This is a genomic window from Flavobacterium sp. (assembly GCF_034111225.1).
Taxonomy (GTDB): Bacteria; Bacteroidota; Bacteroidia; order Flavobacteriales; family Flavobacteriaceae; genus Flavobacterium.
Map to the genome: position 1 here is coordinate 1 of NZ_JAWUXR010000001.1, position 57,671 is coordinate 57,671.

Annotated in this window: 49 protein-coding genes and 1 pseudogene (1 of these 50 running past the window's edge); 34 read left to right on the top strand and 16 right to left on the bottom strand. The window is 30.9% G+C overall.

Annotated features, from left to right (window positions below):
- The 4 genes and pseudogenes from UXY25_RS00005 to UXY25_RS00020 all read left to right on the top strand — a co-directional run.
- A pseudogene (locus UXY25_RS00005) lies at nucleotides 1-1,886 on the top strand (DUF5915 domain-containing protein); the annotation flags it as partial.
- A 53-nt stretch (nucleotides 1,887-1,939) separates the two neighbouring features.
- Nucleotides 1,940-2,320, top strand: coding sequence for a TraR/DksA family transcriptional regulator (locus UXY25_RS00010; RefSeq protein WP_320813940.1), 381 nt, complete (start codon nucleotides 1,940-1,942; stop codon nucleotides 2,318-2,320).
- Nucleotides 2,321-2,402: 82 nt separating this feature from the next.
- Nucleotides 2,403-3,032: a lipoprotein signal peptidase gene (locus tag UXY25_RS00015; protein WP_320813941.1), complete on the top strand. Its 630-nt coding sequence runs from the start codon at nucleotides 2,403-2,405 to the stop codon at nucleotides 3,030-3,032.
- Nucleotides 3,033-3,041: 9 nt separating this feature from the next.
- Entirely contained in the window at nucleotides 3,042-3,467 is a 426-nt protein-coding gene (locus UXY25_RS00020; RefSeq protein WP_320813942.1) for a hypothetical protein, read from the top strand.
- On the opposite strand, the gene UXY25_RS00025 is transcribed toward UXY25_RS00020, so the two are convergent.
- The 3 genes from UXY25_RS00025 to UXY25_RS00035 all read right to left on the bottom strand — a co-directional run bounded on the left by UXY25_RS00025 (nucleotide 3,454) and on the right by UXY25_RS00035 (nucleotide 6,270).
- The gene (locus UXY25_RS00025; protein WP_320813943.1) at nucleotides 3,454-4,017 is read right to left on the bottom strand and encodes a 5-formyltetrahydrofolate cyclo-ligase; all 564 of its coding nucleotides are present in this window, start codon (nucleotides 4,015-4,017) and stop codon (nucleotides 3,454-3,456) included. The genes UXY25_RS00020 and UXY25_RS00025 overlap by 14 nt on opposite strands.
- Nucleotides 4,010-5,242: a pyridoxal-dependent decarboxylase gene (locus tag UXY25_RS00030; RefSeq protein ID WP_320813944.1), complete on the bottom strand. Its 1,233-nt coding sequence runs from the start codon at nucleotides 5,240-5,242 to the stop codon at nucleotides 4,010-4,012. Before UXY25_RS00030 ends, UXY25_RS00025 begins: the two co-directional genes overlap by 8 nt.
- A gap of 62 nt (nucleotides 5,243-5,304) precedes the next feature.
- Entirely contained in the window at nucleotides 5,305-6,270 is a 966-nt protein-coding gene (locus tag UXY25_RS00035) for a succinylglutamate desuccinylase/aspartoacylase family protein (protein WP_320813945.1), read from the bottom strand.
- A 74-nt stretch (nucleotides 6,271-6,344) separates the two neighbouring features.
- Between UXY25_RS00035 and uvrC the strand changes: the two genes are divergently transcribed.
- The 10 genes from uvrC to UXY25_RS00085 all read left to right on the top strand — a co-directional run bounded on the left by uvrC (nucleotide 6,345) and on the right by UXY25_RS00085 (nucleotide 18,694).
- Nucleotides 6,345-8,141, top strand: a complete 1,797-nt coding sequence (uvrC, locus tag UXY25_RS00040) for an excinuclease ABC subunit UvrC (RefSeq protein ID WP_320813946.1) — start codon at nucleotides 6,345-6,347, stop codon at nucleotides 8,139-8,141.
- 7 nt (nucleotides 8,142-8,148) lie between these two features.
- Nucleotides 8,149-10,359: a patatin-like phospholipase family protein gene (locus UXY25_RS00045; RefSeq protein WP_320813947.1), complete on the top strand. Its 2,211-nt coding sequence runs from the start codon at nucleotides 8,149-8,151 to the stop codon at nucleotides 10,357-10,359.
- A gap of 159 nt (nucleotides 10,360-10,518) precedes the next feature.
- The gene (locus UXY25_RS00050; protein ID WP_320813948.1) at nucleotides 10,519-11,676 is read left to right on the top strand and encodes a homogentisate 1,2-dioxygenase; all 1,158 of its coding nucleotides are present in this window, start codon (nucleotides 10,519-10,521) and stop codon (nucleotides 11,674-11,676) included.
- Nucleotides 11,677-11,730: 54 nt separating this feature from the next.
- On the top strand, nucleotides 11,731-12,891 hold the full coding sequence (gene hppD, locus UXY25_RS00055; protein WP_320813949.1) for a 4-hydroxyphenylpyruvate dioxygenase: 1,161 nt from the start codon (nucleotides 11,731-11,733) through the stop codon (nucleotides 12,889-12,891).
- A 291-nt stretch (nucleotides 12,892-13,182) separates the two neighbouring features.
- Nucleotides 13,183-13,953: a DUF3108 domain-containing protein gene (locus UXY25_RS00060; RefSeq protein WP_320813950.1), complete on the top strand. Its 771-nt coding sequence runs from the start codon at nucleotides 13,183-13,185 to the stop codon at nucleotides 13,951-13,953.
- Entirely contained in the window at nucleotides 13,953-14,882 is a 930-nt protein-coding gene (locus UXY25_RS00065; protein WP_320813951.1) for a tryptophan 2,3-dioxygenase family protein, read from the top strand. Before UXY25_RS00060 ends, UXY25_RS00065 begins: the two co-directional genes overlap by 1 nt.
- An 18-nt stretch (nucleotides 14,883-14,900) precedes the next feature.
- The gene (locus UXY25_RS00070; protein WP_320813952.1) at nucleotides 14,901-16,127 is read left to right on the top strand and encodes a M23 family metallopeptidase; all 1,227 of its coding nucleotides are present in this window, start codon (nucleotides 14,901-14,903) and stop codon (nucleotides 16,125-16,127) included.
- The gene (pgi, locus tag UXY25_RS00075; RefSeq protein WP_320813953.1) at nucleotides 16,127-17,764 is read left to right on the top strand and encodes a glucose-6-phosphate isomerase; all 1,638 of its coding nucleotides are present in this window, start codon (nucleotides 16,127-16,129) and stop codon (nucleotides 17,762-17,764) included. Before UXY25_RS00070 ends, pgi begins: the two co-directional genes overlap by 1 nt.
- Nucleotides 17,765-17,800: 36 nt before the next feature.
- The gene (locus tag UXY25_RS00080; protein ID WP_320813954.1) at nucleotides 17,801-18,223 is read left to right on the top strand and encodes a hypothetical protein; all 423 of its coding nucleotides are present in this window, start codon (nucleotides 17,801-17,803) and stop codon (nucleotides 18,221-18,223) included.
- Nucleotides 18,224-18,259: 36 nt separating this feature from the next.
- Nucleotides 18,260-18,694, top strand: a complete 435-nt coding sequence (locus tag UXY25_RS00085) for a septal ring lytic transglycosylase RlpA family protein (RefSeq protein ID WP_320813955.1) — start codon at nucleotides 18,260-18,262, stop codon at nucleotides 18,692-18,694.
- 5 nt (nucleotides 18,695-18,699) lie between these two features.
- Here the strand turns inward: UXY25_RS00085 and UXY25_RS00090 are convergent, their stop codons facing one another.
- Nucleotides 18,700-19,167 carry a CYTH domain-containing protein gene (locus UXY25_RS00090; protein WP_320813956.1) on the bottom strand — a complete coding sequence of 156 codons (468 nt, stop codon included), beginning with the start codon at nucleotides 19,165-19,167 and terminating at the stop codon, nucleotides 18,700-18,702.
- Between the two features lie 73 nt (nucleotides 19,168-19,240).
- Between UXY25_RS00090 and UXY25_RS00095 the strand changes: the two genes are divergently transcribed.
- From UXY25_RS00095 to UXY25_RS00105, 3 genes are read left to right on the top strand one after another with little or no spacing between them, the layout of a single operon-like run.
- Nucleotides 19,241-21,295 carry a recombinase gene (locus UXY25_RS00095; RefSeq protein WP_320813957.1) on the top strand — a complete coding sequence of 685 codons (2,055 nt, stop codon included), beginning with the start codon at nucleotides 19,241-19,243 and terminating at the stop codon, nucleotides 21,293-21,295.
- 9 nt (nucleotides 21,296-21,304) lie between these two features.
- Nucleotides 21,305-22,408 (top strand): DNA polymerase IV, encoded by a 1,104-nt coding sequence (gene dinB, locus UXY25_RS00100; RefSeq protein WP_320813958.1) that lies wholly within the window; start codon nucleotides 21,305-21,307, stop codon nucleotides 22,406-22,408.
- A gap of 15 nt (nucleotides 22,409-22,423) precedes the next feature.
- Nucleotides 22,424-22,753: a hypothetical protein gene (locus tag UXY25_RS00105; RefSeq protein ID WP_320813959.1), complete on the top strand. Its 330-nt coding sequence runs from the start codon at nucleotides 22,424-22,426 to the stop codon at nucleotides 22,751-22,753.
- A gap of 53 nt (nucleotides 22,754-22,806) precedes the next feature.
- On the opposite strand, the gene UXY25_RS00110 is transcribed toward UXY25_RS00105, so the two are convergent.
- From UXY25_RS00110 to UXY25_RS00135, 6 genes are all read right to left on the bottom strand, one after another.
- A complete protein-coding gene (locus UXY25_RS00110) occupies nucleotides 22,807-23,565 on the bottom strand; it encodes a Bax inhibitor-1/YccA family protein (RefSeq protein ID WP_320813960.1) in 759 nt (252 codons plus the stop codon).
- A gap of 37 nt (nucleotides 23,566-23,602) precedes the next feature.
- A complete protein-coding gene (gene pyk / locus UXY25_RS00115; RefSeq protein WP_320813961.1) occupies nucleotides 23,603-25,027 on the bottom strand; it encodes a pyruvate kinase in 1,425 nt (474 codons plus the stop codon).
- Between the two features lie 11 nt (nucleotides 25,028-25,038).
- Entirely contained in the window at nucleotides 25,039-25,512 is a 474-nt protein-coding gene (locus UXY25_RS00120) for an IPExxxVDY family protein (RefSeq protein WP_320813962.1), read from the bottom strand.
- 55 nt (nucleotides 25,513-25,567) lie between these two features.
- Nucleotides 25,568-26,308 carry a ribonuclease III family protein gene (locus UXY25_RS00125; protein WP_320813963.1) on the bottom strand — a complete coding sequence of 247 codons (741 nt, stop codon included), beginning with the start codon at nucleotides 26,306-26,308 and terminating at the stop codon, nucleotides 25,568-25,570.
- Between the two features lie 6 nt (nucleotides 26,309-26,314).
- On the bottom strand, nucleotides 26,315-27,568 hold the full coding sequence (gene fabF / locus UXY25_RS00130) for a beta-ketoacyl-ACP synthase II (RefSeq protein ID WP_320813964.1): 1,254 nt from the start codon (nucleotides 27,566-27,568) through the stop codon (nucleotides 26,315-26,317).
- Nucleotides 27,569-27,765: 197 nt separating this feature from the next.
- Entirely contained in the window at nucleotides 27,766-28,002 is a 237-nt protein-coding gene (locus UXY25_RS00135) for an acyl carrier protein (protein WP_007137004.1), read from the bottom strand.
- Between the two features lie 174 nt (nucleotides 28,003-28,176).
- On the opposite strand from UXY25_RS00135, the gene UXY25_RS00140 reads away from it, so the two are divergent.
- Together UXY25_RS00140 and rnhA are read left to right on the top strand one after the other, a co-directional pair.
- A complete protein-coding gene (locus tag UXY25_RS00140; RefSeq protein ID WP_320813965.1) occupies nucleotides 28,177-28,740 on the top strand; it encodes a phosphoribosylglycinamide formyltransferase in 564 nt (187 codons plus the stop codon).
- A gap of 86 nt (nucleotides 28,741-28,826) precedes the next feature.
- A complete protein-coding gene (gene rnhA / locus UXY25_RS00145; protein ID WP_320813966.1) occupies nucleotides 28,827-29,309 on the top strand; it encodes a ribonuclease HI in 483 nt (160 codons plus the stop codon).
- A gap of 8 nt (nucleotides 29,310-29,317) precedes the next feature.
- Here rnhA and UXY25_RS00150 read toward each other — a convergent pair whose 3' ends face one another.
- A complete protein-coding gene (locus UXY25_RS00150; protein WP_320813967.1) occupies nucleotides 29,318-29,743 on the bottom strand; it encodes a DUF2147 domain-containing protein in 426 nt (141 codons plus the stop codon).
- A 107-nt stretch (nucleotides 29,744-29,850) separates the two neighbouring features.
- On the opposite strand from UXY25_RS00150, the gene UXY25_RS00155 reads away from it, so the two are divergent.
- Entirely contained in the window at nucleotides 29,851-30,780 is a 930-nt protein-coding gene (locus tag UXY25_RS00155) for a PfkB family carbohydrate kinase (protein WP_320813968.1), read from the top strand.
- Nucleotides 30,781-30,856: 76 nt separating this feature from the next.
- On the top strand, nucleotides 30,857-32,755 hold the full coding sequence (locus UXY25_RS00160) for an amidophosphoribosyltransferase (RefSeq protein WP_320813969.1): 1,899 nt from the start codon (nucleotides 30,857-30,859) through the stop codon (nucleotides 32,753-32,755).
- Nucleotides 32,756-33,170: 415 nt separating this feature from the next.
- Here UXY25_RS00160 and UXY25_RS00165 read toward each other — a convergent pair whose 3' ends face one another.
- Nucleotides 33,171-33,779: a superoxide dismutase gene (locus tag UXY25_RS00165; RefSeq protein WP_320813970.1), complete on the bottom strand. Its 609-nt coding sequence runs from the start codon at nucleotides 33,777-33,779 to the stop codon at nucleotides 33,171-33,173.
- A gap of 107 nt (nucleotides 33,780-33,886) precedes the next feature.
- On the opposite strand from UXY25_RS00165, the gene UXY25_RS00170 reads away from it, so the two are divergent.
- The 5 genes from UXY25_RS00170 to UXY25_RS00190 all read left to right on the top strand — a co-directional run bounded on the left by UXY25_RS00170 (nucleotide 33,887) and on the right by UXY25_RS00190 (nucleotide 43,521).
- Nucleotides 33,887-37,075, top strand: coding sequence for a UvrD-helicase domain-containing protein (locus UXY25_RS00170; RefSeq protein ID WP_320813971.1), 3,189 nt, complete (start codon nucleotides 33,887-33,889; stop codon nucleotides 37,073-37,075).
- 50 nt (nucleotides 37,076-37,125) lie between these two features.
- Nucleotides 37,126-38,319: a glycine C-acetyltransferase gene (gene kbl / locus UXY25_RS00175; RefSeq protein ID WP_320813972.1), complete on the top strand. Its 1,194-nt coding sequence runs from the start codon at nucleotides 37,126-37,128 to the stop codon at nucleotides 38,317-38,319.
- Nucleotides 38,320-38,420: 101 nt separating this feature from the next.
- The gene (locus UXY25_RS00180) at nucleotides 38,421-39,824 is read left to right on the top strand and encodes an OmpA family protein (RefSeq protein WP_320813973.1); all 1,404 of its coding nucleotides are present in this window, start codon (nucleotides 38,421-38,423) and stop codon (nucleotides 39,822-39,824) included.
- Nucleotides 39,825-39,887: 63 nt separating this feature from the next.
- A complete protein-coding gene (locus UXY25_RS00185) occupies nucleotides 39,888-42,668 on the top strand; it encodes a PD-(D/E)XK nuclease family protein (RefSeq protein ID WP_320813974.1) in 2,781 nt (926 codons plus the stop codon).
- Between the two features lie 10 nt (nucleotides 42,669-42,678).
- Entirely contained in the window at nucleotides 42,679-43,521 is an 843-nt protein-coding gene (locus UXY25_RS00190) for a mechanosensitive ion channel family protein (protein ID WP_320813975.1), read from the top strand.
- Here UXY25_RS00190 and UXY25_RS00195 read toward each other — a convergent pair.
- Entirely contained in the window at nucleotides 43,518-44,300 is a 783-nt protein-coding gene (locus UXY25_RS00195) for an alpha/beta hydrolase (protein WP_320813992.1), read from the bottom strand. The genes UXY25_RS00190 and UXY25_RS00195 overlap by 4 nt on opposite strands.
- A gap of 225 nt (nucleotides 44,301-44,525) precedes the next feature.
- Complete coding sequence (locus UXY25_RS00200; protein WP_320813976.1) at nucleotides 44,526-45,818, bottom strand: aminopeptidase P family protein; 1,293 nt, start codon at nucleotides 45,816-45,818, stop codon at nucleotides 44,526-44,528.
- 127 nt (nucleotides 45,819-45,945) lie between these two features.
- Between UXY25_RS00200 and UXY25_RS00205 the strand changes: the two genes are divergently transcribed.
- The 6 genes from UXY25_RS00205 (at nucleotide 45,946) to UXY25_RS00230 (ending at nucleotide 54,146) form a co-directional block, all read left to right on the top strand.
- Complete coding sequence (locus tag UXY25_RS00205; RefSeq protein ID WP_320813977.1) at nucleotides 45,946-48,537, top strand: VPS10 domain-containing protein; 2,592 nt, start codon at nucleotides 45,946-45,948, stop codon at nucleotides 48,535-48,537.
- Between the two features lie 66 nt (nucleotides 48,538-48,603).
- On the top strand, nucleotides 48,604-49,473 hold the full coding sequence (locus UXY25_RS00210) for a hypothetical protein (RefSeq protein WP_320813978.1): 870 nt from the start codon (nucleotides 48,604-48,606) through the stop codon (nucleotides 49,471-49,473).
- A gap of 144 nt (nucleotides 49,474-49,617) precedes the next feature.
- On the top strand, nucleotides 49,618-50,484 hold the full coding sequence (locus UXY25_RS00215; protein WP_320813979.1) for a succinate dehydrogenase cytochrome b subunit: 867 nt from the start codon (nucleotides 49,618-49,620) through the stop codon (nucleotides 50,482-50,484).
- A gap of 18 nt (nucleotides 50,485-50,502) precedes the next feature.
- Nucleotides 50,503-52,503: a fumarate reductase/succinate dehydrogenase flavoprotein subunit gene (locus UXY25_RS00220; protein ID WP_320813980.1), complete on the top strand. Its 2,001-nt coding sequence runs from the start codon at nucleotides 50,503-50,505 to the stop codon at nucleotides 52,501-52,503.
- Nucleotides 52,504-52,569: 66 nt separating this feature from the next.
- Nucleotides 52,570-53,310: a succinate dehydrogenase/fumarate reductase iron-sulfur subunit gene (locus UXY25_RS00225; protein WP_320813981.1), complete on the top strand. Its 741-nt coding sequence runs from the start codon at nucleotides 52,570-52,572 to the stop codon at nucleotides 53,308-53,310.
- A gap of 65 nt (nucleotides 53,311-53,375) precedes the next feature.
- Nucleotides 53,376-54,146, top strand: a complete 771-nt coding sequence (locus UXY25_RS00230) for an amidohydrolase (RefSeq protein WP_320813982.1) — start codon at nucleotides 53,376-53,378, stop codon at nucleotides 54,144-54,146.
- Here the strand turns inward: UXY25_RS00230 and UXY25_RS00235 are convergent.
- Both UXY25_RS00235 and UXY25_RS00240 read right to left on the bottom strand, forming a co-directional pair.
- Complete coding sequence (locus UXY25_RS00235; protein WP_320813983.1) at nucleotides 54,133-55,743, bottom strand: Ig-like domain-containing protein; 1,611 nt, start codon at nucleotides 55,741-55,743, stop codon at nucleotides 54,133-54,135. The genes UXY25_RS00230 and UXY25_RS00235 overlap by 14 nt on opposite strands.
- A 66-nt stretch (nucleotides 55,744-55,809) precedes the next feature.
- Entirely contained in the window at nucleotides 55,810-56,472 is a 663-nt protein-coding gene (locus UXY25_RS00240; protein WP_320813984.1) for a ComF family protein, read from the bottom strand.
- An 83-nt stretch (nucleotides 56,473-56,555) separates the two neighbouring features.
- Here UXY25_RS00240 and UXY25_RS00245 point away from each other — a divergent pair, with 83 nt between their 5' ends.
- Entirely contained in the window at nucleotides 56,556-57,383 is an 828-nt protein-coding gene (locus UXY25_RS00245; protein WP_320813985.1) for a hypothetical protein, read from the top strand.
- Between the two features lie 60 nt (nucleotides 57,384-57,443).
- Nucleotides 57,444-57,671: the 5' end (the start) of a glycine--tRNA ligase gene (locus UXY25_RS00250; RefSeq protein WP_320813986.1), read on the top strand. Its footprint extends 1,314 nt past the window's final position; 228 of the gene's 1,542 nt are visible here — the first part of the coding sequence; it begins with the start codon at nucleotides 57,444-57,446; its stop codon lies beyond the right edge, outside the window.

Sequence of the window (57,671 nt, forward strand, 5' to 3'; positions counted from 1 at the left end):
CAAATGCAAATGATTGGAATTTATCACGCTCTCGTTATTGGGGGATTCCCTTACCAATATGGAGAACAGAAGATGGTAAAGAAGAAATTTGTATTGGTGCTGTTAAAGAATTAAAAGATGAAATGGCAAAAGCTGTTGAAGCAGGTGTTTTAGCCAAAGACATTTTTGAAGACTTTGACGGTGGGAATATGTCTGAATAAAATTATGCAAAAATAGATTTACATAAGAATATTGTATATGAAATAGTATTAGTTTCTGCTTCGGGACAGCCAATGAAACGTGAAAGCGATTTAATTGATGTTTGGTTCGATTCTGGTTCTATGCCTTATGCACAATGGCATTATCCTTTTGAAAACAAAGAAAAAATAGATGACAATAAAGACTTCCCGGCTGATTTTATTGCAGAAGGAGTAGATCAAACACGTGGTTGGTTTTATACGTTACACGCTATTGGAACGTTAGTTTTTGATAAAGTTGCCTATAAAAATGTAGTTTCAAACGGATTAGTATTAGACAAAAACGGACAGAAAATGTCGAAACGTTTAGGTAATGCTGCAGATCCATTTGAAACACTTTCAGAATATGGTGCCGATGCAACACGTTGGTACATGATTTCAAATGCAAATCCTTGGGATAACTTAAAGTTTGATATTGAAGGAATTGCAGAAGTACGCAGAAAGTTTTTTGGTACACTTTATAACACCTATTCATTCTTCTCTCTATATGCAAATATTGATAATTTCACTTATGCTGAAGAAGAGATTCCGTTAGACGAAAGACCAGAAATTGACCGTTGGATATTATCAGAATTACATACTTTAATTAAAGACGTAGACACTTTTTACGCAGAATATGAACCTACAAAAGCAACAAGAGCTATTTCAGATTTCGTACAAGAGAACTTAAGTAACTGGTATGTTCGTTTATGTAGAAGACGTTTCTGGAAAGGTGAATATGCACAAGATAAGATTGCTGCTTACCAAACACTTTATACGTGTTTACTTACTATAACTAAGCTTTCAGCTCCTGTTGCCCCTTTCTTTATGGACAGGTTATATCGCGATTTAACACAAGCAACTGGTTCTGAAAACTTTGAAAGTGTTCACTTGTCAAACTTCCCGGTTTCGGTTGAAAACTTTGTTGATAAATCACTAGAAAGCAGGATGATGAAAGCGCAAACGGTTTCTTCATTGGTTTTATCATTGCGTAAAAAGGAGATGATAAAAGTGCGTCAACCTTTACAAAAGGTAATGATTCCGGTGCTTGACGAAAATCAACGTGCTGAAATTGAAGCAGTTTCTGACCTTATAAAAGCGGAAGTTAACGTGAAAGAAGTTGTTTTAATGGATGATGCTTCTGGCGTTTTAGTGAAGCAAATAAAGCCAAATTTTAAAGCGCTCGGACCTCGTTTTGGTAAAGATATGGGCTTGATTTCTAAAGAGATACAAAATTTTAGCCAAGCACAGATTAATCAAATTGAGAAAGATGGCAGCTTAATCATTGATATATCAGGAAAAAATGTTAATTTAACATCGGAAGATGTGGAGATTCTGTCACAGGATATTCCAGGTTGGTTAGTAGCTAACGCAAATGGAATTACAGTTGCTCTTGACATTACAATTAGTGAAGAGTTGCGCAATGAGGGTATTGCAAGAGAGCTGGTAAATAGAATTCAAAACATTCGTAAAGATTCAGGTTTTGAGGTAACGGATAAAATAAAAGTTCATATTCAAAATAACGAAGTAATTGAACTAGCTGTAGCGGCAAATTTGAGTTATATTAAATCGGAAACTTTAACTAACGAACTGCTTTTTAAAGAAAATTTAGAAAATGGTACGGAAATTGAGTTTGATGACTTGAAAACATTAATATTGATTTCAAAATAATGAAACTGTAAGGTTACATCTGACACATTGTACAACTATAAAAAAAATGAGTTATGGTAGAAGAAAAATTAAGATATTCTGATGCGGAATTAGCGGAGTTCAAAGCTTTGCTTCTTGAAAAAATTGAAAACGCAAATTCAGACTTAGCGCTAATTAAAAGTGCTTACATGAATGATTCAAATAATGGAACAGATGATACATCGCCAACATTTAAAGCGTTTGAAGAAGGAAGTGAAACAATGTCTAAAGAGGCAAATTCACAATTGGCAATTCGTCAAGAAAAATTTCTTAGAGATTTAAGAAATGCTGTTGTTCGTATTGAAAATAAAACATTCGGTATCTGTAAAGTTACAGGTAAATTAATAAGTAAGGAACGCTTAAAAGTAGTGCCTCATGCAACCATGAGCATAGAAGCAAAGAACTTACAACGTTAATCTTTACATAAAAATTGACTAACGCTCCAACAGGAGCGTTTTTTATTTAACAAAATACTTACTTTTGTCAAAAATATCCACAATGTCTTTAAAAAGAGCTTATTTATTAGTTGTTCTTGTATTGTTAATAGATCAAATATCAAAGGTTTATATTAAAACCCATTTTTTCATTGGAGAATCAATCAATGTTTTAGGACTAGACTGGTTTCGCATTCACTTTATTGAAAATGAAGGTATGGCCTGGGGAGCCGTTATTCCTGGAGAATATGGTAAATTAATTTTAACGCTGTTTAGAATTGGAGCTGTATTTGGTATTGGTTGGTGGCTGTGGGATACTGTAGTAAGAAAGCAATCTAACTTTTTAATTGTTGCTATTTCATTAATTCTTGCAGGAGCAGTAGGGAATATTATTGACTCTGTATTTTACGGCGTAATTTTTAACGACAGTTATCATCAAGTGGCAACAGCTTTTTCAAGTAAACCTTACGGAAGTTGGTTTTACGGAGAAGTAGTAGATATGTTCTATTTTCCTATTTGGGATGGCGTCTTGCCTTCTTGGATTCCTGTTTGGGGCGGAAATCATTTTACATTCTTTAACGCTATTTTTAACGTTGCAGATATTGCTATTTCTACAGGTGTTGGAATTCTAATTGTGTTCAATAAAAAAGCTTTCGCGAATAGTGAAAAAGAAGAAGTTTTAATTGAGGAATAATTTTTCTAAATGAAGAATCAATTTTTAGTATTTTCAATTTGTTTGCTTTTTTATAGTTGTAAGAAAGAGAATGAAAATTATATTGAAAACATTGAAGTTGTTAGAATTTATGAAGGGCCAAGCCCGGATCGTATAATTTTTGATCTGAATGTTTCAAGCGAGGTTTATTCTAAAATGAATGAAGATAGTCTTTCAAGACAAATATTAGAGTTAGACAATTCAGAAAGTATAAACTATACAAATTTGTTTTTCGGTTTAGAAAAATTAAAAAAAAATAAAGTAAGATTTCATTTTGTTACGCCTTATTTTCTAACAGGTAAAAATAAAAGGAGGCATTTATCTGATACTTTGTTAATTGAAGATCTTAATAAATCAAAAGACTTAAAATTGATTCTTCATTTTAATAAAAATGTTTTCGAATTTAAAAACAAATAACCTTCTCACTCGTTACACAATAATCTAACTTAATATCGTTGTCAAACACATCGTCAATTAAATCTTCGGGTTCAAAGAACGAAAGACCAATTTTAATAACATCAGGCTTGCATTCGCTTAAAAATGTATCATAAAACCCTTTTCCGTAACCAACTCTGTTTCCAAGTTTGTCATACGCTAAAAGCGGAACAAAAACTACATCAATCATATTTGTAGGAACATTTAAACCGTTAATAGGTTCTGGAATGTTGTATTCGTTTTTTTTAACCTTGGTATTATCCGTCAGTAAAAAATGCGTCATAGAAGTAGTGGCAAAATCACTTTTGGAAATCACAATTTCTTTATCTTTTGCGTGTAAAATATTTAAAATATATTCGGTATCTACTTCTTTTTGTTCTTCAATAGGTAAAAATAAATGGTAATAGGTTTTATCCCAAATATCCAGTTGAACCAATTGATTTGCTATAGCCAAACTTTTTTCATCAATTTGGTTATCAGTTAATTGGTTTCGTAAATCCTTGTATTTTTTTCTTGCTTCTTTCTTAAACATGTATAGACGCTTTCAATTCGTCTATAAAAATAGTTAAATGTTCTATTTCTACGTGGTCCATTACTACAATTTTATACCATTTATTACTTTCGTTGTGCTGTTGAGGTACTAAATCATATTTTTCGGCAACATCTTGAGGAATGTTTTCAGCATGAATAGTCACTATGTTCATATACGGTTCTCTGAAATAAGAAATATTCAGTTTATCTAATTCATTACAAAGAAATTGTGTACGCATTTGTAAAACACTTACTTTTTCAAACCATCCGTTTGGCCCATAAGTAAATAATATCATCCAAACCGCTACTGCATTTGCTCCAGAACGACTTCCGCAAAGCGTTAAATCCATTCCTTCTACATATTCTGCTTCTTTGGTAAGTACATTTTCAATTAAGCCTTTTCGACAAATAAAAATACCTGTTCCATAGGGAGCTTGTAGCATTTTATGCGCGTCAATTGTAATAGAACTTATTTTTGGGTTACTAAAGTTAATTACCGAATCTTTATTGCTAAACGGATAAACAAATCCGCCGTAAGCACCATCAATATGTAATTTGTATGCTACATTATGTTTTTCTAAAAGAGAAGTATAATCGTTTGGATTGTCTACCGAACCAAACATTGTAGTTCCCATATTTGAAACGGGAATAAAATATTTTTTACCTTTTGCTTTAGCTTCTACAATAATTTGCTCTAATGCTGTTTTATCAATATTTCTTTCGTTAAAATGTACCGGAATTTTTAACCATTCTATTTGTAATAAATTGGAAGCTTTAGGAATTGAATAATGCGTGTCTTCTGAAGTTAAGATTACAATTTCCGATAATTTAGCATCGAAATTGTGCATAAAATAATTTCTAAAGACCCAAATTGCTTGAATGTTTGCTTCGGTTCCACCAGGAGCAATATAACCATCAAATTCATCTAACTTAAAAACGTCTGTTGCTAAAACATTTAAAACTTCGCGCTCTATTTCTTGAGTTCCACTAAACGCATTTTCAGATGTTCCAAAAGTGTGACAGCCAATATTGTTTGGGTTAGCAACATAGGTTTGTAAAGTAGGAGCGTCTTTTAAAAAAGGAGCATCATCATAAAACACCTTTCCGTCTAATTTTGAAGCAGGATATCCTAAAGACACATCTTTTGAAAAATTCACATTTTCATATAATGCTTTTTGTATTCTTTCTTTTAATTGTTCTTGTTTTAACTTTTTCCAGAACCTCATAATCCAATAATTTTATACAAAATTAAAGGTTGGGAGGATATTAAAACATGATAATTGTTAGTTTATAATTCTAATTGTGTTGAAATATGAAAAATTGCATCGCCTTGGTACACAATTGGCGCATCATTTACATTTATTAAATAGCCGTCATTAGGTGCTTTAACATTGTGTTCAGTTTTTCCAAAAGGATCTGAAATTGTTGCTAACACGTCACCTTTGTTTACAAAGCTTCCTACTTTTATTAAACCAATGAACATTCCTGAAGAATTAGCTCTAATCCAATTTGATTTTTCTATAAATAATGTTTCATCATAAGTAAAATTAGCTTCTTTTTTTGGGTTTAACATGTCTAAATGCGATAAAAAACGCTTAGCACCCTCAACTCCTTCTTGTGTGATTTCAGTATTTAAGTCTAATGATTTTCCGCCTTCAAAAAGAAGCATTTTCACGCCTAAACGAGTACTAGCGTTTCTAAATGAACCTTGAATGTTTTTAGAATATAGCGTAAAGGGTGCGTTAAATACCTTAGCAAGTTCTTTTAACTCTGTGTTATTTGGAATAATACGTATTTGAGCGGCATTAAATCTACTTGCTCCACCAGCATGAAAATCTACTGCATAATCCACCATGGGGATAATTTCTTTTACTAAAAAGTGCGCAAATCTACTGGCTAATGAGCCTGTTTTACTTCCCGGAAAAACACGATTCAAGTCTCGCCCATCAGGGAATTGACGACTTTGATTTACAAATCCAAAAATATTAATTATAGGAATACAAATAATGGTTCCACACTTTGGCTTGTTAATTTTTCTTCTAATTAATTGACGTACAATTTCAGTGCCATTCATTTCGTCTCCATGTAAACCTGCACTAAACAAAACTACTGGCCCGTCTATTTTAGAACGCTCAATTATTATTGGAATTTTTAATTTTGTAGTAGTATGTAATTTTGCAATTTCTACATCAATAGTTTTACTTTCTCCAGGTAAAATGGATTCTCCTAGAAGTTGAAGGGATTTGTTTTTCATGTGTTTTCTTAAAAGAAGAATAAAAGTAATAATTAAATATGGAATAGCTTATTCCTATTTTGTAAATTTGTTTCATGCAAACGCCTTTAGAATTACAAATACAAACATTACCTGATAGTCCTGGGGTTTATCAATATTTTGATAAAGAAGAGAAGATTCTATATGTTGGGAAGGCTAAAAATTTAAAAAAGAGAGTTTTAAGTTATTTTACCAAAAAACATGAGAACTATAAAACTAGTGTTTTGGTTAAAAAAATTGTCTCTATTAAACATATTGTTGTTGAAACAGAGTCAGATGCTTTGTTGCTGGAAAACAATCTGATTAAAACGCTCCAGCCACGATATAATATTCTACTTAAAGACGGAAAAACATATCCGTGGATTTGTATTAAAAACGAACCATTTTCGCGAATTTTTCCAACTCGAAGAGTCACAAAAGACGGCTCAGAATATTACGGACCATATACCAATTTTAAAATTGTCAATACAATTTTAGAAATGATTAAGGAATTATATCCGTTAAGAACTTGTAATTATGATTTGTCATTAGGTAATATTAAATCGGGAAAATATAAAGTTTGTTTAGAATACCATATTGGCAATTGTAAAGGTCCTTGTGAAGGTTTAGAATCATTAGAAAACTATCAAAAACAAGTTGAAGCGATTCGACAAATTTTAAAAGGGAATTTTAAAGACAGTTTAAAAGAGTTTAAAACTCAAATGAAAACCTTTGCCAAAGAAATGCAATTTGAAGCAGCTCAAAAAGTAAAAGAAAAAATTGAAGTTTTAGAAAAGTATCAGTCAAAATCAACCGTTTTAAATCCGAAATTATCCAATATCGATGTTTTTTCAATTGTTTCAGATGAAGCAATGGCTTATGTTAATTTCCTTCAAATTTCGCACGGAGCAATTGTGCGTTCACATACGATGGAAATTAAAAAGAAATTAGATGAAACAGATGAAGAGCTTTTAGAATTAGCTGTAGTAGAACTTCGTGAACGTTTTAAGTTACTGTCTAAAGAAATAATACTGCCGTTTCCACTTTCATTAGGTGAAAATTTAAAAATAACAGTTCCACAATTAGGAGATAAACGACAAATTTTGGATTTATCTATTCGCAATGCAAAATATTATCGAATGGATCAATTAAAGCAAATTAAAATTGTTGACCCTGATAGACATGCCAATAGAATTATGGCTCAAATGAAAAAGGATTTACGGCTTTCAGTTGAGCCAAGACATATTGAATGTTTTGATAATTCTAATATTCAAGGAACAAATCCGGTTGCAGCTTGTGTAGTTTTTAAAGATGGAAAACCAAGCAAAAAGGATTATCGTCATTTTAATATTAAAACCGTTGAAGGCCCTGATGATTTTGCTTCAATGGAAGAGGTAGTTTACAGAAGGTATAAGCGTTTGTTGGATGAAAAAGAACCATTGCCGCAATTGATTATTATTGATGGTGGAAAAGGGCAATTATCGTCAGCATTAAAAAGTTTAGATGACCTAGGTTTACGAGGAAAAATTGCAATTGTAGGAATTGCAAAACGATTAGAAGAATTGTTCTATCCAGAAGATCCAATTCCTCTTTATTTAGATAAAAAATCAGAAACATTAAAAATAATCCAATTTCTTCGAAATGAAGCGCATAGATTTGGAATAACGCATCATCGAGATAAGAGAAGTAAAGCAGCTTTGACAAATTCATTAGAATCCATTCCTGGAATTGGAGAAAAAACAATGATAACGTTATTAAAAAAGTTCAAAAGTGTTAAAAGATTGCAATTAGCTTCAGAAAAAGAAATATCTGAGGTCGTTGGACTTTCAAAAGCCAAAAAAATAACCGAATTTTACAAAAAGATACAAAAGTAAGAAATTTATGAAAAGAATAATCTTGTTAATAAGCCTGCTAATTTTCACCCAAATCAGCTTTGCACAAGATTCTATTAAAACTGTTAAAAAGCAAAAAATTGGACTTGTCCTTAGTGGAGGAGGCGCAAAAGGATTGGCTCATATAGGAGTTTTAAAAGTAATTGATTCATTAGGTATTAAAATAGACTACATAGGAGGTACGAGCATGGGCGCTATTGTAGGCGGGCTGTATGCATCAGGCTATAGTGGAAAGGAATTGGAGTATTTATTCAATAGAGTAGATGTAGATGCTTTGCTTCAAGATTTTACCCCTAGAAATTCTAAAACTTTTTACGAAAAAAGGAATGATGAAATTTATGCGGTATCACTTCCATTTGATAAATTTAAAATTGGACTTCCCTCAGGTTTGTCTAAGGGACTTTATAATTTCAATTTAATTTCACGATTAACACTTCATGTTTCTGATGTAAATGATTTTAAAAATTTACAGATCCCATTCTTTTGTATTGCTACCGATGCTGAAACAGGTGAAGAAGTAATTTTAGACAAAGGTGATTTAGCTAAGGCGTTAGTTACTAGCGGGGCTTTGCCTACATTGTATAGTCCTATAGAAATAGATGGTAAGTTACTTATTGACGGCGGAGTTGTGAATAATTATCCGGTTGAAGAACTAAGAAAGCGAGGGGCTGATTTTATAATTGGGGTTGATGTACAAGATGGATTAAAAGGAAGAGATCAATTAAATGATGTAACTAGTTTATTGGGTCAAATTAATAGCTACTCGATGGCTGAAAAAATGATTGAAAAAATTAAGTTAACAGATATTTATATTAAGCCAGATATTAAAGGTTATAATGTAATATCATTTGATAAAGTAAGTGAGTTAATTCCAAAAGGAGAAGCTGCAGCAAGATTTCTCTTAAATAACACAATCTTTGAGCAAAATAAAAGAACACAGTTAAGGGATAGAATTGTTGTTTCTGATTCAATCCAAATAAGCAGTATAGAGATTAATGATCTTGAAAATTACACTAGAGCTTATGTAATAGGTAAATTAAAGTTTAAACAAAATTCAACCGTTTCCTTTGAAGAATTTCAAAAAGGAATTAACAATTTAAATGCAACACAAAATTTCAGTTCGGTCTTTTATTCTTTTAAAGATGCAGAAAACGGCAAAAAGATTTTTTTAGAACTAAAAGAAAAAAAAGTAAATAAGTTTTTAAAGTTTGGATTGCATTATGACGATTTGTTTAAAAGTGGAGTTTTATTAAATTTTACACAAAAAAAAGTATTTGTAAAAAATGACGTGCTATCATTAGATTTAATATTGGGCGATAATTTCAGATACAACTTAAATTATTATATTGATAATGGTTTTTATTGGAGTTTTGGAATTAATTCTAAACTTTCAACTTTTAATAAAAACATTCCTTCGGATTTCAATAATGGACTTACTCTTACTACATTAGGGGTAAATTCTTTAAATGTTGATTATTCAGACTTATCGAATCAACTTTATTTGCAAACTATCTTTGCTCAAAAATTTTCGGTTGGTGGAGGTGTTGAGTTAAAACATTTAAAAATTAAGTCGGAAACATTATTAACTACTAATCCTGTATTTGATAAAAGCGATTATCTTTCTGTTTTTGGGTATTTAAAATTTGACACTTTTAATCAAAAATACTTTCCTAAAAAAGGAGCTTATTTTAATGGTGAGATTAAATCGTTTGTATATTCTTCAGACTATAACGATAACTATCAAAATTTTTCAATTGCAAAAGGAGACGTAGCTGTAGTTCAAACTTTTTTTAAAAAAATAGCTATAAAATTACAGTCAGAAGCAGGTTTTGCTATTGGAGAAAAAAGCGTAAATTCTTTTGATTTTGCTTTAGGCGGTTATGGTTTTGTAAATTTAAATAATTTGCGACCATTTTTAGGGTATGACTTTATTAGTTTGTTAGGAGATAGTTATATAAAGGGGAGTGTTGTTGCGGATTATGAGTTTTTGAAGCATCATCATCTTGAATTTACTGCAAACTATGCAAACATTGGAAATAATATTTTCGAAGACGACACATGGATTTCAAAACCAGAATATTCTGGTTATGGTTTTGGATATAGCTATGAAACGGTAATTGGACCAATTGAGCTTAAACATTCTTGGTCGCCAGAAACACATAATCATTATACTTGGTTCACAGTTGGGTTTTACTTTTAATAATTAAATTTTTTTTACGATATTTGTACTATATGAAACCAAACTGGATAGGTTTATTAGCGCATTTAAAATTCCTTATCAAGAGAAATCCTGAATGAACGCATAATTGTATCAATTAATTATTGCACTTTCACATTGTTTAATTAAAAAATTAAAATTATGCCATTTTATCATAAATTAGGAGAGATTCCGCCAAAAAGACATACACAATTCCGTAAGCCAAACGGTGATTTGTATTCCGAGCAATTATTTGGAACAGTCGGTTTTGACGGAATGTCAACAAATTCATATCACGAGCATCGTCCTACTCAAGTAAAAGAAATTATAAGACAATATAATATTGCGCCAAAAATTGCTAAAGAAAATAACATTCAATCGTATAGATTAAGAGGTTTTCAAGTTGCTCCTGAAAATGATTATTTAGAGAGCAGAAAAATTGTTTTAACAAACTCTGATTGTCACATTGCTTTAGCTGCTCCAAAAAAATCAACAACTGAATATTTTTATAAAAATACTGATTCTGATGAAATGATTTTTATTCATCGTGGAACAGGCAAGTTGAGAACTATTTATGGAAATCTTGATTTTAAATATGGAGATTATTTAATTATTCCTCGTGGAATTATTTATAAAATAGATTTCGATACAGAAGATAACCGTTTGTTTATAGTTGAATCTCATTCGCCAATTTATACGCCAAAACAATACAGAAACTGGTTCGGACAATTGTTAGAACATTCTCCTTATTGTGAAAGAGATATCCGTCGTCCTTATGAGTTAGAAACAAATAACGAAAAAGGAGAATTCTTAATCAAAGTAAAAAAGAAAGATGAAATTTTTGATATGATTTATGCAACACATCCATTTGATGTAGTTGGGTATGATGGATTCAATTATCCATATGCATTATCAATTCATGATTTTGAACCAATAACAGGAAGGATTCATCTTCCGCCACCCATTCATCAAACTTTTGAGACAAGCGCATTCGTAATTTGCTCATTTGTACCAAGGTTATATGATTACCATCCATTATCAATACCTGCGCCATATAACCACAGTAATATTGATGCCGATGAGGTTTTGTATTATGTAGATGGTGATTTTATGAGTAGAAATGATGTTGAAGCGGGCCACATATCTTTACACCCTGCCGGAATTGCGCATGGACCACATCCAGGTGCTGCAGAAAGAAGTATTGGTAAAACAGAAACTCAAGAATTAGCCGTTATGGTAGATACTTTTAAACCTTTAATGGTTACAGAAGAAGCAATGAAAATAGCAGATGACAAGTATTACCAATCTTGGTTAGATTAAAAAATAAATTAACACAACATTAAAGAGCTATTTAGTTTTAAAAAATATAATATTATGAGTGAAAAATTAAAATCAGTAAACTACGGTTTAGAAAAAATATTTGAAGGAGCGCAAGATTTTCTTCCGCTAATGGGAACAGACTATGTGGAGTTTTATGTAGGAAACGCAAAACAAGCAGCACATTTTTATAAAACAGCATTTGGGTTTCAATCTTTAGCGTATTCTGGATTAGAAACAGGAGTTAGGGACAGAGCATCTTATGTTTTAAAACAAGATAAAATCCGTTTAGTGTTAACAACTGCATTAAATAGCGATTCTCCAATTGGAGAACATGTTAAAAAACATGGAGACGGTGTAAAGGTTGTAGCTCTTTGGGTTGAAGACGCACGTTCTGCATTTGAAGAAACGACAAAGCGTGGAGCTAGAGTATTTATGGAGCCAACTGTGGAAACAGATGAACATGGTGAGGTGGTAAGAGCTGGTATTTACACTTATGGAGAAACAGTTCACATGTTTGTAGAGCGTAAAAATTATAACGGGACATTTTTACCAGGTTATAAAGAATGGAAATCAGATTATAATCCTGCACCAGTAGGTTTAAAATATGTAGACCATATGGTAGGAAATGTGGGTTGGAATGAAATGAATACTTGGGTTAAATGGTATGAAGACGTTATGGGATTTGTAAATTTCCTTTCGTTTGATGATAAACAAATTACTACTGAATATTCGGCATTAATGTCAAAAGTAATGAGTAACGGTAATGGAAGAATCAAATTTCCAATTAATGAACCTGCTGAAGGTAAAAAACGTTCTCAAATTGAGGAGTATTTAGATTTCTACGAAGGTTCAGGGGTACAACATATAGCAGTAGCAACAGATGATATTATTTCAACGGTTGCAGATATGCGTTCAAGAGGAATTGAGTTTTTAAGTACGCCACCTCAAGCATATTATGATGCAATTCCAGAGCGTTTAAAAGACCACATGCATAAATTTAAAGAAGATATTAATGAACTTCAAAAATTAGGTATCATGATTGATGCTGATGAAGAAGGTTATTTATTGCAAATATTTACTAAGCCAATTGAAGACAGACCGACTTTATTTTTTGAAGTAATTCAACGAATGGGAGCAAGAGGTTTTGGTGCAGGTAACTTTAAAGCTCTTTTTGAATCAATCGAGAGAGAGCAAGCTTTGCGAGGAACGTTGTAAAAAGTAAAAATAATTGAGAATAATTCAATAAACCAATATTTATAAAAGCATATTTTGTGTTAAAAGTGTTAAAGTTGATTTTTTATTAAGAATAATATAAAAACAATACTACATTTGCACTCGCAAAAATGAGGGAGTAGTTACCCTTATATTTTGCAAGTAAATTTTCATAATTTATAGTTTTTTGGTTGGTTAATAGCATAAAAACTCAGTCATTATTTTGACTGGGTTTTTTTGTTTTAGTATTTTTGGAACAGAAATTGCATCTTACTATTACAAAACGAAGAAATCATGAAAAAAATAGGACTTTTATTACTGCTTTTCATTACTACAAATTCTTTTGTAACACAAGAAGAATCATACACTACAGGTGAGTTTATTAAATTGAGAATCCATTATGGGTTGGTTAACGCAGGTTACGCTACTTTAGAAGTAAAAGAAGCTGTTAAAAATAATAAAAAAGTGCATCATGTTGTTGGAAAAGGATATACTGTAGGTATGGCAAAATTTTTCTTCAATGTAGATGATGATTACCAAAGTTATTTTGATAAAACAACAAATAAGCCTTATCAATTCTTAAGAAAAATAGATGAAGGAGGTTATACCAAACATCAAGAAGGTTTTTTTAACCAAGACAGCAATACAGTATTAGTAAAAGATTATAAGAAGAAAACCGAAAAATCATTTCCTGTTACTGAAGATGTACAAGACATTGTATCTGCTTTTTATTATTTAAGAAATCATCCAAATATAGATAGGTTAAATACAGGTGAATCAATTTATATTGATATGTTTTTTGATGATGAAATAACAAAGTTTAAGTTAAAATTTCTTGGAAGAGAAGATATAAAAACTAAATTTGGTAAAGTTTCTTGTATGATATTTAGACCTTATGTACAAGCGGGTAGAGTTTTTAAAGAAGATGAAAGTTTAACTGTCTGGATATCAGATGATGAAAATAAAATACCAATAAGGTTAAAGGCAAATTTAGCAGTTGGGTCATTAAAAGCAGATATTGATTCATTTAAAGGATTGAAAACTACTTTGAAAGTAAAAAAATAATGGAATTAGAAAAATATAGAGATCAATTAGAGCAAATTGAAAAGAAATATTCTGATATTAATCAAAATACAGAAACCCATTTAGAAGGCTTACTTTGGTCTAAACCAATTAACTATTGGGATTATATTCAAACAGATGCGCTTTTAAACCTTCAAATTCAAAGAACAACATTACCAGATGAAATGGTTTTTATCATGTATCATCAAGTTAATGAATTGTTGTTTAAAATGATTTTATGGGAAATAGATCAGTTGTCTCATAAAGAAAAACCATCAGCAACTTTTTTTACTGAAAAGTTAGGTAGAATCAGCAGGTATTTTGACATGCTAACAACTTCATTCACAATTATGATGGATGGTATGGAGCCTGAACAATATTTAAAATTTAGAAACACTTTAACGCCGGCAAGCGGTTTCCAAAGTGCTCAATATCGTTTAATTGAATTTGCTTCTACTGATTTAATAAACCTTATAGACAAAAGATTTAGAGCTAATATTGATAGAAATACGCCTTATGATCACGCTTTTGAACACTTGTATTGGCAAGCAGCTGGTAAAGACTATCATACTGGTGAAAAATCATTTCTTTTAACAGGTTTCGAAAAGAAATATAAAAAAATGTTTTTGGACTTTATGGAAGAATACAACACCATAAATGTTTGGAGAAAATTTAAAGAACTTCCAGAAGCAGATCAACAAAATTTAGACTTAATTAAAGCAATGCGTCATTACGACGAAACGGTTAACATTACATGGGTAATGGGTCATTTCAATGCTGCTAAGAAATACATAGAAAGTGTTCCAGGAAATCATGAAGCTACTGGTGGAAGTGATTGGAAAAAATACATGCTGCCTAAATACCAAAAAAGAATTTTCTTTCCAGAGTTATGGACAAAAGAAGAAATTGAGAATTGGGGAGAAAATTTATAATTACAAAATACAATACAATTGAAATACTTATCAATACTACTTGTCTTAAGCATTTTTACCTCTTGTAAAAAAGATAAGGGAGAAGATTCTACACCAATTAAGGAACAAAAAAAAGAAGTTATAATTAAAGATTTCGGTCTTATTTTCAATGATTATAAAGTGTTGAAAGACACTATTAAATCTGGAGATGTATTTGGGACAATAATGGATAAATATATTTTTCCAGACAGTTTAAATGTTCATCAAATAACTGAAAAAGTTAGAGATTCTTTCAATCCTAGAAGTATTAAAGCAGGAAAACCATATTTTATTTTTCTAGATAAAAAAAACCCAAAAAACATAAAGGCATTTGTCTACGTAAACAGTAAAATTAAATACACTTTAATTGATTTTAGAGATTCAGTAAGAGTAGTTAATAAAGAACGACCAACAACAATAAAAAGGAGAACAATAGCAGCTAAAATTGAAGGTTCATTGTCTGAAACTTTAAGCAAAGCTGGAGTTAGTGCTTCTTTAGCACCAAAATTAGCTAGTGTATATGCGTACTCAATTGACTTTTTTAAAATACAAAAAAACGATAATTTTGCAGTAACTATATACGAGAAATTCATCGAGGATTCTATTTATGTTGGAGTCGAAAGAATTGAATCATCATTTTTTGAACATAAAGGGAAAAAATATTACGCCTTTCCATACAAAACATCAGATTCTCAAAAAGAATACAGTTATTATGATGAGAACGGTAGAGGATTAAAAAGCATGTTTCTTAAAGCGCCCCTAGACTTCTTTAGAATATCATCTAAGTTCTCAGGCAGAAGATTTCATCCTGTTCAAGGTCGTTGGAAGGCTCATAATGGAACAGATTATGCTGCAGCCCATGGAACACCCATTAAAACAACTGCTTCGGGAGTTGTAGAACGAACAGGATATACTGGCGGAAACGGAAATTACGTTAAAGTAAGGCATAATGGAACATATTCAACTCAATATTTACACATGTCTAAAATTTTGGTAAGAAATGGACAACATGTAACTCAAGGTCAAATAATTGGAAAAGTAGGAAGTACTGGTCTAGCTACAGGGCCACATGTGTGTTATCGTTTTTGGAAAAATGGAGTGCAAGTTGACCCACTTCGTTTAAAATTACCAAATACCGAACCAATGAATGACAATGTTAAAGGAAAGTATTTGCAATATATAAAACCTTTAAAAGAAGAGTTAGACAATATAGAGGTTAAAAAATAATGATTCTACCTAATATAAATCCAACTGAAACATTAGCTTGGAAAGCACTTGAAGATCACTTTTGTAAAGTTAAAAATACAGAGATGAATGATCTTTTTGCGGCCGATGATTCAAGAGTAAATAATTTTCATGTAAAATGGAATAATTTTCTGTTGGATTATTCTAAAAATAGAATTGACAATAAAACAAGAGAACTTTTATTGGATTTAGTCAATGAGCTAAATTTAGAAAAAGTTATTACTTCTTATTTTAAAGGAGAAAACATCAATGAAACCGAAAACAGAGCTGTTCTTCATATGGCCCTTAGAGCAAAAGAAACAGAATCATTTTTAGTAAATGGTGTTAATGTTGTGCCTGAGGTATTTAAAGTTAAGAAGCAAATTGAACAATTTTCAAACAGTATTATAAAAGGTGATTTAAAAGGAAATTCAGGTAAAACATTTACTGATATTATTAATATTGGAATTGGCGGCTCAGATCTTGGACCTTCAATGGTTGTAAATGGACTAGGCTATTATAAAAATCATTTAAAAACCCACTTTGTTTCCAATGCCGATTCTGATTATGTTCAAGAATTATTACATACTTTAAATCCTGAAACAACATTAATTGTGGTTGTTTCTAAAACGTTTACTACAAGAGAGACTATAAATAATGCTCATTTAATAAAGAATTGGTTATTAGATTCTGATAAAATTATAAGTGCTGATGATCATTTTGTTGCTGTTACCGCAAATGTAGATGAAGCATGGTCATTCGGTGTAAATAAAGATTTTATTTTTCCTATTTGGGACTGGGTTGGAGGTCGTTTTTCATTATGGAGCGCCGTTGGTTTATCAATAAGTTTAAGCCTTGGTTTTGATAATTTTGAAAAACTACTGAAAGGCGCAAATGAAATGGACTTGCATTTTAAAAAAGAATCATTTGATAAAAATATTCCAATTTTACTCGCTTTAATTGGTGTTTGGAACAATAATTTTCTAAAAGCAGAGACTGAAGCAATCATACCTTATTCGCAATATTTGCAAAAATTACCTTCATACTTACAGCAAAGTGTAATGGAAAGTAATGGAAAAAACATCGACAGAAATGGTAACGAAGTAAATTACCAAACATCACAAATTGTTTGGGGTGAGCCAGGAACAAATGCACAACATGCATTTTTTCAATTGTTTCATCAAGGAACAAAAATTATTCCTGTTGATTTTATAGGATTTAAAAAGCCGCTTAATGCGACTGTAAAATCACATAATGAGTTTATGGCTAATTTTTTTGCGCAATCTGAAGCCTTGTTAAAAGGAAAAGCATTAGGGGAAGCAAAGCAAGAATTAATCAATGAAGGGTGTTCAAATGAGGAGATTCAAAAATTAGCGCCATTTAAAGTTTTCAAAGGAAATAAGCCTTCGAATACTATTCTAATTGATAAATTGACACCTGAAAATTTAGGTGCGCTAATTGCCATGTATGAGCATAAAATATTTGTACAAGGAATTATTTGGAATATTTACAGCTTTGATCAATGGGGTGTTGAATTAGGAAAAACATTAGCCTCATCTATTATTAAAGAATTAAATTCTGAAATAAACACAAATCATGACGCTTCAACTTCTTTTTTACTAAATGAATTTAGGAAATAATATTTAGTTATATTTGTTAAACTAAAACATCTATTTATGTATCAAGTTATTCAACCGGCTCACTCAATATTTGCTTATATTGTTTTGTCAATTTTATTTTTAGCATCTATTAATGCAATTTCAGGAGTTGTTTCAAAAAGAGTCTTTAAAGAAAAAGATTTAAGAATTTCTTTATTTGCTTTAATATTATCGCACTTTCAATTGTTGATAGGTTTTGTTTTATATTTTGTTTCTCCAATGGGTTCTGCTTCTTTAGGTAATATGGAGAAGGCATTTAGGTTAACTTCATTAGAACATCCTTTAATGAATATAATAGCAATTGTATTAATCACTATAGGTTGGTCTAAACATAAAAAAGAAGAAAGTAATAATGGTAAGTTCAAGAAAATTGCTTTATTCTATACTTTAGGCTTAATTTTTATCTTATCAAAACTACCATGGGCCAATTGGTTTAATTAATTGGCATTGTTTTTGAAAATCTTAAAGAAAATTTTTATGAAAAAGTATTTAAGATGTTTTTTAATTGTAGCACTAGGCTTTTTTATATTAAGTTTCTCTTTTAAAGAAAATTCTTTTAAAAGAAAAAAAGTTATACTTCATACTCAAGATACTTTAGAAATTTATCATACAAAACCGTATAAAAAAAATGTTCACGCTTCTTATTATTCAGATAAGTTAAATGGAAGAAAAACCGCAAACGGGCAGGTTTTTAATAATTCTAAATATACAGCAGCACATAAAACCTTAAAGTTTGGAACGAGAGTTAAAGTTACAAATATTGTAAATGATAAATCGGTAATTGTAACGATAAACGATAGAGGTCCTTTTGTAAAAGGAAGGGAAATTGACCTTACTAAAAAAGCCTTTATGGAAATTGCCAAGAACAAGCAAAGAGGAGGTTTGACAGTAAATTTAGAAATTGTAGAATAAATCGATTACCAGTTTTTAAAAGGTTTTTTGCTTAAATATGAATTATAGTATCGTTCATCACCAGTAACTTCTTCACCAAGCCAATCTGGTTTTTCAAAATGTTCATTTTCAGATTTCAATTCAATTTCGGCAATAATTAAACCTTCGTTGTCTTTAGCAAAAACATCTACTTCATAAACATGTACTCCAACTATTACTTCATATCTGATTTTATCAATAACGCCTATTTCGCAAAGTCTTAATAAGTTTTCAGCATCTGCATAAGATATTTCCTTTTCCCATTCAAATCTAGTTAAGCCACTTTCGTTACTCTCTCCTTTAATTGTTAAGTAGCCATTTTCGCCTTTAAGACGAATCCTAACGGTTCTTTTAGGGTCAGACGACAAATAACCCTGAACAATTCTATTTTGCTTTGTAAACGTTTTTAAATAAACGTTCGAGGTTACTAAAAATTTCCGTTCTATTTCAAACATTTGCTTGCTTAAATTTTATAATTTCGTTCAAAATTAGAAATGATTTTTATAAATAACTAATTCATTTGAATTTATGAATATAAGGCATCAATTTCAACCTACAAAATCAGTAGAAGAATTGTTTAAAAACAATTTTGAAAATAATTTATATGCCGAAAATAATTTATTGTTTTTAGTTGACCTTGTTCAAGTTTTCAGACCTAAAAAACCTCTTAATGTTGAAGTAGTTTCAATCCGAGAATTAATTTTATTTATAGAAAACAATCCTAAATATAGTTCATTATTAAAAATCTACTTTAATCAAATAGTAAAGAAAAATAAATTTTCACGTTTATTATCAGAAGCGTGTATTATTAATAATAATCATTTTCTTACTGAGGTAAAAAAAAGAATTTTCGAAAAATTTTTACCTTATCAACCAGATAAAGATACACTTCAATTTGTTTTAAATCAGGTTTTTTATCTTGAATCTGATTCAATTTGGATTAATAAAATTTCAAATAAAGAAATTGTTTCTGTTTTTAATTTATTAGAGTTGAATGATATTTATAAGACCACAGCTAATGAAACTTCACTCTCAGAAGTTTTCCTTGCAATGCAATTATTAGCACAGAGAATAAGTGGAAGAGCTTTAGAGAACGATGTTATAAAAATGGTTCCTGAGTTTTCTAATTTAGAAAGCCCATTTATAGCTTTTGAGAAAGAATTAAGTCAAGCTGAGCAAATTGTTCGAAATACCAATGAACATTCTTTAAACTCAACAGATTTGATTTACAAGCAGCTTTTAATGCTGCACAAACAATGTGATGATTATATAGATAAAGCTTTTTTAAACAGCTCTAAATATGGAATCTCTCTTTCTGTAAATCAAAGTTTGCTTAGAATTAGACAACAACTATTAAGGTTGAAAGAATTAATGCCTTTTATTGTTGTGAATAAAGAAGAAGACAAGTTAAACAACAGTATTCAAATTGTACTTGAACTAATAAAATATAATTGTACTAAAAATAATTTAAAATCACTTTTTAATGAAAGCACACAGCTTATTGCTTTTGAAATAACTCAACATACTGCTAGGACGGGTCAAAAATATGTTACAGATTCTTATGGCGAATATTTTAAAATGTTTTTTGCTGCCGCAGGAGGAGGTTTAATCGTAGGTTTTTTATGTGTTTTTAAATTATTGTTTTCAAACGTTGATACTTCTGCATTTGGACATGCATTTTTATACAGTTTTAATTATGCATTTGGTTTTGTTGCAATATTTTTGCTTGGGTTTACCTTAGCTACCAAACAACCTGCAATGACGGCTGCTAGAATCGCTCAAGTCTTAGACGATGGAATGAAAAACAGAAATACTGACCCCGACAAGCATAAAGCATTTGCTAATTTATATTCAAAGATTTTTAGAACTCAATTTATTGCATTTATAGGAAATGTTTTAATTGCTTTTCCGGTTTCATTATTGATAGTTTGGGTTTTTCAATATTTTACAGGTTTTAATTTTGCAGCTTCTAAAGCCGATAAGTTGATAGATGCACTAAACCCTATTTACTCTTTGGCTCTTTTTCACGCAGCTATTGCGGGTGTTTTCTTGTTTATATCGGGAATTATATCTGGAAGTGTATCTAATAGAAATAAGCACAATCAAGTTCCTTATAGGATAAAGGAAAATCCTTTTTTAAAGCAAATTTTAGGCGTTAAGCGCACTATTAAATTAGCCAATTGGGTTGATTTAAACTGGGCAGGTGTAGTTTCAAATACTTGGTTTGGTATTTTTTTAGGTAGCACAGCTTCAGTAGGTGTTTTTTTAGGTTTAAATATAGATATTAGACATATTACTTTTGCAAGTGGAAATTTTGCTCTTGGTTTATATGGAAATGGTTTTAATGTTAATTCAACTACTATTTTTTGGTCTGTTTTAGGAGTTGGTTTAATTGGTTTTGTAAATTTTATTGTAAGTTTTACGTTGTCATTACTTTTGGCTTTTCGATCTCGTAACATTCCTTTAACTGAGTTGCATTTGTTAAATAAATCGATTTGGCATTATTTTTTAAGAAAGCCGTTCCATTTTTTTCTTCCTATAAAAGATTCTATTATGAAAGATATAAAAAATGTTTCTTCGTAAATTTGAAAGATGGAAGTACCTGTTCTTAGAAAGATTATTCATGTAGATATGGATGCGTTTTATGCATCTGTAGAGCAAATGGATTTTCCTGAGCTGAGAGGAAAACCATTAGCTGTTGGCGGAAACGAAACAAGAGGAGTTGTGAGTGCTGCAAGTTATGAAGCTCGAAAATTTGGTGTTCGAAGCGCAATGAGTGGCATTCAAGCCAAACGAAATTGTCCAGAACTTATTTTTGTGCCACCACGTTTTGATAGATATAAAGAGATTTCTAAAAAAATTAGAAAAATATTTTTCGATTATACCGATTTAGTTGAGCCACTTTCATTAGATGAAGCTTATTTAGACGTTACAGAAAACAAAAAGAACAATCCAAGCGCTTCCTTAATTGCTGAAGAAATTAGATTGCGAATTTTTAATGAAGTTGGTTTAACGGCTTCTGCAGGAATTTCTGTAAATAAATTTATTGCCAAAATTGCTTCAGATTATAATAAGCCAAATGGACAAAAAACTGTTAATCCTGGCGAAGTTTTAGATTTCCTTGAAAAATTAGATGTTAAGAAGTTTTACGGAGTGGGTAAAGTTACTGCCGATAAAATGTATCAATTAGGCATTTTTACAGGGTTGGATTTAAAGGAAAAAACATTAGAATTTTTAGAAAAAAACTTCGGAAACAGCGGAAAGCATTATTATCAAATTGTAAGAGGAGTTCATAACAGTGCGGTGAAACCTAACAGAAAGATAAAATCGATAGGAGCAGAACGAACCTTTAATGAAAATTTATCTTCTGAAATTTACATGGAAGATCGATTGTTTAATATTGCTACAGAACTTGATCGAAGACTTCATAAAAGTAAAATTTCGGGAAAGACGATTACTTTAAAAATAAAATACTCCGACTTTAGTCTTCAAACAAGAAGTAAGACTTTACAGTATTTTATTGCTGATAAAGATTTAATTTTTGAAGTAGCAAAAGACTTACTCTACCAAGAAAGATTGAAAAATTCAGTTCGTCTTTTAGGAATTTCTGTAAATAATTTAAATAACGAAGAAAAGAAAGAAAAAGAAATGCCCAAAAGTGTTTCAGTACAACTTCGTTTTGAGTTTAAAGAATAATCTTAAATTAGTAAAATGAAAAAAAGCTCAACAATTATAATTTTGTTTTTATCTTTTAATCTGTTTTCTCAAGAAGAAAATTTTTTTAAATGTGATAAAATAAAAACACAAATAATAGACAAGAAGTTATTTGATAGCTTGTCAAATGGGAAATTAATTGCAAGGTTTGATAGATATATTAACAATATTTATAAAGTTGTAATTGATGAAAAAGAGCTTTATTATGTTACTAAGTCTACAATGAAAAAGATAAAAAGATCTATAAAGAAGTATAAATGTGAAGGAGTAGTAATAAAAAAAATAGATAAGCTTGATGAAACTGGAATAAAAATTATAAGAGATTAAAATAAAAATCCCGCTTTTAACGGGATTTTTTTATGTTATATGTAGATGATAAATTAATCTCTACTTGATAGTTTTGATAGTAAACGTAAAAATTCAACGTATAACCAAACCAATGTAATCATCAATCCCATTGCGCTAAACCATTCCATGTATTTAGGCATTTGTTTTTCGGCGCCTTTTTCAATTTCATCGAAATCTAAGAATAAGTTTAAAGCTGCAATTACAATTACAAAAACACTTATTCCAATACTCATTAACGAATTTCCATGATGTACAGCTTCGAAAGTAATGAAAAACGATAAAATCCAAGACAATAAATAATAAGTCAAAATAGCTAAAGTTGCTGCAACTACAATTGATTTAAAACGTTCTGTTACTTTAACAATTTTGTATTTATATAAAGCAAAACATATAATAAATGTTATAAAGGTACAACTTACCGCTTGGATAACAATTCCAGGATAAGATGCTTCAAAATATGCAGAAATTCCACCAATAAATAAACCTTCAAATAAAGCATATCCTGGCGCAACCCATGGAGATGTGTGAGGCTTAAAAGCTGCAATAAGCACCAAAATCAAACCAACAATCGCCCCTCCAATTGTAAGTACTAAAGGGTTATAACCGTTAAAAGCCAACCACCATGTAATACATGCAGTAGTAAGTAACATAAGCAATAAAATGAAGCTTTTATTTATTGCACCACTAACGGTCATAGTTTCTTGTTGAAGAACAAGAGTTTCGTCAGCATTTTTGCTTGTATTATTAAAAGCTTTGCTTCCTAAAAACGGATTTTTTGATTCAAATTTCATGCACTAGAATTTATTATAGTTTTTTAAATGTGTTTTTTTATTCAATTTCTGAGACTCTTAATGTATTTACCATTCCTTTTTTTATAATAGGCATAGCAGCAAGATTAATAATCATATCTCCTTTTTCAACATGCCCATTTTCTTTGCATATTAAATTAATATCTTCAATAGTATCATCAGTACTTACAAACTTGTCATAGAAGAATGCTTTTACTCCCCATAGTAAATTCAATTGCGTTAAAATTCTTCTGTTTGAAGTAAAAACTAAAATATTAGAATTTGGTCTCCAAGCTGAAATTTGAAAAGCAGTATATCCACTATTTGTTAGCGTTGTAATTGCTTTTGCATTAATGTCATCTGCCATAATTGCTGCATGGTAGCAAATAGACTTTGTTACAAATCGATTTGTTCTTATGTAAGGAGCGTTTAAAGGCACTTTAATTAATGGAGAGTCTTCAACACTTCTAATGATTTTTGACATAGTTTCAATAACCTGAACAGGATAACTCCCTACAGAAGTTTCGCCAGAAAGCATAACAGCGTCTGCGCCATCCATTACTGAGTTAGCAACATCATTTACTTCAGCTCTTGTTGGTGTTAAACTTGTGATCATTGTTTCCATCATTTGTGTAGCAACAATTACAGGTATACGAGCAGTTTTTGCTCTATGAATTAATTTCTTTTGAATTAAAGGAACTTGTTCAGCAGGAATTTCAACTCCTAAATCACCTCTAGCAACCATTAAACCGTCACAAAAAGCAACAATTTTGTCGATGTTTTCGACCGCTTCAGGTTTTTCAATTTTTGCAATAATTGGAATTTTATGATCAGAATGTTTCGCGATTAAGTCTTGTAATTCTTCTAAATCATCTGAAGTTCTTACGAATGAAAGCGCAATCCAGTCTACTTTATTTTCTATTGCAAATAGTGCATCTTTAATGTCTTTTTTGGTTAAAGCTGGTAAAGATACTTTTGTGTTAGGGAGATTTACTCCTTTTTTAGATTTCAAAGGCCCGCCTTGAATTACAACCGCTTCAACTTCAGTTTTTTTATCAGTCTTTACCACTTCAAAAATTAACTTACCGTCGTCTAAAAGAATTCTTTCTCCAGGATTTACATCCTTTGGAAATTCTTTATAATTCATGTACACTTTTTCTGCAGTTCCTAACATGTCTTTTGCAGTTGTAAATGTAATTTTATCGCCTTTGTTTACGACTACATCTTCTTTCATTACACCTACTCTTAATTTCGGACCTTGTAAGTCGGCAAGAATAGAAGTTGTGTAATTAAATTCAGCATTTAATTCCCTTATTGTATTTATTCGGGCAGTTACATCTTCATAGTCAGCGTGGGAAAAGTTTATTCTAAAAACGTTTACTCCGGCATCAATCATTTCTTTAATAGTTTCTTTAGTACTGCATGCAGGACCTAAAGTTGCTACGATTTTTGTTTTTTTATTCATTTATATTTTAATTAAAATATTAAATTATTTTTTGATTTTAAGTTATCTATATCAAGTAAATAAGACATAGAAACTTGGCTGATTGATTCTATTTTTTTGGTTACTTCTTCAATTTTAAAAAAAGAATCAACATTCTCTATCTTTAATAGAAAATCTGCTTTTTTATATTCGGGTAATAAATATACGTTAACCTCCATGTTTTCAAATATTCCAACAGATTTTTTATTTGTAGAATTAATTGACGTTTTATTTTCAATTAAACTCCATTGAATATCTGTTTTTTTATCATCGAAAAAATAATGATTAAAAGCACTTTTTCCCTCATGAGTTTCTATCGCAATATTTAAATTATTTTTACAAAGCTGAATGTTTAACTCCTTGTTTAAGAAATAGGCTAATCGATAATCTTCTATTGATGTATGAATGGCAATTAATTCATAATCAATTGATAAAAAGTCAACTATTTGAATTTTATGAATAGCCATTTATGCCAGTTGTTTTGTAAATATACAATTTAAGAAACGTGTATTTGTTAAGAAATTATTTTTTTGTAATTATTTCTTGTAAAGCAAAATAGGCTCTTTTTGCAGCTTTTTCTTCTGCTTTCTTCTTAGATGTTTCTCTTGCTTTTGCTATGGTTTTGTTGTCAATATCTAATTTAACACCAAAAAAATGTTGATCTTCAGTTCCATTGTCTTCGAATATTTCAAAAACAAATTTCTTTTTTTCTTTTTGGCACCATTCTATTATTAAACTCTTGTAGCTTATAACTTTGCCTTCTAGTTTAGAAATGTCTACATAGGGTCCAATAACTTTTTTAAAAATAAATTTTTCACAATAAGAAAAACCCCTATCTAAATAAATAGCTCCAACTAGCCCTTCAAAAATATTCCCATGAATATTATCGCTAAAATGCTGAGGCTTAACTTTGCTGTCTACAAATTCAATTAGGTTTAAGTCTTTCCCTAACTCATTTAAATGTTCTCTACTTACAATTTTAGAGCGCATTTTAGTTAAATAGCCTTCATCGCCGCTTGGTACTTCATTGTATAAGTGCGCCGCAATAACACTGCCTAGCATAGCATCTCCTAAAAACTCTAATCTTTCGTAATTAAAAGGATAGCCATTTTTACCAATTTTGTTTGTTGAACGGTGTGTAAAAGCTTTCTGGTAATAAACCAAATTAAGTGGCTTAAAACCTAAGATTTTGCTGATTTTGTCAAAAAAAATCCCGTCTTCTTGAGAACGGGAGTTTTTCATTATTTTTTTTAAAAAACGCATTCGCTCTTATTCTTCTAATTTCTTAAATAATACGCAAGCATTATGTCCTCCAAAACCAAAAGTATTACTCATGGCAACTTTAACATCTCTTTTTTGAGCTTTGTTTAAAGTTAAATTCAATTCTGGATTAATATTTTCATCTACAACAGAATGATTAATTGTTGGTGGTATAATTCCATATTTAATAGATAATACAGATGCAATAGCTTCAATCCCACCAGCGGCACCTAAAAGGTGACCGGTCATTGATTTTGTTGAGTTGATATTGATGTTTTTTGCATGTGTTCCAAAAACAGCACTAATTGCTTTTAACTCTGCAACATCTCCTAATGGGGTAGATGTTCCATGTGTATTGATGTGATCTACATCTTCAGGTTGCATTCCTGCATCTCTTAAAGTGTTGTTCATTACTGCAATTACACCAAGTCCTTCAGGGTGTGGAGCTGTTAAGTGGTAAGCATCAGAAGACATTCCGCCACCTCCAACTTCACAATATATTTTAGCACCACGTGCTTTTGCATGTTCATATTCTTCAAGTACTAACGCTCCAGCTCCTTCTCCAAGTACAAAACCATCTCTAGTTGCGTCAAAAGGTCTAGAAGCAGTTTCAGGACTTTCATTTCTTGTAGATAAAGCATGCATAGAATTAAATCCACCCATACCTGCAATAGTTACAGCAGCTTCTGAACCACCAGTAATAATAACATCACACATTCCTAAACGAATGTAGTTAAATGCATCAATCATGGCATTAGCAGAAGACGCACATGCAGAAACCGTAGTGTAATTTGGTCCCATAAACCCATTTCGCATTGAAATGTGTGCAGGTGCAATGTCAGCAATCATTTTTGGAATAAAGAAAGGATTAAATTTTGGAGTACCATCGCCTTTAGCATAGTACAAAACTTCTTCTTGAAAAGTTTCTAAACCTCCAATTCCTGCTCCCCAAATAACTCCAACTCTATGTTTGTCAACGTTATCAGATGTAATACCAGCGTCTTTTATAGCTTCATCACTTGCAACAACAGCATATTGTGCAAACTTATCCATTCTACGAGCCTCTTTACGGTCAATAAAATCTTCTATATTGAAGTTTTTAACTTCACAAGCAAATTTTGTTTTATGTTTTTCAGTATCATAGTAAGTTATAGGTGCGGCACCACTTTTACCATTGATTAAACCGTCCCAGTACTCTTGAATGTTATTTCCAATAGGGGTAAGGGCTCCAAGACCAGTTACAACAACACGCTTTAATTGCATATAATTAAATTTTGGTTATATATAAAAAACCCAAAGTACTTTTAATAATGTAACTAAAAGAAACAATGGGTATTACATAGTTTTTATTTTAATGATTGTAATACAATCAATGTATTCTTCAAATCTAATAAAAGATTTTTAAAATCTCGAAGAAAAAATAATAACACTCATGAGTATGAACCCATGAGTGTATGATATTATTTTTTAGCTTCTTCGATGTAAGAAATAGCTTGACCTACAGTAGCAATGTTTTCTGCTTGGTCGTCTGGGATTTGAATATCGAATTCTTTTTCAAATTCCATAATTAGCTCAACAGTGTCTAATGAATCAGCTCCTAAATCATTTGTGAAGCTAGCTTCTGTTACAACCTCGTTTTCGTCAACACCTAATTTGTCTACGATAATCGCTTTTACTCTTGATGCAATGTCTGACATAATCTTTTAATTTTAATTTAATTTGTTGGCAAAAATAAAAAACTTTATTTTAAAACAACAATTTTGTTTCTAAATGTGACCACGAATTTAAAAAAAATAATTCATAAAGACTTCATTTTTCTATTTTTTACCAATTATTATTCTTTTTTTTGTGTAATTATAATTACAGGATATATGAAAAAAATAGTGCTATTCGCTTCTGGCAATGGTTCCAATGCCGAAAAGATTATATTACATTTCAAAAAATCAAGTCTTGCAAACGTAGTAACTATCTTTTCAAATAATCCTGATGCTAAAGTACTAGAAAAAGCAAAAAATCATCAAATTGAGGCTGTTGTTTTCAAAAAAACGGACCTAAATGATGGTTTTGTTCTTGAAAAGCTTCAAAAAGTGGAGCCAGATTTAATAGTTTTAGCCGGATTTTTATTAAAATTTCCAGAATCGATAATAAATAAATTTCCTAAAAAAGTAATTAATATTCATCCTGCACTATTGCCAAAATATGGTGGAAAAGGAATGTATGGAATGAATGTTCATAAAGCTGTTTTAGAAAACAAAGAAAAAGAAACCGGAATCACGATTCATTATGTAAATGAACATTATGATGAAGGGGAATATATCTCACAGCATAAAGTGTCTACTGAAAACTGTACTTCTGCTGAAGAAATTGCTAAAAAAATACAGGAATTAGAACATGAATATTTTCCAGAAGTAATTGAGAGATTGTTAGAAGGTTAGAGTTTTAGACTTTTTAGAAAGTCATTTCTAGTAATTTTTTATAAAATCTAATTAATCTAAAACCCTAACAATCTAAGAAGTCTAAAATGTCACACGAAGTTCACATATATACAGATGGCGCTGCCAAAGGAAATCCTGGCCCTTCTGGTTATGGTGTGGTTATGGAAATGGTAGGGACTCCTTATAAAAAAGAGTTTTATGAAGGTTTTAGATTATCTACCAATAATAGAATGGAACTTTTAGCTGTTATAGTTGGGTTAGAAAAGCTAAAAAGCCTAAAAACTAAAGTTTTAGTGGTTTCTGATTCTAAATATGTAATAGACTCTGTAGATAAAAGATGGGTTTTTCAATGGGAAAAGAAAAATTTTGCAGGAAAAAAGAATCCCGATTTATGGATGCGTTTTTTAAAAGCCTATCGAAACCATAAAGTAGATTTTCAATGGGTAAAAGGGCATAATAATCATCCGCAAAATGAACGTTGCGATGAATTAGCCGTTATGGCTTCACAACAAGAAAAGCTTTCGGTAGATGTTTTTTATGAAAGTTTAGATTCTGATATATTATTGTAAATCTTTAATTAAATCCTTTTCCATTGTTGTGTTCTGTAAAAGAAACCTATATAACCCCTTACATTTAAAAGGTCATTGTTTTCGTCATCTAGCCAAATTTTAGAGGTATACGTTTTTCCATTCTCAGGATCTGTAATTGTACCATTTGTATATATGTCACCATCTTTAGTCAGTTTTTTAATAATGACTAATCCTTCAATAGGTTTGTTTTTGTCGTTTCCTTTGCAGTAAATGCAAACTTTGTCTTTTTCGGCTTTGTTCAATACAGTAGTAATTTTGCCATAATATTCAGTTCCAATTTTGAATATTTCCACAATCGATTTTGCTTCATCTGTTTTGTCGTCAAATGTTTTCCATTTACCAACGATTGAGTTTTGGGAAAAACTTGTAATACATAATAGTAAAAGAGTAATGGTGAACAACTTAGATTTCATATTGTTTTTTACGAATATATAAAAAATCATTTATTTTTTATAGTTTTTACTCTTTGCATCTCTGAAACTAAAAGATTATCTTTGCAGCTTATTTCAAAGCAAGAATAATGAATAAATTATTGATAGTAGGAACAGTGGCTTTTGATGCTATTGAAACGCCTTTCGGAAAAACAGATAAAATTTTAGGTGGTGCGGCAACTTATATAGGTTTAGCGTCCAATTTTTTTAATGTAGACGCAGCGATTGTTTCGGTTGTAGGTGAGGATTTTCCTCAAGAATATTTAGATTTATTAACTAATAATGGTGTAAATATAGAGGGGATTGAGGTAGTTAAAGGTGGGAAAACATTCTTCTGGAGTGGGAAATACCATAACGACTTAAATTCTCGTGATACTTTAGTTACGGAGTTAAATGTATTAGCTGATTTTAATCCGGTTGTTCCTCAAGCTTATAAAAACTCTGATGTTGTTTTATTAGGAAACTTACATCCTTTAGTGCAATCTGGTGTTTTAGATCAAATGACAGAAAAGCCTAAGTTAATTGTTTTAGATACAATGAATTTTTGGATGGACTGTGCATTGCCAGAATTAATGGATGTTATTAAGCGTGTAGATGTGATTACTATTAATGATGAAGAAGCGCGCCAATTATCTGGAGAATATTCACTAGTAAAAGCAGCTCAGAAGATTCATGAAATGGGTCCAAAATATGTAGTAATTAAAAAAGGAGAACATGGAGCGTTATTGTTCCAAGACAAAGAAATTTTCTTTGCTCCGGCATTGCCATTGGAAGAAGTGTTTGATCCAACAGGAGCTGGAGATACATTTGCAGGTGGTTTTGCAGGCTATATTGCACAAAGTGAAAATATTTCGTTTGATAATATGAAAAACGGAATTATTTACGGTTCAAATTTAGCTTCATTTTGTGTCGAGAAATTTGGAACTGAACGAATGGAGAAATTAGGTAAAGAAGAAGTTATTGCTCGTTTACAACAATTTAAAGCATTAACGCAATTCGAAATAGAATTAGAAGAATAAAATGTGCCTCGAATTTTCGGGGCATTTTTGATATATTTTATTAGTAAGCATTACAACAACACACAACACAACAACAATGAGCGACGCTATTAAACACGAATGCGGAATTGCACTTCTAAGATTAAAGAAACCGTTAGAATTTTACAAAGAAAAATACGGTACAGCTTTCTATGGTGTACAAAAAATGTATTTACTAATGGAAAAACAGCACAATCGTGGTCAAGATGGTGCAGGTTTAGCAAGTATAAAATTAGATGTTGCTCCAGGGCAACGTTATATAAGTCGTATTCGTTCTAACGATGCAAATCCTATTAAGGATGTTTTTGCACAAGTAAATGAGCGAATTAATCATGAGTTATTAGAGCATCCAGAATATCAAAATGATGTACAGTTGCAAAAAGATAATATTCCTTACATAGGTGAATTGTTTTTAGGTCACGTTCGTTATGGAACTTTTGGAAAAAACAGTATCGAAAGCGTTCATCCATTTTTACGTCAGAATAATTGGATGCATCGTAACCTTATTGTTGCAGGAAACTTTAACATGACTAATGTTAAGGAGCTTTTTGATAGTTTAGTAGAGTTAGGTCAACATCCAAAAGAGTTAGCTGATACGGTTACTGTAATGGAAAAAATAGGTCATTTCTTAGATGATGAGGTTACCGAAATTTACAAACAAGCTAAATTAGATGGATTCACAAAGCAAGAAGCTTCTAAAATAATTGTTGACCGATTAAATATCCCTAGAATATTAGAACGTGCTTCTCGCAATTGGGATGGTGGTTATGCAATGGCAGGTTTATTAGGCCATGGAGATGCATTTGTAATGCGTGATCCAGCAGGAATTCGTCCAGCTTATTTTTATGAAGATGATGAAATTGTTGTAGTTGCTTCAGAAAGACCAGTTATTCAAACTGTTTTCAATGTCCCTTTTGAAAAAGTACAAGAACTAGCGCCAGGAAATGCAATTGTAGTTAAAAAAGACGGTTCGGTTTCTCTAAATGAAATAAGAATACCTTTAGTTAAAAAAGCTTGCTCATTTGAGCGAATTTACTTTTCTCGCGGAAGTGATGTAGAAATTCACCAAGAACGTAAAAAATTAGGAAGATTAATTTTTCCAGCCATTTTAAAGTCAATCGATAACGATACTGACAACACTGTTTTTTCATATATACCAAATACAGCTGAAACTTCTTTTTACGGAATGGTTGAAGCGGCTCAAGATTTCTTGAACCAGAGAAAAACTACAGAAATTTTAAATAATAAGGAAAAACTTTCTGAAGAAAAACTAGCTAAAATTTTATCGGTTAAAATTCGAACAGAAAAAGTAGCGATTAAAGATGCTAAACTAAGAACTTTCATTACTGAAGATAGTAGTAGAGATGATTTAGTTGCCCATGTTTACGATGTTACATATGGAGTAGTGAAAACGACTGATAATTTGGTTATTATTGATGATAGTATTGTAAGAGGAACAACTCTTAAACAAAGTATCATTAAAATGATGGATAGGCTTAGGCCAAAGAAAATTGTTGTAGTTTCATCTGCACCACAAATTCGTTATCCAGATTGTTATGGTATTGACATGGCAAAACTTGAAGGTTTAGTTGCTTTTAGAGCCGCTATGGAGTTACTGAAAGACAAAGATTTACTTCATATAGTTGAAGAGGTTTATAAAAAATCAAAAGCGCAAGAAAATTTAAAAGACGCTGAGGTTGTAAATTTTGTAAAAGAAATTTATGCACCATTTACAGATGAAGAAATATCAGACAAGATATCAGAAATGCTAACGCCAGAGGATACAAACGCAGAAGTGAAAATTATTTATCAAACGGTAGGTGATTTACACATAGCGTGTCCAAAAAATCTTGGTGATTGGTACTTTACAGGAGATTATCCTACGAATGGTGGAAACAGAGTTGTAAACAGAGCATTCTTAAATTTTTATGAAGGAAATGATGCTCGAGCATATTAATTATGCACTTTAACGATTATATTGTACGTTAAACAATTATTTAATTGATTTAACATTTGTCTACCTTACTTTAGCCCTACCAGAAAATTAGTAGGTTAAGTTTTATGGTAGATTTGGGGCAAAAAGGTGAAAGCAATTTCACCTTTTTTTTGTTTTATTAAATCAAGTTTTTTTTAAATTGCCTTAAATAAACTAAAATAATGTCGTTTATCGACTATTTAGGTTGTTCATCAATTTTTTTGTGTTAAAAATATAAATCAATCTACTTTAGCTCTACCAAAAAATTAGTAGGTTAAGTTTTATGGTAGATTTGGGGCAAAAAGGTGAAAGCAATTTCACCTTTTTTTTATTTTATAAAGGTTTGAAATAAAAAAAGGCTCGCAATTGCGAACCTTTTTTATAATTTTTTTTTAAATTATTTTGCTACAGCAAATCTTCTTGCAACTTCTGTCCAGTCTACAACATTAACGAATTCTTCAATATAATCTGGGCTTCTGTTGTGATAGTTTAAATAATAAGCATGTTCCCAAACATCAAGGCCTAAAACAGGTGTTCCCTCACATCCAATTCCTGCCATTAAAGGATTGTCTTGATTTGCAGAACTGCAAACTTCTAATTTTCCTTCTTTATTAATGCAAAGCCAAGCCCATCCTGAACCAAAACGAGTTGCAGCAGCTTTTGCAAATGCAGCTTTAAAATCATTGAAATTTCCAAAAGCATCATCAATTGCACTGGCTAATTCACCTGTTGGTAAACCACCACCATTTGGAGACATTACAGTCCAAAATAAACTGTGATTGTAAAAACCACCACCGTTATTTCTAACAGCAGCATTATTCATGTCAAGGTTTAGTAAAATGTTTTCAATTGTTTTACCTTCTAAATCAGTTCCTAAGATTGCAGCATTTAAATTAGTTGTGTATCCATTATGATGTTTAGAATGGTGTATTTCCATTGTTCTAGCATCAATATGTGGTTCAAGGGCGTCATACGCATATTGTAATTGTGGTAATTCGAAAGCCATAATTTATATATTTATATTAGTATTAGTAATTTCAAAGTTATAAATTTAACTTTGGATTAAAAAATAGATTGTTCTTATAACGCTATAATTAAGAAAAATATAACACATTGAATACACCCGCTTTTAGTTTATACGACGCTTCTGCAGGATCAGGTAAAACTTACACTCTAACAAAAGAGTATTTAAAAATTTTATTTAATTCGGCAACAAATGACGCTTATAAGAAAATTTTAGCCATCACTTTTACAAACAAGGCTGTTGAAGAAATGAAATCTCGTATTATTGATAATCTTTATGATTTTTCAAAAGAGAACACTTCTGCAAAATCTATGATGTTGTTAAAAGATATTGCTTTAGAAACAGGTTTGTCAGTTGCAACAATTAAGGATAAAGCTAAAGCTATCATTAAAAATATTATTCATAATTATACGGCTTTCGGAATTTCTACAATTGATAAGTTTACTCATAAAGTAATTCGTGCGTTTGCCCAAGATTTAAACTTACCTGCTAATTTTGAGGTTTCTTTAGATACTGATGCGCTTTTACAAGAAGCGGTTGATTTAGTAATCTCTAAAGTTGGAGAAGAAGAAACGCTTACAAATCTTTTAATTGAGTTTACGAAAAATAAGACCGATGATGATAAGAATTGGGATATTTCAAAAGAACTGTTTGAAGTTTCTAGGTTAATTACCAATGAAAACAATGCAAACGAATTAACCCAATTTGAAGATAAAACTTTCGATGATTTTTCTCAAATAAAAAAAGTTTTAAATGAAAGAATAATGTTTTTTCAGGAACAAAATTCTGGATTGGCGAATCAATGTTTTCAGATACTTTCCGATAATGGAATTGATTTAAAATCTTTTTCAAGAGCTACTTTTCCTAATCATATTACTAAAATTCAAGAAGGAAACTTAGAAAGTAAAGATTTTTCTAAATACGTTCATTTTGAAGATATTGCAATTAATAAAACAGCTAAAGATATCACTGATATTGAATCTGTTTCTGGAGACTTGCTTGTTTTGCTGCAAAAATGTTATTATAATTGCTCTAAAATGTCTTTTTATCAAGCGTTTCTCCAAAACATCAATCCACTTTCGTTATTAAACACCATTCATTTAGAATTTAAAAACATTCAAGAAGAAAAAAATATACTTTCCATTTCTGATTTTAATAAAATTATATTCAACGAAATACAAAATCAACCAGCTCCTTTTATATATGAGCGTTTAGGTGAAAAGTACCGCCATTTTTTTATCGATGAATTCCAGGACACTTCTATTATGCAGTGGAAAAACTTAATTCCATTAATTGATAATGCAGTTGCTGGTGAAGAAAACGGTGTAAAAGGAACCTTAATGTTAGTTGGTGATCCAAAACAATCAATTTATCGTTGGCGTGGTGGTAAAGCGGAGCAATTTATTAAGTTAAGTAAAACGGATAATATAAACGATTTAGATGAATATCCGTTTTCAAATAAGGACAAAGAGGTTTTTAGATTAGGAACAAATTACAGAAGTTATTCGGAAGTCATTTCGTTTAACAATAATTTTTTTGCTCATCTATCTGGTAAGTTTTCAAATGAAGATTATACCGATTTGTATTTAAACCACAGTCATCAAAAAATAAACTCTAAACTAGGCGGTTATGTAAACCTTTCGTTTATTGAAGTTCCAAAAGAAGAAAACGAAGATTTTTTTGCAGAGTTTGATGAAGACAATGTGTATTCGGCTAAAACAAAATATTATTTAAGTAAAACATTGGAAACCATTTACAGTGTTATAGATAAAGGTTTTCAGTTTAGGGATATTGTTTTGCTTACAAGAAAAAAATCAGATGGTGTTGCTTTGGCTAATTTTTTAACCGAAAATCAAATTCCGATTTTATCTTCGGAGACCTTATTGATTCAAAACGCGACTGAAGTAAAGCTAATTGTAAATTTATTAAAATATTTAAAGAGCAATAAAGATCAAGAATCAAAAGTTTATGTTTTGTATTATGTTGCCAAGAATTTACAAAAAACATATTCAATACACGATTTTATTGCGCTAACTAAAGATTTATCTGAAAAAGAATTAGAATTATTTTTAAAACAATTGAGTATTTCGGTTTCATTTCAAAATTGCAGAAAAAAATCATTGTACGAAGCCGTTGAAATTATTGTTGATACTTTTATTCAGGAAAAAACGAATACTTCTTATGTTCAGTATTTTTTGGACTTGGTTTTAGAAAGAGACAGTAAATTACAATCAAGTATTAGTGACTTTTTAGATTATTGGGAAAAAACAGGGTTTCAAAAAAGCATTCCTTCTCCTGAAGGAAATGACGCTATTCGAATAATGACCATCCATAAATCAAAAGGACTAGAGTTTCCAGTCGTTATATATCCTTTTGCAGATGAAGATTTTAACAGAAAAATTAGAAATAAAATTTGGGTTGATTTTGATGAGGATGAAGCAATAGAATTTCCAAAAGCATTAGTCAATTCTAAAAAGGAAGTGGTTGAATATGGCGAAAAAGCAAAAGAAACATACGAGACTAAAAATCAAGAAGAAATTCTAGACATCATAAATGTATTATATGTTGCTTTAACAAGAGCGGAAGAACAATTGTATGTGATTTCTAATCATTTGCTGAATAAATCAGGTTTACCTGATAATTTATCGTCTTACTTTATTGAGTATTTGCAAAATATTGGAATGTATAATGAAACAAAGTTGGAATATGAGTTTGGAAACCCTACAAAATGTTCAACCGCCATTCATGAAGTTAAAGAACAAAAAACAATTTCCTTAGTTAAGGAAAAACTAAATTCAAGTAATATAAAAATTACACAACGTGAAGCTTTAATGTGGAATACAGAGCAGCAACAAGCTATTGAGTTTGGAAATATTTTACATGAAATTATGTCTTTTGTTGTTTCAAAAAGCGACACAGAATTTGCGATTCAAAAAGCTATCGAAATTGGATTAATAACTACTTCTCAGTTAGAGCTTTTTGATAATAAGGTTAAGCAAATAGTCTCTAATAATGACTTGGCTGAATTTTTTAGTGGAAAAGGATTGGTTTATAACGAAGAAACGATTTTGAAAACCGGATACAAAAACCTAAAACCAGATAGAGTGGTTATTTTTAACAATGAAGCTTATCTTTTGGATTATAAAACAGGAGAGAAAAACCAAAAACACCAAAATCAAATAAATGAATATGCTTTTGTACTTCAGGAAATGGATTATAAAGTTGTAAAAAAAGCATTGGTTTATATAGGAGAAAAAATAGAAGTTGTACTTTTGTAGCTTCAGTTTAGAAATAGAAAAATTACGAATAACCTAATTAACATTTAAAAATGTACGGTAAAATACAACAACACTTAGAAAATGAATTAAACGCTATTCGCGAAAACGGATTGTTTAAGAAAGAACGAATTATTACAACTCCACAAGGAGCTGAAATAAAAGTTTCAACAGGTGAAACGGTTTTGAATTTTTGCGCAAACAATTATTTAGGGCTTTCTTCTCATCCAGAAGTGGTTCAAGCTGCTAAAGATGCTTTGGATTCTCATGGATTTGGAATGTCATCTGTTCGTTTTATTTGCGGAACGCAAGATATTCACAAAGAATTAGAAAAAGAAATCGCGGAATTCTATGGTACAGAAGACACTATTCTATATGCAGCTGCTTTTGATGCTAATGGTGGTGTTTTTGAACCTTTATTAGGTGAAGAAGATTGTATTATTTCTGATAGTTTAAATCATGCTTCTATTATAGATGGAGTTCGTTTGTGTAAAGCAGCTCGTTATCGTTACCAAAATAACGATATGGCTGATTTAGAAGCGCAACTTATTTCAGCTACTGAAAAAGGACATCGTTTTAAGCTAATTGTTACTGATGGTGTTTTCTCTATGGACGGTTTAGTTGCTCCATTAGATAAAATTTGCGATTTAGCAGATAAATATGATGCATTAGTCATGGTTGATGAATGTCATGCTGCTGGATTCATTGGTGCAACAGGAAAAGGAACACTAGAGGCTAAGAATGTAATGGGTCGTGTAGATATCATTACAGGAACGCTTGGAAAAGCTTTAGGTGGTGCAATGGGTGGATACACAACTGCTAAAAAAGAAGTTATTGAAATTTTACGTCAACGATCAAGACCTTATTTATTTTCAAATTCTTTAGCGCCATCAATTGTAGGTGCGTCTTTGAAAGTTTTTGAATTATTGAAAAAAGACACTTCGCTTAGAGATAAACTCGAATGGAATACTAATTATTTCAGAGATGGCATGAAAAAAGCAGGTTTCGATATCATTGATGGAGACTCAGCAATTGTGCCTGTAATGCTTTATGATGCTAAATTATCACAAAAAATGTCAGATGAATTACTTAAAAAAGGGGTTTATGTCATAGGTTTCTTCTTTCCAGTAGTCCCAAAAGACAAAGCAAGAATTAGAGTTCAATTGTCAGCCGCACATACAAAAGACCACTTGGATAAGGCAATAAGCGCATTTATTGAAGTAGGTAAAGATCTAAAAGTTATTTAAAATTGATATTTAGTAGTATTTTTTTTAACAAAATTTTTTGTAATTAAAAAAAAATACTATTTTTGCTATAATTATAACGTATTGTAATTAAATTATAAAGTATGAAACATCTAAACAAATTATTTATTGCTGCTTTAATGTTTGCTGGAGTAACTTCGCAAGCACAAGATAGCAACAATCCATGGGCTGTCTCTTTTGGAGCTAATGCAGTTGACACTAAAATTAGTGCATCTTCGCCAATGGAACAACAATTCTCTGAGTATTTTAACGCACAAGATCACTGGAACATGATTCCTTCAGTTTCTTCTTTAACTGTGTCTAGATACGTAGGAGATAATTTTTCTTTTGGTTTAACAGGATCTGTTAACAAAATTAAAAGAATGGTAGATAAGGTTCCTGGAACTTTAAATACTTATGCTGTAACTAATCCTGGTGACTTAAACTACTACGGAGCTGATGCAGTAATTAAATACAGTTTCCAACAAATGATTAAATCTAAAATCATTGATCCTTCTGTTCATGTAGGTGGTGGTTATACTTTCTTTGGTGATGCTTCTGCAGGTACTGTAAATGGAGGTTTAGGATTAACATTTTGGTTAACTGAGCATGTTGGATTACAATTCCAAACTACTTACAAGCATTCATTTGACGATACAAGAACTCCAAATGTAGATGTTCCTACTCACGTTCAACATTTTGCTGGTCTTACTTTCAAATTTGGTGGTAAAGATACAGACGGTGATGGAATATATGACAAAGACGACGCATGTCCAGAAACTTTTGGTTTAAAAGAGTTTATGGGATGTCCTGATACTGATGGTGATAAAATCGCTGATAAAGATGATGCTTGTCCAGAAACTTTCGGTTTAGCTGAATTTAATGGATGTCCTGATACTGATGGAGACGGAATCGTTGATAACGAAGATGCTTGTCCAGAAGTTAAAGGTACTAAAATCATGAAAGGTTGTCCAGATGCAGACGGAGACGGAGTAGCTGATAAAGATGACAACTGTCCAGAAGTTAAAGGACCTGCTGCTAACGCTGGTTGTCCTTGGCCTGATACAGATGGAGATGGTGTTGCTGATAAAGATGACCAATGTCCAACTGTTGCTGGTACTGTTGCAAACAACGGATGTCCTGAGGTTTCTGATGAAGCTATCAAAAAATTAAATAGCTATGCTAAAACTATCTTGTTTAACTCTGGGAAATCTTCTTTCCAAAAACAAACTATGCCTGTTTTAGTTGCTATTACTGCAATCTTAAAAGAATATCCAAGTGCTAAATTCTCAATTGAAGGTCACACAGATTCTGATGGTACTGAAGAGATGAACCAGATGTTATCTACTTCAAGAGCTCAAGCAGTTCAAGCGTATTTAATTGAAAATGGAATTGACGCTACTAGATTAAGTTCTACTGGTTTTGGTGAAAAATATCCTATAGATTCTAACAAGACTTCTAAAGGTAAAGCGAACAACAGAAGAGTTGACGTGAAATTAGTAAATTAATTTCTTCCAAAATATAAATAGAAAACGCCCTGATTATTCAGGGCGTTTTTTTATTTTTATAAAATGAATGAAACCACTTTTTTAGACCAGTTAGCAAATCAAATAATAATTGATTTTCAACACAAATTAAATGATATCCAAATTGTTTTGCCTAATAAAAGAGCGAAAGTTTTTTTGTTGCAATGTCTAAAAAATAAATTGACCGCAACTGTATTTGCGCCTAAAATTATAAGTATAGAAGATCTTGTACAGGACATTTCAGGAATTCGTTCAATAGATTCAATCGAAGTGTTGTTCGAATTTTATGATGTTTATTTACAAATCACTCCAAAAAAACAACAACAAACTTTTGAGCTTTTTTCTAATTGGGCAAAAACACTTTTGCAAGACTTTAATGAAATTGATCGTTATCTAATAGAGCCAAAAAAAGTCTTCTCTTACTTAAAAGAAATAGAAGCTCTTAAAAGATGGGATTTAGAGCCAGTTCAAAAAACTACTTTAATAGATACTCACCTTGAGTTTTGGAATAAAATTCCCCTTTATTACGAAACATTTTACAATCATCTTTTAAATAAAAAAATCGGTTACCAAGGTTTAATTTATAGAGAAGCAGATAAAAAATGCAAATCTTTTACTGCAGAACTTGGTCATAAAATTATTGTATTTGCTGGATTCAATGCATTGAATCAAGCAGAAGAGAAAATAGTTCAACATTTATTATATACAAATCAAGCAAAAATATATTGGGATATTGATGAGACTTTTTTAAAAGATCCCTTTCATGATGCAGGTTTGTTTATTAGACGATTTAAACAAAATTGGAAAAATTATTCTTCACAACCTTTCGAATGGATAACGAATTGTTTTCAAGAAGAGAAAAATATTCAAATTATTGGCACACCTAAATCAGTAGGACAAGCAAAAATTGCAGGTAATATTATAGAGGAGTTGTCTAATAATGGTGCAAATATCAATAAAACTGCTTTGGTTTTAGGTGATGAAAATTTACTAATTCCAATTCTTTACGGTTTACCAAACACCATTGAGAGTCTGAATATTACTATGGGCTATTCGGGCAAGAATAATCCGGCTCAAATTCTAATTACTAAATTATTTAAACTGCATACGAATGCAATAAACAGAAACGAAAAAGCATACACACTATATTATAAAGAAGTTCTAGAAGTTTTAAATCATCCATTAGTTGAATCTTATGTTAAGGTTTCAGAACTTATTTCTGTGATTAATGATAACAACTTTACATTCTTCTCTCACGATACTTTAATTCGACTTTATAATGAGAAATATCCAAATTCAAACAATACATTTTTTAACTTGTTATTCGATAAATGGAATTCTAATTGTGATGATGTTTTAAAAACACTTTCGTTAATCTTACTTCAAATTAAAGAATTCTTAAGTAATGATGTTGAAGAAGAAAAAGTTTCTAAAACTTTCGTTTACGCAATTTATAAAGTCATTAATAAACTTATAAGTTATCAAGAAAAATATGGCAAAATTGATACTGTAGAAACCCTACAAGTAATTTATAAACAGATTTTAGATTTAGCAGAAGTTTCTTTTGAAGGAGAACCTTTGTCTGGTTTGCAAATTATGGGTGTTTTAGAAAGCAGGGTTTTAGATTTTGAAAATGTAATTATCACATCTGTAAATGAAGGAAAATTTCCATCTGGTAAATCGCAAAATTCATTTATTCCTTTCGATGTAAAAAGAGAATTAGAATTACCAACATATAAAGAGAAAGATGCTATTTACAGTTATCATTTTTATCATTTATTGATGCGAGCTAAAAATATTTATTTGTTGTATAATACTGATAATGAAGGAATCGACGCTGGAGAAAAAAGTCGATTCTTAACCCAATTAGAAATTGAGAAACAACCTAAACATACTTTAACTCACGAAATTTATAATGCTGTATTGCCAAAAACTGCTTATGAAGTAATGGAAATTGAAAAAACGGAAAAAGTTCTTGAGCGTTTAAAAGAAATTGCAACAGATAAAGGCTTTTCTCCTTCTTCACTTACGAGTTATATTCGTAACCCAATGCAATTTTATTTTCAAAGAGTTTTGAGAATTAGAGATGTTGAAGAAGTTGAGGAAAGTGTTGCGGTAAATACATTGGGAACAATTATTCACGAAGCATTAGAAGAGCTTTACGAGCCTTTTGTTGGAATCTACCTAGCAGAACACCATATTGAAACGATGCTGTCTAAAATTGAAGAAGTAACGTTAAGGCAATTTAAGTTAATTTATAAAGAAGGTGAAATTAAAAAAGGTAAAAATTTATTGGCTTTTGAAGTAGCCAAACGTAATATTTACAATTTTTTAATGACTGAGAAAAGTGCAGTTAAAAATGATGAAACAATAAAAGTCATTTGTCTTGAAGCTGCTTTAGACGTGACTATTGAAGACGATAAATTGCCTTATCCGGTTAAAATTGCTGGGAAGGTTGATCGAATTGAAGAACGAAATGGAAGTATTCGAATTATTGATTATAAATCGGGTAAAGTAGAGCAAAGAAATCTTCGTATAAATGACTTTGAGGGTTTAACAGCAAATCTTAAAAACGAAAAAGTAATACAGTTACTTTGTTATGCAATGATGTTTCAAAATAGCCAAATGTTCCAAAATCAAGATGTTCAAGCCGGAATTATTTCTTTTAAAAACATGAAAGAAGGGTTTATGCCTTTTGGTTTTGGGAAAGGGAAAAACAGCGAAACAGAGATCACTTTAGAAACTATTGAATCATTTAAAATAGAATTAGTACATTTAATACTGGAAATTTTGAATCAAGAAATTCCTTTTAAAGAAACATTATAATTAAAAGTTTATGGATAAGTTAGTTGACAAAATTCAATTTTACTACGATACAATTTTACAAAATGCACCAGGCTTTTTAATTGGCGTTATTGTCTTAGTTATAGGTTTTACAATTGCTAATTTCGGAAAAAGATTCACCCAAAATAGAATTAAATCTAAAGTTAAAAACACTTTATCAGGTCTTTTTATTGCTCAAATAATTTCTGGGATTATAAAAATAATTACCATTGTTTTCTTTTTAGATTTAATAGGATTTCAAAATATTACTTCAAAAATTTTGGCTGGAGCCGGAATTCTAACTTTTGTAATTGGTTTTGCATTTAAAGATATTGGCGAAAACTTCTTAGCCGGAATTTTATTAGCATTTAAAAGTCCGTTTAAAGAGAATGATTTAATTGAAACCGAAAATGTAATTGGATACGTAAAAGAACTTCGAATTAGAGAAACAATCATTAAAACTACCGATGGGAAAGATGTTTTTGTGCCAAACTCACAAATATTGAAATCGCCATTGATTAATTATACTATTGATGGTTTTCTTAGAAATGAATTTATGCTAGGAATTGATTACTCTAGTGATTTGTCAAAAGCGATCGAATTAATAATTGAATCCGTTTCTAAAACAGAAGGGGTTTTGCTTGGTGCAAAAAAACCAACAGTTGTAATTGATGAATTTGCTACAAGTACAATTAACTTAAAGGTTTACTTTTGGTTAGATACTTTTAAAAGTGCTTCTAAAAGTTATCATTTAGCTATTCGAACGCAAGTAATGAAAAATGCTTTGTTAACGCTTACTGAAAACGGCTTCTCACTTCCATCTTCTATTGTTGAAATCAAACAATATGAAGGTTAAACTTTCTTTAAGAAATTTAATAAAACAGTAGTAAGTTCGTCTCTGTTTTCAATATGACTCATGTGTCCGTCATTAAAAGTGACTAATTCTACATCAGAATTTTCTAATTGGTCTTTGTTTTCTTCGTAAATTAAAACAGGATCTTTTTTTCCTAAAATTAATACTTTAGGATACGGTGTTAAATGCAATAAAACTTCTCTATCGTTACGTACTTTCATACCTTCTTGTGCAGCAACAATTCCTTGTAGAGGTGTTTTTAAAGCTTCCTCTTTAACAGCTTCGATTTCGTCAACTAATCTATCTCTATTTTCTTCGCTGAACAAATTAGCAATTGCCATTCGTATTGCTGTAGTGTAACTTTTCTTAATTGCTAAAATAGCTCTATCTCTATTCAGTTTTCGTTCGTCGCTATCTGCTCTAGCAGTTGAGTTAACTAAAACCAAACCTTTCATCATATCAGGGTATAATTCGGCGAAAGCCAAAGCTGCATAACCGCCCATAGAATGACCAACTAAAACTACTTTGCGTAATTTTAATTCATGCAACACATGATGTACAACATCGGCCATATCTTCCATAGTGTGCACATAGCCCAAACAATCTGTTGCACCATGACCTAACAAATCCACACAAATAACACGGTGTTTTTTTGCTAATTCAATTACATGCGCGTTCCACATCGTAGAGTTTTCTAAAAAACCATGTAAAAGCACAACGGCAGTTCCTTTTCCGGTATCAGAAAAGGCTATTTTGGTGTTTTTGTAAAAAGTATCTTTCAATTGCTTGTTGATAAGTTGGTGATGCAAAATTAAGGTTTAACCACAAAGCACACAAGGATTTTACACAAACTTCACAAAGAATAATCCCTCACAATCTTGTCCTTTCGACGAAGGAGAAAACCCACATATGCGATTTTTCCTTCGTCAGAACGACAATTTTGAGCATAAAAAAACGGCTTACTTTCGTAAACCGTTTTCTAAAAATCTATAATATAAGAATCTAAACTAAGAATTCATTATCGATTCTATTTCTTCAATTTCAATAGGAATGTTACGCATTAAATTAAATGGCTCTCCATTTGCTTGGATGACAACATCGTCTTCTAAACGAATACCAAAACCTTCTTTTGGAATGTAAATTCCAGGCTCTACAGTAAACACCATATTCGCTTGCATTGGTTCGACTAATAAACCATAATCGTGTGTGTCTAATCCCATGTGGTGCGAAGTTCCGTGCATGAAATATTTTTTATACGCTGGCCAATCTGGATTTTCATTTTGAACATCGGCTTTGTCTAATAATCCTAGACCTAATAATTCAGAAGTCATTAATTTACCAACTTCCACATGATATTGTTTCCAAAGTGTTCCTGTAGTTAACATTTTTGTCGCTTCGTTTTTAACACGCAAAACGGCATTGTATACTTCTGCTTGACGGTCAGAAAATTTTCCTGAAACAGGAACCATTCTACTCATGTCACTAGAATAGTTTGCGTATTCTGCACCAACATCTAATAAAATTAAATCACCAGCATGACATTGTTGGTTGTTCTCAATGTAATGTAATACGTTAGCGTTTTTTCCAGAAGCAATAATTGGCGTATACGCAAATCCTTTAGAACGATTTCTTAAAAATTCATGAGCAAATTCTGCTTCAATTTCATATTCCATTACATTTGGTTTTACAAAATTTAAAATTCTGCGGTACCCTTTCTCTGTAATATCACATGCTTTCTGAATTAAGTCTAGCTCTTCACTTTCTTTAACCGAACGAATGCGTTGTAAAATTGGGTTTGATTTTTCTACTTTATGTGCAGGATAATCGTTTTTCCATTTTTTTATAAAACGAGCTTCACGAGTTTCTGTTTCAATAGAAGCTCTATAATGTTCGTTAGTATTAATGTACATGGTATCTGCATACGACATTAATTCTTTCAATGTTTTATCAAAGTCTTGTAACCAAATTACATTTTTAATTCCCGAAACTTCAAAAGCACGTTCTTTAGTAAGTTTTTCACCTTCCCAAACTGCAATATGTTCGTTTGTTTCTTTTAAAAATAAAATTTCTCTTTGTTCTTCATAAGGTGCATCTGGAAAAAGTAATAAAATACTCTCTTCTTGGTCCACACCACTTAAATAATAAATATCTCTATGTTGTGCAAATGGCAAAGTTGAATCTGCAGAAACTGGATAAATATCATTAGAATTAAAAATAGCAAGTCCGTTTGGTTTCATTTGCGAAGCAAACTTTTTACGATTTTTTATAAATAAATCTCTGTCTATTTGATGGTATTTCATGATTTAATGTCCTTTTGTTAAACTTTGACTCAAAAATAATAACTTTAAAAGGATTAGTTGTTAATTAGAATGTAAAATTTTGAGAAAGCATATTAATTGGTTAATTTTCCAATCAAATTATTCCTACATGAAAAAACTTATTTTAGTCTTCTTATTCACTTCATCACTTGTTTTTGCGCAAGATAATTTATTTACCAAAGTAGCTTTTCAAAATGTTGGTCCAACAATCATGAGTGGTCGAATTGTAGATTTAGCTGTAAATCCAGAAAATCCAACAGAATTTTATGCGGCTTATGCTTCTGGCGGACTATGGTACACCAATAATAACGGAAATAGTTTTACGCCAGTTATGGATACTGCACCAACATTAAATTGTGGTTCGGTTACTGTAGATTGGAAATCTGGAACTATTTGGGTGGGAACAGGCGAAGTCAATGCTTCGCGTTCTTCTTATTCTGGAATTGGCGTTTTGAAATCTTCTGATAAAGGAAAAACTTGGGAAAATTTAGGTTTACCTGAAAGTCACCACATCAGTAGAGTTTTGGTTAATCCAAAGAATATCAATCAAATTACGGTTGGAGTCGTAGGTCATTTATACACCAAGAACAAAGAAAGAGGAATTTACAAAACTTTAGATGGTGGAAAAACATGGAAGCAAATGCTTTTTGTAAATGATGAAACAGGAATTATAGATGTTGTCGTTAGTCCAAATAATTTAAATGTGCAATATGCAGCTGCTTGGCAAAAAGATAGAAAAGCGTGGGATTTTAAAGGAAATGGTAAAGGTTCAGGAATTTATAAAAGTACTGATGCTGGAAACACTTGGAATTTAATTTCAACTCCAACAAGTGGATTTCCTACAGATAAAGGAGTTGGAAGAGTTGGACTTCTTTCTGTAAATGACAATGTTGTTTATGCAGTTGTAGATAATCAAAATAAACGACCAAATTCTAAAATGGAAAAGCCAAAAGATGCTAATGCAGCTCTTTTTGAAACAGAAGTTATAGGTTGTGAGTTATATAAATCTGTAGATGGCGGTCTTTCTTGGAAAAAAACACATGAAAATTACATTGACGATTTGTATTACAGTTATGGCTATTATTTCGGAAATATTGCAGTTGATTTAACAAATGAAAATAGAATTTATCTTGGTGGTGTTCCATTGATTTTTTCAGAAGATGGAGGGAAAACTTTTAAGTCAATTAGTAAAGAAAATGTGCATGCTGATCATCATGTAACGTGGATAAATCCAAAAAACTCAAACCATATTATTAATGGAAACGATGGTGGAGTAAATATTACCTACGATAATGGAGAACATTGGTTCAAATGCAACAATCAAGCAGTTGGGCAATTTTATACTGTGAATGTAGATGATGAAAAACCGTATAATGTTTATGGAGGTCTTCAGGATAATGGAGTTTGGGTAGGTCCAAATAATTACGAACATTCTCTAGATTGGCAACAAGATGGTAAATACCCGTATGAGTTTATAATGGGTGGCGATGGAATGCAAGTACAAATTGATAGTCGCGATGCAAATATTATTTATACCGGATTTCAATTTGGGAATTATTACCGCATTAATAGAAAAAAAGATAAGAGAGATTATATTTCTCCAAAAGCAAAGAAGGAAGAAGAGACTTTTCGTTTTAATTGGCAAACTCCAATATTGTTGTCTTCTCATAATCAAGACATTTTATATATGGGATCGCAATATTTGCATCGCTCGATGAACCAAGGTGAAACTTGGGATAAAATTTCTCATGATGTTACAAAAGGGAAGGTAGAAGGAAATGTTGCTTTTGGAACTATTACGGCTATTGCTGAAAGTGACTTTCAATTTGGATTGCTTTATGTGGGTTCAGACGATGGATTAATTCATGTTTCTAAAGATGGTGGTGCGACTTGGTCTAAAATTTCAGATAATTTGCCTCAAAATTTATGGGTTTCAAGAATTATTTCATCTAAACATAAAAAAGAAAGAGTTTACGTGGCTTTGAATGGTTATCGAAACGATGATTTTGCATCTTATATTTTTGTTTCAGAGGATTATGGGAAAACTTGGAAAAGTATATCTAATAATTTAACTCAAAGTCCGGTTAATGTAATTATAGAAGACAATGTAAAAGTAGATATTTTGTATGTTGGTACTGATAATGGTTTGTTTATTTCCATAGACAAAGGAATAACTTGGCAAGATTTCTCTGCTGAAATACCAAATGTAGCGGTTCATGATTTGGTTATTCAATCTCAAGTAAAAGAATTAGTTGTTGCAACACACGGTCGTTCTATTTATAAAGTAGGTTTAGATAGAATTCAGGCTTTAGACGTTAATGTTTTAGCAAAAAAAATCCATATTTTTGATGTTGATAAAATTAAAAAATCAGAACGTTGGGGGAGTGCATGGAGTTCATGGTCAGAAGTGTTTGAGCCAAAAATTGTTGTTTCAGTTTATTCAAATTCTGATAAAAAAGCAACTCTAAATGTCAAAAACGATAAAAATAAATTATTGTTTACAAAACAAGTTTCTTTAGTTAAAGGATTAAATTTTGTGGAGTATGACTTATCTATTGATGAAAAACACTTAAAAAAAGAGAAAGTTACCAAAGCTAAAAACAGTAAATATTATTTAAATGAAGGTGTTTATTCTTTTGAAATTGAGGTAAATAAGATAAAATACAATTCAAAATTAACAATTGAAAAAGCAAAGCAATAAAAAAATGTTAAATCCGTTATAAATTATAGCATGATTTTTGATTGTGTTAACATAAAATTATAAAACATGAGATTAAGGATTTTTTTAGTAGTGCTTTTAGGTGGGTTTTTATCTTTTTCTTGTTCAGACAAAGATGACGTTGCTGTTGAGCCACAATTAATCATTAAATTTAAATTTGATCCTACTCAAGTTCGATTAAATAATTTGGGTCAGTCTTCATCTGTTCCATCAGGAAACGCTGCACAATCTCCAATTTTTAATTCAATAAGCGCACATTATTTTGAATTAGCGCCAAATCAATATACAGCACTAGGAGATGGAGCAATTTTATATAAAGCTTCCGAAACCGTTACGGGAGGTGATTTGGCTATTGATTTCAGTAAAGCTAAAATTGTAGGAGAAAATGAAATTTTTTTATCAATTCCATTAAGTCAAGTTCCGCAAGGAAATTATGAATATGTACGTGTTTCGCTTTCATATCAAAATTATGACATTTCAGTAAGAAGTAACTCGGTTGATTACATTGGCTCTTTAGAAAGTTTTGTAGGATATAATACTTATATAACAACGCATTACATAGGAAATAATTCGTTTCCTGTTAATGCAAACAAACTTCAAGGTTATTGGGCTTTTGGCTTACATGATTTTCCTTACGCTTCGTCTGGCCAAGCGCCTCCTGGAGCCACAACAGTTCCTAATCCAATTGCGTCAACATCACCTATTCCTGCAGGCTCTTGTGTGGTTACAGGTAAGTTTCAAAACAATTTAATAATTACTAATAATGAAACAGGTAATGTTTATGTAACGCTTTCGTTATCTAATAACAATAGCTTCGAATGGGAAGAAGTTATAGTTGACGGTAAATATGAGCCATCTATTGGTGAAAATGTTGTTGATATGGGTTTAAGAGGTTTAATCCCTTCTTTTCAAAGATAAATACGTATTTAAAGCTTTAACTTTCAATTAGCTTTAAACGTTTTTTAAATTCATTATAAATTAGCGTATAAAGGTTGTAGTTCATACTTATATGCTGTATTTTTGTTTGGTTTAAAATTAAATTAGCACAATCAAATAAAAATTATGGCAAAATCAGCACTTCTAAAGTCGTCTATCGGTAAAAAATACTGGATGGCTCTTACGGGTTTATTCTTATGCTTGTTTTTGGCAGGACATTTAGCGGGTAACCTTCAATTAATTTTAGGAACTCCTCTTCAGTTTAATGAATATGCATTATTCATGACAACTAATCCAGCCGTAAAACTTCTTTCTTACTTAACTTACATTTCTATTTTATTCCACGCAGTTGATGGAATTTTGTTGGCAATCCAAAACAAAAAAGCAAGGCCAATTGGTTATGCTAAAAACAATGCTGCTGCAAATAGCGGATTTGCCTCTAGAAACATGGCGGTATTAGGAACATTAATTTTGTTTTTTATTGCAACTCACATGGTTAATTTTTGGGCAAAAATGCATTTTGATAAAAACATGCCTTTGATGACTAAGTCTATTGAGATTCAACCAGGAATGTCTCAAGAGTATTATGTAGGAACATCTGTTGGACAATATTACCCTGTTGATCAAGTACAGTCAGAAAATATTGCATTGCAGGCAGGTGAAGCTCCAAAACAACTAGTAATTAAAAACAGAACTGAGTTGTATAATGCTCAAGTAGATATTAAAATGGGAGATTTGTATAAAGATCTTCACAAACTTACATTTGCATTCTTTAAAGATTCAAAAACAGGCTTAATTGCTACTATTGGTTATGTGTTAGCTATGATAGTTTTAGGTTTTCACTTATGGCATGGTTTTCAAAGCGCTTTTCAATCTTTAGGTGTTAATACACCTAAATTAAACACAGCAATTAAATTTTTCGGGAAAGCATTTGCGGTAGTTGTACCGTTATTATTTGCTATTATTCCCTTATATATTCACTTTATTAAATAATATTTATCCGAAAAGATTATGGCTTTAGATTCTAAAATACCAAATGGTCCAATTTCTGATAAATGGACAGACTATAAAAACCACATTAATTTAGTAAACCCTGCTAACAAACGTAATATTGATATTATCGTTGTTGGAACAGGTTTAGCAGGTGGTTCTGCTGCTGCAACTCTTGCAGAATTAGGTTATAACGTAAAAGCATTTTGTTTCCAAGATTCTCCACGTCGTGCGCACTCTATTGCTGCACAAGGAGGTATCAATGCAGCAAAAAACTACCAAGGAGATGGTGATTCAACTTTTCGTTTATTTTATGATACAGTAAAAGGAGGAGATTACCGTTCTCGTGAAGCTAACGTTCATCGTTTAGCTGAAGTTTCTGCTAATATTATTGACCAATGCGTTGCACAAGGTGTTCCTTTTGCTCGTGATTATGGTGGATTACTAGATAACCGTTCATTTGGAGGTGTATTGGTATCAAGAACTTTTTATGCTAAAGGACAAACAGGGCAACAATTATTATTAGGTGCTTATTCGGCAATGAATCGTCAAATAGGCCGTGGTAAAATAAAAATGTACAACCGTCACGAAATGCTTGACATTGTTAAGGTTGACGGAAAAGCAAGAGGAATTATCGCTCGTAACTTAGTTACAGGAGAAATCGAAAGACATTCTGCACATGCTGTAGTAATTGCTTCTGGAGGTTACGGAAATGTTTTCTTTTTATCTACAAATGCAATGGGAAGTAATGTTACCGCTGCATGGAAAATTCATAAAAAAGGAGCTTTCTTCGCAAATCCTTGTTACACACAAATTCACCCAACATGTATTCCAGTTTCTGGAGATCATCAGTCTAAATTAACGTTAATGTCTGAATCATTACGTAATGATGGACGTATTTGGGTTCCTGCAAAATTAGAAGACGCAAAAGCTATTCGTGAAGGAAAATTAAAACCTACACAATTGGCTGAAGCAGATAGAGATTATTACTTAGAGCGTCGTTACCCATCTTTTGGTAACTTAGTACCTCGTGATGTTGCTTCACGTGCGGCTAAAGAAAGATGTGATGCTGGTTTTGGTGTAAATAAAACAGGAGAAGCTGTTTATTTAGATTTTGCTTCTGCAATTCAACGTTATGGAAAAGAGCAAGCTAAAATTAAACATTTAGATGAAAATGATGTTGATTTGGTAAAACAATTAGGTACAGATGTAGTTGCTAATAAATATGGTAACTTATTCCAAATGTATGAGAAAATCGTTGATGAAAATCCATACCAAACACCAATGATGATTTACCCTGCAGTTCACTATACAATGGGTGGGACTTGGGTTGATTATAATTTACAAACTACAATTCCTGGTTGTTTCTCAATTGGAGAATCTAACTTCTCTGATCACGGAGCAAATAGATTAGGAGCTTCTGCCTTAATGCAAGGTTTAGCTGACGGTTATTTTGTTTTACCTTATACAATTGGAGATTATTTGTCTGCTGATATTCGTACAGGAAAAATTTCTACAGAATCTCCTGAATTTGATGAAGCAGAAAATAATGTTAAGAATCAAATTGATGCTTTATTAAGCACAAACGGAACAAAACCTGTAGATTATTTCCACAAACGTTTAGGGAAAATCATGTGGGATAAAGTTGGAATGGCTAGAAATACCGAAGGTTTAAAAGAAGCTCAAGAAGAAATTGCTCAAATTAGAGAAGAATTTTATAAAGATGTTCTTATTCCAGGAACAGCTGATAGTTTTAATCCTGAATTAGCAAAAGCACTTCGTGTAGCCGATTTCTTAGAATTAGGTGAGCTATTCGCTAAAGATGCTTTGCATAGAAACGAATCTTGTGGTGGTCACTTCCGTGAAGAATATCAAACAGAAGATGGTGAAGCATTGCGTGATGATGAAAATTTTGCTTATGTAGCAGCTTGGGAGTATAAAGGAAAACCAAGTGAAGCTGTATTACATAAAGAAGACTTGAAGTTTGAAAACGTTAAACTAGTTCAAAGAAGTTATAAATAATAGTTTTTTAGGATTTGTTCAAGTAGAAATGCTACTGCAAAACCTAAAACCTAAAACCTAAATAAGATGAATCTTACACTAAAAATATGGCGTCAAACAAACGCTCAAGATAAAGGGAAAATGGTCGACTATAAAGTAGATGATATTTCTCCAGATATGTCTTTCCTTGACATGTTAGATGTATTAAACGACCAGTTAATTAGAAAAGGAGAAGATGCTGTTGCTTTCGATCACGATTGTCGTGAAGGTATTTGCGGTATGTGTTCTTTATATATTAATGGAGAAGCGCACGGACCAGATAGACGTGTAACTACATGTCAATTGCACATGCGTATGTTTAAAGATGGTGATACAATTTTTATTGAGCCATTTAGAGCAAAAGCTTTTCCAGTAATTAAAGATTTAGTTGTTGACAGAAGTTCTTTCGATAGAATTCAACATGCAGGAGGATTTATTTCAGTAAATACATCTGGAAATACACAAGATGCTAACAATATTCCTGTTCCTAAACATGATGCAGATAGAGCTTTCGATGCTGCAACTTGTATTGGTTGTGGGGCTTGTGTTGCAAGTTGTAAAAATTCATCTGCAATGTTATTTGTTTCTGCAAAAGTTTCTCAATTTGCTTTGTTACCACAAGGTAAAATTGAAGCTGCAGATCGTGTTATGAACATGGTAAACCAAATGGACGAAGAAGGTTTTGGAAACTGTACAAATACAGGAGCTTGTGAAGTAGAATGTCCTAAAGGAATTTCTCTTGAAAACATTGCTCGTATGAACAGAGAATATTTAAAAGCTAGTATCTAATAGTTTTAAAATAAATAATTACTAAAAACGTCCTGTATATGCAGGACGTTTTTTATTTTTATAGTATGGAAATAGCAATCATTCAATCCGATTTAATTTGGGAAAACCCAAAGGCAAATAGAACTCAATTTGAGCAAAAAATAAATACAATTTCGCAAGCAGTTGATTTAATTGTGTTGCCCGAAATGTTTTCCACTGGTTTCACCATGTTTCCTAACGATTTAGCGGAAACAATGTTAGGCGAAACAGTTAATTGGATGCAAAATATTGCAAAAACAAAACAAGCTGCTATTTGTGGAAGCTTAATTATAGAAGAAAGCAATAAGTATTATAACCGATTTGTTTTTGTGCAACCAAATGGAAATATTGAAACGTACGATAAAAGACATTTGTTTTCATTAGCCGGAGAACATGAGCAATATACACAAGGAACTGAAAAAGTAATTATCGAATATAAAAACTGGAAAATTTGTCCGCAAATATGCTATGATCTGCGTTTCCCTGTTTTTAGTAGAAATATTGAAGAATATGATTTGCTTATTTATGTTGCCAATTGGCCAAAGCCAAGAATTCAAGCGTGGGACGCATTATTAATGGCTAGAGCAATAGAAAACATGAGTTTTGTTGTTGGTGTTAACCGCATTGGCTTAGATGGTAATAAACACGAATATGTAGGTCATTCAATAATATTAGATGAACTTGGAAATTCAATTGTTGAAGCAAATGAAAATGAGGGTGTTTTTATGACTTCTTTAGACAAAGCAAAAATGCTTCAAACCAGAGAAAAGCTAAATTTTTTAAACGATAGAGATGATTTTTCGATTAATCTAAAATAAAATCTTGGTCCACATCCCAATTAGCTCTTACGTCAACTGATTTAGAGTAGTATTTAACTTCTTCGGCTTGGCGTTTTTCTAAATAATTTCCAGTATCCCAAATTCCATTTTTATTGTCGTCATAAATAACGCGAAGTGAATATACATTTGGTTCAATTAAATCAAATCGTAAAAAACCTTCTCCGTTTGATACTGCAGAAGCAATAACTTCGCTCTTTACATTTAAAATTTCTAGTATTAATGGATATCTTTTTGCGTTTTTTAAATTCACTTTTAAATTTCCATATTCTGAATATGACTTGGTGTTTAACTTGTAATTTAAAGTGTCATTACTTGTTGAATAAAAATCAACAAATGCACCAGGTAATATTTCTAAATTATATTTTTGCTCTTCTTCTTTCTTAAAATCAAACTCAATTTTTTGTTTAAATTCATTGTAAGCTGTTGTGAAAATTACAGCAACAGAATCTTTATTTAATAAAGTTATTTTAGAGTTGTCAATTTTCACAATTGGTGTTTTAGAAATTAAAGCTAGTTTTTCTCTAAAAGGTAAGATGCTGGTTTGTGAAATTTCAATTTTTAAAGAATCGGTTGTTTTTAATTCTCTAACTTTTACTTTGAAAGTTTTAGAAAAAGCACCTTTTTCAACTTTAAATTGCAAAGAGTCCATTTTAATATTTGGAATGAATAACTGTATAGAATCTGTATTTTTTTGAGGATATTTCGTAATAATTATAGGAATGTTTTCACTTCCATTTAAAGCAGTGACTTTGATGTTTTGATTATTTCCTTCGGTAGCTAATAAAAATTTATTGGTCGATTCCTGAGTGACTTTTGTAGCTTTAAAAGGTAAAACTTCTTTAAAAAGTTCTAGTTGAAATAATGTATCATTAGGAATAGAAAGAGTCTCTTTTAAAAAAGCAATTTTATCTGATTTTGGATCAAATTTATAATTACTGTTTTTGTCTTTAAGTGCAACGATTTTATAATTTCCAGCTTTTAGATTTTCTAAGGCAAATACTTTTAAGCTGTCCAGAGTATTTGAAACATATAAAGGAGTTTCATTATAAACAGTTGAATCGTTGAAGGTTTTTGCGTCGTACAATTGAATAGAAACAAAATTCTCAACTTTTTGATCATAAGCATCTTTAATTTTCCCCATTAACGTAAGTGAATCAATATAAGTTCCAGTTGAAAAAACATACTTAAACTGAGAATATGGATTACTTTCGTTATTGTCTATGATACTTTGACCAAAATTAAAGCTATACGTAGTATTGTCTTGTAAGGTGTCTAGGATTTTAATTGAAATAAATTTGCTCGCACTACCTTGAGGAACAATTATAGGTTTTCTTTTCATTGGAGGCGAAATAATCAATTGTTTATTGATGTCTTTTACCTTTATAAGTTCGTTGAACGTTATTTTAATTTCTTTTCCGTTAAAATTAGTTTTGTAATTTTCGGGAAAACTATTTATAATCTTAGGTGCTAGTGTGTCTTTTGCCCCGCCAGTAATAGTGCCTCTTTTTGCACAACTTGTAAAGGTGAAAATTGCACCAAAAATGATTAAAAGCAAAATAAAATAAATTCTTTTCATAGGTAACCTTAATTCTAAAGCAAAATAACAACTATAATTATAGTAAACATAATTTTTTAATTTTTTTTATGATTGAGTATAAGCTATAGTAATAATGCTGATTTTTGAATTTGGAATTTTCAAGAGTGCTTTCGCGCAAAGTTCAAGAGTTGCGCCAGATGTAATGACATCATCAATTAATAAAAAATGTTTCCCAGTATCATTCTCGTTATAATTTACATCAAAAATGTTTTGAACATTTTCTTGTCTCTCATTTTTAGATTTTTTTGTTTGAGTTTTATTGTATTTTGTTCTAATCAATAACTGATTGTTAACTGGAATATTTGTTGATTGAGAAAGGGCTTTACAAAAACTATCTACCTGGTTGTATCCTCTTTCTTTAAGCCTTTTATGGTGTAACGGAACGGGAATAATATGATCTATAGTTTTAATGATTTCTAAACTTTTTATGTCATTTCCATACCATTCTCCAAGTAGTTCTCCTATTTCTACTTTTCCTTTATATTTTAAGTGATGAATTAGCTTTTGAACAACTCCTTTTTTATGAAAATAAAGCATTGACGTGCCCAATTCTAAATTTATTATACCGTAAAACTTTTTTGTTGTATCATTGTTTTGATTTAAATGATGGTTTGTTAAGGGTAAATCATGACGACATGAAGAACAAATAATTTCTTCATTTAACAATAAAAGTTCATTACAACCAAAACAAAGTTTTGGAAAAATCAATTTTAACAGATTTTTTAGCATTTTATCGAATAATAAGTTTAATTATCTAAAAATAGACTTAATTTATATCAAAATATTAACAAATGGCTTTTAAGAAAAATAATGTATTAAAATTAAGCACACTATTCTTGGTGATGCTTCTGTCTTTTTCATTATTTAATTTTTACAAAGTAACTTCAAATTTTGATAATTTTAAAGAAAATTCTTCTGCTGAGAGTAAATTAAAACAAAGTCAATTAGATGAAATTTTAGTAAAATATGATTCATTGAAATCCTTTGCTAAAAGCAAAGATATAGTTGATTTAAAAAATGTTCAAAAATCAGAAGAGGAAAAGCCTGCTGTTCAAAGGGGTAAATTTGAAAATTCTGATGAAGAGGAGATTAATTCTCAAATTAAAATTTTAAAGAATATAATTAATAATGATTCCAAAGAGGTTGTTTTTTTAGAAGAAAAAATTAATTCAGATAGAAAAACACTAAATAGGTTAGAGTTTTTAAGACAGAAAGAGGTTAAAAACAAAGCTAATAAATTATCAGTAATTAATATAAATGCTAAAGGGGTTAAGATTATAACTGATAAATACGCTAGAGCTAGCGATAAAATCATACAACAACTAAGGGTTTGTTTCACTGTAGAAGGCAATGAGTTTATAAAAAAAGGCGAAAAGAAATTTTATATTCAAGTTGTAAATCCTAGAAATCAAATTGTGTCTTTTGAAAGTACATTTATAGAGTTAAAAGACGTTAAGTTAATTTATAGCGCTAAAGTAGAAGCAAACTACACCCAAAAAGACATTGATATTTGTACTTACGTAGATCTTGAGAAAAACAAGACTATCAAAGGGAAATATAAGATTAATGTTTATAACGAATTTTCAAAAATTGGAACTGCAATTTTTGATTATAACTAAGAATAATTTAATTATTCAATTCTATTTCTTTTTTCCAATTCTACTTTTTACTTTTGCAGTATGGCAAAACAAGACGATTTATTTAAAAATGTAGTTTCGCATGCAAAAGAATACGGATATATTTTTCCGTCAAGCGAAATTTACGATGGTTTAAGTGCAGTTTATGACTATGCACAAAACGGTGTAGAACTTAAGAAAAACATCCGTGAATACTGGTGGAAATCTATGGTGCAAATGCACGAAAATATTGTAGGACTAGATTCTTCTATATTTATGCATCCTACAACA

Bases quoted from the DNA above. Each gene is read 5' to 3' on its own strand.
- UXY25_RS00095 (WP_320813957.1), top strand. From the start codon at position 19,241: ATGAATATAAGGCATCAATTTCAACCTACAAAATCAGTAGAAGAATTG.
- UXY25_RS00215 (WP_320813979.1), top strand. From the start codon at position 49,618: ATGGCAAAATCAGCACTTCTAAAGTCGTCTATCGGTAAAAAATACTGG.
- UXY25_RS00220 (WP_320813980.1), top strand. From the start codon at position 50,503: ATGGCTTTAGATTCTAAAATACCAAATGGTCCAATTTCTGATAAATGG.
- UXY25_RS00090 (WP_320813956.1), bottom strand. From the start codon at position 19,167: ATGTTTGAAATAGAACGGAAATTTTTAGTAACCTCGAACGTTTATTTA.
- UXY25_RS00045 (WP_320813947.1), top strand. From the start codon at position 8,149: ATGAAAAGAATAATCTTGTTAATAAGCCTGCTAATTTTCACCCAAATC.
- UXY25_RS00015 (WP_320813941.1), top strand. From the start codon at position 2,403: ATGTCTTTAAAAAGAGCTTATTTATTAGTTGTTCTTGTATTGTTAATA.
- pgi (WP_320813953.1), top strand. From the start codon at position 16,127: ATGATTCTACCTAATATAAATCCAACTGAAACATTAGCTTGGAAAGCA.
- fabF (WP_320813964.1), bottom strand. From the start codon at position 27,568: ATGCAATTAAAGCGTGTTGTTGTAACTGGTCTTGGAGCCCTTACCCCT.
- UXY25_RS00120 (WP_320813962.1), bottom strand. From the start codon at position 25,512: ATGGCTATTCATAAAATTCAAATAGTTGACTTTTTATCAATTGATTAT.
- UXY25_RS00160 (WP_320813969.1), top strand. From the start codon at position 30,857: ATGAGCGACGCTATTAAACACGAATGCGGAATTGCACTTCTAAGATTA.
- UXY25_RS00200 (WP_320813976.1), bottom strand. From the start codon at position 45,818: ATGAAATACCATCAAATAGACAGAGATTTATTTATAAAAAATCGTAAA.
- UXY25_RS00105 (WP_320813959.1), top strand. From the start codon at position 22,424: ATGAAAAAAAGCTCAACAATTATAATTTTGTTTTTATCTTTTAATCTG.
- UXY25_RS00190 (WP_320813975.1), top strand. From the start codon at position 42,679: ATGGATAAGTTAGTTGACAAAATTCAATTTTACTACGATACAATTTTA.
- UXY25_RS00110 (WP_320813960.1), bottom strand. From the start codon at position 23,565: ATGAAATTTGAATCAAAAAATCCGTTTTTAGGAAGCAAAGCTTTTAAT.
- UXY25_RS00150 (WP_320813967.1), bottom strand. From the start codon at position 29,743: ATGAAATCTAAGTTGTTCACCATTACTCTTTTACTATTATGTATTACA.
- UXY25_RS00085 (WP_320813955.1), top strand. From the start codon at position 18,260: ATGAAAAAGTATTTAAGATGTTTTTTAATTGTAGCACTAGGCTTTTTT.
- dinB (WP_320813958.1), top strand. From the start codon at position 21,305: ATGGAAGTACCTGTTCTTAGAAAGATTATTCATGTAGATATGGATGCG.
- UXY25_RS00080 (WP_320813954.1), top strand. From the start codon at position 17,801: ATGTATCAAGTTATTCAACCGGCTCACTCAATATTTGCTTATATTGTT.
- UXY25_RS00030 (WP_320813944.1), bottom strand. From the start codon at position 5,242: ATGAGGTTCTGGAAAAAGTTAAAACAAGAACAATTAAAAGAAAGAATA.
- rnhA (WP_320813966.1), top strand. From the start codon at position 28,827: ATGTCACACGAAGTTCACATATATACAGATGGCGCTGCCAAAGGAAAT.
- UXY25_RS00210 (WP_320813978.1), top strand. From the start codon at position 48,604: ATGAGATTAAGGATTTTTTTAGTAGTGCTTTTAGGTGGGTTTTTATCT.
- UXY25_RS00205 (WP_320813977.1), top strand. From the start codon at position 45,946: ATGAAAAAACTTATTTTAGTCTTCTTATTCACTTCATCACTTGTTTTT.
- pyk (WP_320813961.1), bottom strand. From the start codon at position 25,027: ATGAATAAAAAAACAAAAATCGTAGCAACTTTAGGTCCTGCATGCAGT.
- UXY25_RS00225 (WP_320813981.1), top strand. From the start codon at position 52,570: ATGAATCTTACACTAAAAATATGGCGTCAAACAAACGCTCAAGATAAA.
- UXY25_RS00155 (WP_320813968.1), top strand. From the start codon at position 29,851: ATGAATAAATTATTGATAGTAGGAACAGTGGCTTTTGATGCTATTGAA.
- hppD (WP_320813949.1), top strand. From the start codon at position 11,731: ATGAGTGAAAAATTAAAATCAGTAAACTACGGTTTAGAAAAAATATTT.
- UXY25_RS00245 (WP_320813985.1), top strand. From the start codon at position 56,556: ATGGCTTTTAAGAAAAATAATGTATTAAAATTAAGCACACTATTCTTG.
- UXY25_RS00180 (WP_320813973.1), top strand. From the start codon at position 38,421: ATGAAACATCTAAACAAATTATTTATTGCTGCTTTAATGTTTGCTGGA.
- UXY25_RS00235 (WP_320813983.1), bottom strand. From the start codon at position 55,743: ATGAAAAGAATTTATTTTATTTTGCTTTTAATCATTTTTGGTGCAATT.
- UXY25_RS00185 (WP_320813974.1), top strand. From the start codon at position 39,888: ATGAATGAAACCACTTTTTTAGACCAGTTAGCAAATCAAATAATAATT.
- UXY25_RS00010 (WP_320813940.1), top strand. From the start codon at position 1,940: ATGGTAGAAGAAAAATTAAGATATTCTGATGCGGAATTAGCGGAGTTC.
- UXY25_RS00140 (WP_320813965.1), top strand. From the start codon at position 28,177: ATGAAAAAAATAGTGCTATTCGCTTCTGGCAATGGTTCCAATGCCGAA.
- kbl (WP_320813972.1), top strand. From the start codon at position 37,126: ATGTACGGTAAAATACAACAACACTTAGAAAATGAATTAAACGCTATT.
- UXY25_RS00035 (WP_320813945.1), bottom strand. From the start codon at position 6,270: ATGAAAAACAAATCCCTTCAACTTCTAGGAGAATCCATTTTACCTGGA.
- UXY25_RS00065 (WP_320813951.1), top strand. From the start codon at position 13,953: ATGGAATTAGAAAAATATAGAGATCAATTAGAGCAAATTGAAAAGAAA.
- UXY25_RS00135 (WP_007137004.1), bottom strand. From the start codon at position 28,002: ATGTCAGACATTGCATCAAGAGTAAAAGCGATTATCGTAGACAAATTA.
- uvrC (WP_320813946.1), top strand. From the start codon at position 6,345: ATGCAAACGCCTTTAGAATTACAAATACAAACATTACCTGATAGTCCT.
- UXY25_RS00165 (WP_320813970.1), bottom strand. From the start codon at position 33,779: ATGGCTTTCGAATTACCACAATTACAATATGCGTATGACGCCCTTGAA.
- UXY25_RS00025 (WP_320813943.1), bottom strand. From the start codon at position 4,017: ATGTTTAAGAAAGAAGCAAGAAAAAAATACAAGGATTTACGAAACCAA.
- UXY25_RS00020 (WP_320813942.1), top strand. From the start codon at position 3,042: ATGAAGAATCAATTTTTAGTATTTTCAATTTGTTTGCTTTTTTATAGT.
- UXY25_RS00230 (WP_320813982.1), top strand. From the start codon at position 53,376: ATGGAAATAGCAATCATTCAATCCGATTTAATTTGGGAAAACCCAAAG.
- UXY25_RS00125 (WP_320813963.1), bottom strand. From the start codon at position 26,308: ATGCGTTTTTTAAAAAAAATAATGAAAAACTCCCGTTCTCAAGAAGAC.
- UXY25_RS00060 (WP_320813950.1), top strand. From the start codon at position 13,183: ATGAAAAAAATAGGACTTTTATTACTGCTTTTCATTACTACAAATTCT.
- UXY25_RS00050 (WP_320813948.1), top strand. From the start codon at position 10,519: ATGCCATTTTATCATAAATTAGGAGAGATTCCGCCAAAAAGACATACA.